This window comes from Dactylosporangium cerinum, from assembly GCF_042653625.1.
Taxonomy (GTDB): domain Bacteria; phylum Actinomycetota; class Actinomycetes; order Mycobacteriales; family Micromonosporaceae; genus Dactylosporangium; species Dactylosporangium cerinum.
The window spans coordinates 1-55,308 of record NZ_JBHSIU010000066.1; the positions used below are offsets into that span (position 1 = coordinate 1).

50 protein-coding genes and 3 pseudogenes are annotated in these 55,308 nt (G+C 71.6%); 26 read left to right on the forward strand and 27 right to left on the reverse strand.

Features of this window, described 5'->3' with window-relative positions; translation table 11 throughout:
• Positions 1–76: 76 nt before the first annotated feature.
• Positions 77–364, reverse strand: coding sequence for a winged helix-turn-helix transcriptional regulator (locus tag ACFPIJ_RS42320; RefSeq protein ID WP_380124352.1), 288 nt, complete (start codon positions 362–364; stop codon positions 77–79).
• Positions 365–670: 306 nt separating this feature from the next.
• On the opposite strand from ACFPIJ_RS42320, the gene ACFPIJ_RS42325 reads away from it, so the two are divergent.
• A complete protein-coding gene (locus ACFPIJ_RS42325; RefSeq protein WP_380124355.1) occupies positions 671–982 on the forward strand; it encodes an EthD family reductase in 312 nt (103 codons plus the stop codon).
• Between the two features lie 129 nt (positions 983–1,111).
• Here ACFPIJ_RS42325 and ACFPIJ_RS42330 read toward each other — a convergent pair whose 3' ends face one another.
• The 4 genes from ACFPIJ_RS42330 to ACFPIJ_RS42345 all read right to left on the reverse strand — a co-directional run bounded on the left by ACFPIJ_RS42330 (position 1,112) and on the right by ACFPIJ_RS42345 (position 4,902).
• Complete coding sequence (locus ACFPIJ_RS42330) at positions 1,112–2,059, reverse strand: ADP-ribosylglycohydrolase family protein (RefSeq protein ID WP_380124358.1); 948 nt, start codon at positions 2,057–2,059, stop codon at positions 1,112–1,114.
• A gap of 270 nt (positions 2,060–2,329) precedes the next feature.
• A complete protein-coding gene (locus ACFPIJ_RS42335; RefSeq protein ID WP_380124360.1) occupies positions 2,330–2,677 on the reverse strand; it encodes a hypothetical protein in 348 nt (115 codons plus the stop codon).
• Between the two features lie 102 nt (positions 2,678–2,779).
• On the reverse strand, positions 2,780–3,730 hold the full coding sequence (locus ACFPIJ_RS42340; protein WP_380124363.1) for a L,D-transpeptidase: 951 nt from the start codon (positions 3,728–3,730) through the stop codon (positions 2,780–2,782).
• Positions 3,731–3,891: 161 nt separating this feature from the next.
• The gene (locus ACFPIJ_RS42345) at positions 3,892–4,902 is read right to left on the reverse strand and encodes a molybdopterin-dependent oxidoreductase (RefSeq protein WP_380124366.1); all 1,011 of its coding nucleotides are present in this window, start codon (positions 4,900–4,902) and stop codon (positions 3,892–3,894) included.
• A gap of 43 nt (positions 4,903–4,945) precedes the next feature.
• Here ACFPIJ_RS42345 and ACFPIJ_RS42350 point away from each other — a divergent pair, with 43 nt between their 5' ends.
• Together ACFPIJ_RS42350 and ACFPIJ_RS42355 are read left to right on the forward strand one after the other, a co-directional pair.
• Positions 4,946–5,515: a MarR family winged helix-turn-helix transcriptional regulator gene (locus ACFPIJ_RS42350; RefSeq protein ID WP_380124369.1), complete on the forward strand. Its 570-nt coding sequence runs from the start codon at positions 4,946–4,948 to the stop codon at positions 5,513–5,515.
• Between the two features lie 202 nt (positions 5,516–5,717).
• Positions 5,718–7,994, forward strand: coding sequence for an NB-ARC domain-containing protein (locus tag ACFPIJ_RS42355; RefSeq protein ID WP_380124372.1), 2,277 nt, complete (start codon positions 5,718–5,720; stop codon positions 7,992–7,994).
• Here the strand turns inward: ACFPIJ_RS42355 and ACFPIJ_RS42360 are convergent.
• Entirely contained in the window at positions 7,933–8,403 is a 471-nt protein-coding gene (locus tag ACFPIJ_RS42360; RefSeq protein WP_380124375.1) for a hypothetical protein, read from the reverse strand. The two genes, ACFPIJ_RS42355 and ACFPIJ_RS42360, sit on opposite strands and share 62 nt — an antisense overlap.
• 67 nt (positions 8,404–8,470) lie before the next feature.
• Positions 8,471–8,977, reverse strand: a complete 507-nt coding sequence (locus tag ACFPIJ_RS42365; RefSeq protein WP_380124378.1) for an NUDIX hydrolase — start codon at positions 8,975–8,977, stop codon at positions 8,471–8,473.
• Between the two features lie 365 nt (positions 8,978–9,342).
• Between ACFPIJ_RS42365 and ACFPIJ_RS42370 the strand changes: the two genes are divergently transcribed.
• Both ACFPIJ_RS42370 and ACFPIJ_RS42375 read left to right on the forward strand, forming a co-directional pair.
• On the forward strand, positions 9,343–10,200 hold the full coding sequence (locus ACFPIJ_RS42370) for a peptidoglycan-binding protein (protein ID WP_380124381.1): 858 nt from the start codon (positions 9,343–9,345) through the stop codon (positions 10,198–10,200).
• A gap of 180 nt (positions 10,201–10,380) precedes the next feature.
• Complete coding sequence (locus ACFPIJ_RS42375; RefSeq protein ID WP_380124384.1) at positions 10,381–11,388, forward strand: RNA polymerase subunit sigma-70; 1,008 nt, start codon at positions 10,381–10,383, stop codon at positions 11,386–11,388.
• A 189-nt stretch (positions 11,389–11,577) separates the two neighbouring features.
• Here ACFPIJ_RS42375 and ACFPIJ_RS42380 read toward each other — a convergent pair whose 3' ends face one another.
• Entirely contained in the window at positions 11,578–12,162 is a 585-nt protein-coding gene (locus ACFPIJ_RS42380) for a dihydrofolate reductase family protein (protein WP_380124386.1), read from the reverse strand.
• A gap of 217 nt (positions 12,163–12,379) precedes the next feature.
• On the opposite strand from ACFPIJ_RS42380, the gene ACFPIJ_RS42385 reads away from it, so the two are divergent.
• From ACFPIJ_RS42385 to ACFPIJ_RS42400, 4 genes are all read left to right on the forward strand, one after another.
• A complete protein-coding gene (locus ACFPIJ_RS42385; protein ID WP_380124388.1) occupies positions 12,380–12,880 on the forward strand; it encodes a toxin-antitoxin system HicB family antitoxin in 501 nt (166 codons plus the stop codon).
• An 83-nt stretch (positions 12,881–12,963) separates the two neighbouring features.
• The gene (locus ACFPIJ_RS42390; protein ID WP_380124391.1) at positions 12,964–13,827 is read left to right on the forward strand and encodes a DUF4097 family beta strand repeat-containing protein; all 864 of its coding nucleotides are present in this window, start codon (positions 12,964–12,966) and stop codon (positions 13,825–13,827) included.
• Positions 13,824–13,958 (forward strand): hypothetical protein, encoded by a 135-nt coding sequence (locus ACFPIJ_RS42395; RefSeq protein WP_380124393.1) that lies wholly within the window; start codon positions 13,824–13,826, stop codon positions 13,956–13,958. The genes ACFPIJ_RS42390 and ACFPIJ_RS42395 overlap by 4 nt, the downstream gene beginning before the upstream one ends.
• Positions 13,959–13,994: 36 nt before the next feature.
• The gene (locus tag ACFPIJ_RS42400; protein ID WP_380124395.1) at positions 13,995–14,618 is read left to right on the forward strand and encodes a maleylpyruvate isomerase N-terminal domain-containing protein; all 624 of its coding nucleotides are present in this window, start codon (positions 13,995–13,997) and stop codon (positions 14,616–14,618) included.
• Positions 14,619–14,826: 208 nt separating this feature from the next.
• Here the strand turns inward: ACFPIJ_RS42400 and ACFPIJ_RS42405 are convergent, their stop codons facing one another.
• Positions 14,827–19,209: a ricin-type beta-trefoil lectin domain protein gene (locus ACFPIJ_RS42405; RefSeq protein ID WP_380124397.1), complete on the reverse strand. Its 4,383-nt coding sequence runs from the start codon at positions 19,207–19,209 to the stop codon at positions 14,827–14,829.
• A gap of 513 nt (positions 19,210–19,722) precedes the next feature.
• Positions 19,723–20,022 carry a DUF418 domain-containing protein gene (locus ACFPIJ_RS42410; RefSeq protein ID WP_380124399.1) on the reverse strand — a complete coding sequence of 100 codons (300 nt, stop codon included), beginning with the start codon at positions 20,020–20,022 and terminating at the stop codon, positions 19,723–19,725.
• Here ACFPIJ_RS42410 and ACFPIJ_RS42415 point away from each other — a divergent pair.
• Positions 20,005–20,625, forward strand: coding sequence for a TetR/AcrR family transcriptional regulator (locus ACFPIJ_RS42415; RefSeq protein WP_380124401.1), 621 nt, complete (start codon positions 20,005–20,007; stop codon positions 20,623–20,625). The two genes, ACFPIJ_RS42410 and ACFPIJ_RS42415, sit on opposite strands and share 18 nt — an antisense overlap.
• 15 nt (positions 20,626–20,640) lie before the next feature.
• On the opposite strand, the gene ACFPIJ_RS42420 is transcribed toward ACFPIJ_RS42415, so the two are convergent.
• Genes ACFPIJ_RS42420 through ACFPIJ_RS42430 form a run of 3 tightly spaced genes read right to left on the reverse strand, consistent with a single transcriptional unit; the run spans position 20,641 to position 22,411 of the window.
• Complete coding sequence (locus ACFPIJ_RS42420; RefSeq protein WP_380124403.1) at positions 20,641–21,048, reverse strand: (R)-mandelonitrile lyase; 408 nt, start codon at positions 21,046–21,048, stop codon at positions 20,641–20,643.
• An 11-nt stretch (positions 21,049–21,059) separates the two neighbouring features.
• The gene (locus tag ACFPIJ_RS42425; RefSeq protein WP_380124405.1) at positions 21,060–22,082 is read right to left on the reverse strand and encodes a zinc-dependent alcohol dehydrogenase family protein; all 1,023 of its coding nucleotides are present in this window, start codon (positions 22,080–22,082) and stop codon (positions 21,060–21,062) included.
• On the reverse strand, positions 22,082–22,411 hold the full coding sequence (locus ACFPIJ_RS42430) for a carboxymuconolactone decarboxylase family protein (RefSeq protein WP_380124407.1): 330 nt from the start codon (positions 22,409–22,411) through the stop codon (positions 22,082–22,084). Before ACFPIJ_RS42430 ends, ACFPIJ_RS42425 begins: the two co-directional genes overlap by 1 nt.
• A gap of 101 nt (positions 22,412–22,512) precedes the next feature.
• On the opposite strand from ACFPIJ_RS42430, the gene ACFPIJ_RS42435 reads away from it, so the two are divergent.
• Positions 22,513–23,367, forward strand: a complete 855-nt coding sequence (locus ACFPIJ_RS42435; RefSeq protein WP_380124409.1) for a helix-turn-helix transcriptional regulator — start codon at positions 22,513–22,515, stop codon at positions 23,365–23,367.
• 253 nt (positions 23,368–23,620) lie between these two features.
• Positions 23,621–24,922 (forward strand): glycoside hydrolase family 19 protein, encoded by a 1,302-nt coding sequence (locus ACFPIJ_RS42440; protein WP_380124411.1) that lies wholly within the window; start codon positions 23,621–23,623, stop codon positions 24,920–24,922.
• Positions 24,923–24,982: 60 nt separating this feature from the next.
• Here the strand turns inward: ACFPIJ_RS42440 and ACFPIJ_RS42445 are convergent, their stop codons facing one another.
• Together ACFPIJ_RS42445 and ACFPIJ_RS42450 are read right to left on the reverse strand one after the other, a co-directional pair.
• Complete coding sequence (locus ACFPIJ_RS42445; protein WP_380124413.1) at positions 24,983–26,800, reverse strand: 3-keto-alpha-glucoside-1,2-lyase-like domain-containing protein; 1,818 nt, start codon at positions 26,798–26,800, stop codon at positions 24,983–24,985.
• A gap of 292 nt (positions 26,801–27,092) precedes the next feature.
• The gene (locus ACFPIJ_RS42450; protein WP_380124415.1) at positions 27,093–28,532 is read right to left on the reverse strand and encodes a GAF domain-containing protein; all 1,440 of its coding nucleotides are present in this window, start codon (positions 28,530–28,532) and stop codon (positions 27,093–27,095) included.
• Between the two features lie 396 nt (positions 28,533–28,928).
• Here ACFPIJ_RS42450 and ACFPIJ_RS42455 point away from each other — a divergent pair, with 396 nt between their 5' ends.
• Complete coding sequence (locus ACFPIJ_RS42455) at positions 28,929–31,130, forward strand: winged helix-turn-helix domain-containing protein (RefSeq protein WP_380124417.1); 2,202 nt, start codon at positions 28,929–28,931, stop codon at positions 31,128–31,130.
• Positions 31,131–31,194: 64 nt separating this feature from the next.
• Here ACFPIJ_RS42455 and ACFPIJ_RS42460 read toward each other — a convergent pair whose 3' ends face one another.
• On the reverse strand, positions 31,195–32,058 hold the full coding sequence (locus ACFPIJ_RS42460) for a universal stress protein (RefSeq protein WP_380124419.1): 864 nt from the start codon (positions 32,056–32,058) through the stop codon (positions 31,195–31,197).
• 204 nt (positions 32,059–32,262) lie between these two features.
• Here ACFPIJ_RS42460 and ACFPIJ_RS42465 point away from each other — a divergent pair, with 204 nt between their 5' ends.
• From ACFPIJ_RS42465 to cydC, 5 genes are all read left to right on the forward strand, one after another.
• Positions 32,263–32,991 (forward strand): sigma 54 modulation/S30EA ribosomal C-terminal domain-containing protein, encoded by a 729-nt coding sequence (locus ACFPIJ_RS42465; protein WP_380124421.1) that lies wholly within the window; start codon positions 32,263–32,265, stop codon positions 32,989–32,991.
• A 281-nt stretch (positions 32,992–33,272) separates the two neighbouring features.
• Positions 33,273–34,667: a cytochrome ubiquinol oxidase subunit I gene (locus ACFPIJ_RS42470; protein ID WP_380124423.1), complete on the forward strand. Its 1,395-nt coding sequence runs from the start codon at positions 33,273–33,275 to the stop codon at positions 34,665–34,667.
• A gap of 11 nt (positions 34,668–34,678) precedes the next feature.
• Positions 34,679–35,683, forward strand: a complete 1,005-nt coding sequence (gene cydB / locus ACFPIJ_RS42475) for a cytochrome d ubiquinol oxidase subunit II (RefSeq protein ID WP_380124425.1) — start codon at positions 34,679–34,681, stop codon at positions 35,681–35,683.
• Between the two features lie 53 nt (positions 35,684–35,736).
• Positions 35,737–37,491: a thiol reductant ABC exporter subunit CydD gene (gene cydD, locus ACFPIJ_RS42480; RefSeq protein ID WP_380125407.1), complete on the forward strand. Its 1,755-nt coding sequence runs from the start codon at positions 35,737–35,739 to the stop codon at positions 37,489–37,491.
• Positions 37,488–39,173 (forward strand): thiol reductant ABC exporter subunit CydC, encoded by a 1,686-nt coding sequence (gene cydC / locus ACFPIJ_RS42485; RefSeq protein WP_380124427.1) that lies wholly within the window; start codon positions 37,488–37,490, stop codon positions 39,171–39,173. Before cydD ends, cydC begins: the two co-directional genes overlap by 4 nt.
• 276 nt (positions 39,174–39,449) lie before the next feature.
• Here cydC and ACFPIJ_RS42490 read toward each other — a convergent pair whose 3' ends face one another.
• Complete coding sequence (locus ACFPIJ_RS42490; protein ID WP_380124429.1) at positions 39,450–39,638, reverse strand: hypothetical protein; 189 nt, start codon at positions 39,636–39,638, stop codon at positions 39,450–39,452.
• A gap of 22 nt (positions 39,639–39,660) precedes the next feature.
• On the reverse strand, positions 39,661–39,954 hold the full coding sequence (locus ACFPIJ_RS42495) for a hypothetical protein (protein ID WP_380124431.1): 294 nt from the start codon (positions 39,952–39,954) through the stop codon (positions 39,661–39,663).
• A 277-nt stretch (positions 39,955–40,231) separates the two neighbouring features.
• Between ACFPIJ_RS42495 and ACFPIJ_RS42500 the strand changes: the two genes are divergently transcribed.
• Complete coding sequence (locus ACFPIJ_RS42500; protein WP_380124433.1) at positions 40,232–40,642, forward strand: pyridoxamine 5'-phosphate oxidase family protein; 411 nt, start codon at positions 40,232–40,234, stop codon at positions 40,640–40,642.
• A 59-nt stretch (positions 40,643–40,701) separates the two neighbouring features.
• Here the strand turns inward: ACFPIJ_RS42500 and ACFPIJ_RS42505 are convergent, their stop codons facing one another.
• Both ACFPIJ_RS42505 and ACFPIJ_RS42510 read right to left on the reverse strand, forming a co-directional pair.
• Positions 40,702–41,880, reverse strand: coding sequence for a sensor histidine kinase (locus ACFPIJ_RS42505; RefSeq protein ID WP_380124435.1), 1,179 nt, complete (start codon positions 41,878–41,880; stop codon positions 40,702–40,704).
• Complete coding sequence (locus ACFPIJ_RS42510) at positions 41,877–42,527, reverse strand: response regulator transcription factor (protein ID WP_380124437.1); 651 nt, start codon at positions 42,525–42,527, stop codon at positions 41,877–41,879. Before ACFPIJ_RS42510 ends, ACFPIJ_RS42505 begins: the two co-directional genes overlap by 4 nt.
• Before the next feature lie 120 nt (positions 42,528–42,647).
• Here ACFPIJ_RS42510 and ACFPIJ_RS42515 point away from each other — a divergent pair, with 120 nt between their 5' ends.
• From ACFPIJ_RS42515 to ACFPIJ_RS42530, 4 genes are read left to right on the forward strand one after another with little or no spacing between them, the layout of a single operon-like run.
• Positions 42,648–43,178 (forward strand): hypothetical protein, encoded by a 531-nt coding sequence (locus ACFPIJ_RS42515; protein ID WP_380124439.1) that lies wholly within the window; start codon positions 42,648–42,650, stop codon positions 43,176–43,178.
• Positions 43,175–44,281: a peptidoglycan-binding protein gene (locus tag ACFPIJ_RS42520; RefSeq protein WP_380124441.1), complete on the forward strand. Its 1,107-nt coding sequence runs from the start codon at positions 43,175–43,177 to the stop codon at positions 44,279–44,281. Before ACFPIJ_RS42515 ends, ACFPIJ_RS42520 begins: the two co-directional genes overlap by 4 nt.
• On the forward strand, positions 44,278–44,952 hold the full coding sequence (locus ACFPIJ_RS42525) for an ABC transporter ATP-binding protein (protein ID WP_380124443.1): 675 nt from the start codon (positions 44,278–44,280) through the stop codon (positions 44,950–44,952). The genes ACFPIJ_RS42520 and ACFPIJ_RS42525 overlap by 4 nt, the downstream gene beginning before the upstream one ends.
• A gap of 11 nt (positions 44,953–44,963) precedes the next feature.
• Positions 44,964–46,169 (forward strand): ABC transporter permease, encoded by a 1,206-nt coding sequence (locus tag ACFPIJ_RS42530; protein ID WP_380125409.1) that lies wholly within the window; start codon positions 44,964–44,966, stop codon positions 46,167–46,169.
• A 16-nt stretch (positions 46,170–46,185) separates the two neighbouring features.
• Here the strand turns inward: ACFPIJ_RS42530 and ACFPIJ_RS42535 are convergent, their stop codons facing one another.
• Positions 46,186–48,747, reverse strand: coding sequence for a cation-translocating P-type ATPase (locus tag ACFPIJ_RS42535; protein ID WP_380124445.1), 2,562 nt, complete (start codon positions 48,745–48,747; stop codon positions 46,186–46,188).
• Positions 48,748–49,001: 254 nt separating this feature from the next.
• On the opposite strand from ACFPIJ_RS42535, the gene ACFPIJ_RS42540 reads away from it, so the two are divergent.
• Together ACFPIJ_RS42540 and ACFPIJ_RS42545 are read left to right on the forward strand one after the other, a co-directional pair.
• Positions 49,002–49,406, forward strand: a complete 405-nt coding sequence (locus tag ACFPIJ_RS42540; protein WP_380124446.1) for a pyruvate formate lyase family protein — start codon at positions 49,002–49,004, stop codon at positions 49,404–49,406.
• Complete coding sequence (locus tag ACFPIJ_RS42545; protein ID WP_380124448.1) at positions 49,360–50,265, forward strand: WD40 repeat domain-containing protein; 906 nt, start codon at positions 49,360–49,362, stop codon at positions 50,263–50,265. Before ACFPIJ_RS42540 ends, ACFPIJ_RS42545 begins: the two co-directional genes overlap by 47 nt.
• Here ACFPIJ_RS42545 and ACFPIJ_RS42550 read toward each other — a convergent pair.
• Together ACFPIJ_RS42550 and ACFPIJ_RS42555 are read right to left on the reverse strand one after the other, a co-directional pair.
• Positions 50,246–51,478 (reverse strand): annotated as a pseudogene (locus ACFPIJ_RS42550) (fibronectin type III domain-containing protein); the annotation flags it as partial. The gene ACFPIJ_RS42545 and the pseudogene ACFPIJ_RS42550 overlap by 20 nt on opposite strands.
• Positions 51,479–51,599: 121 nt before the next feature.
• Positions 51,600–52,058, reverse strand: a pseudogene (locus ACFPIJ_RS42555) (fibronectin type III domain-containing protein); the annotation flags it as partial.
• Between ACFPIJ_RS42555 and ACFPIJ_RS42560 the strand changes: the two are divergent.
• Complete coding sequence (locus ACFPIJ_RS42560) at positions 52,030–52,188, forward strand: hypothetical protein (protein ID WP_380124450.1); 159 nt, start codon at positions 52,030–52,032, stop codon at positions 52,186–52,188. The pseudogene ACFPIJ_RS42555 and the gene ACFPIJ_RS42560 sit on opposite strands and share 29 nt — an antisense overlap.
• A gap of 2 nt (positions 52,189–52,190) precedes the next feature.
• Here ACFPIJ_RS42560 and ACFPIJ_RS42565 read toward each other — a convergent pair.
• The 4 genes and pseudogenes from ACFPIJ_RS42565 to ACFPIJ_RS42580 form a co-directional block, all read right to left on the reverse strand.
• A pseudogene (locus tag ACFPIJ_RS42565) lies at positions 52,191–52,412 on the reverse strand (hypothetical protein); the annotation flags it as partial.
• 97 nt (positions 52,413–52,509) lie between these two features.
• On the reverse strand, positions 52,510–53,280 hold the full coding sequence (locus ACFPIJ_RS42570; RefSeq protein WP_380124452.1) for a PASTA domain-containing protein: 771 nt from the start codon (positions 53,278–53,280) through the stop codon (positions 52,510–52,512).
• Positions 53,281–53,373: 93 nt separating this feature from the next.
• On the reverse strand, positions 53,374–53,715 hold the full coding sequence (locus ACFPIJ_RS42575; RefSeq protein ID WP_380124454.1) for a putative quinol monooxygenase: 342 nt from the start codon (positions 53,713–53,715) through the stop codon (positions 53,374–53,376).
• 70 nt (positions 53,716–53,785) lie between these two features.
• Positions 53,786–55,216, reverse strand: a complete 1,431-nt coding sequence (locus ACFPIJ_RS42580; RefSeq protein WP_380124456.1) for an MATE family efflux transporter — start codon at positions 55,214–55,216, stop codon at positions 53,786–53,788.
• Positions 55,217–55,308 lie beyond the last annotated feature (92 nt).

Below are 55,308 nucleotides of genomic sequence, written 5' to 3' on the forward strand. Positions count from 1 at the left end.
CCCCTCCAGGCGATTCGGATTCAGAATCACGGTAGCGATTCGGTTTCCGAAGCGCCAGGGGCAGTGCTTCACGGGTTCAGTCCTTGTCGTCCTCGCTCAGGGCCGAGGCCCACGCGTCGGACCAGCGGACGAGCGGGCGCAATGCCTGGTAAGCGCCGCGGCCCAGGTCGGTGAGCGTGTAGGTCGTGTCCGGCTGCTGAGCGACGAGCTGGGCGTCAAGGAGTTCGGTCAGCCGTTGCCGCAGGACGCTGGAGGACATGTTGTCGCAGCGCTGCCGCAGCGCGCGGAACCCGACCGGCCCGTGCCGCAGCTCCCAGACGACGCGCAGGTTCCAGCGGCGGCCGAAGAGGTCGAGGGCAGCCATGAGGGGTCGTCCGGTACTCGATCCGCGTACGGGCTGGCCTGGCCTGGGTACCGTCATCGCCTGTGTCACCCCTCTTGATGCTTCGATCTTCGATACAGTAGCGTCCGGTGAGTTGATTCGATTTCCGAAGCGGCAGGGGTGGCTTTGTTGACCTGGCGGACTCCCGAGCAGGCACGCCGCGCGTTGCGCAACGCGACCCTCCGAGGTTGGGAAGCCGCCGGCGCGGCAGCGGCATTACACCGGTCCGGCGAAGGTGATGTCGTCGCCGTCGACTCCGGGCATTGGATCGTGTAAACGGAGGTTGTCATGCACAAGCTGGTTGTCCTGTATCCCAAACCCGCCGATCCCGACCACTTCCGCGACTACTACGTGACCACCCACCTCCCGCTGGTCACGCGCCTGCCCGGCCTGCTCGCGTGGCGCTACAGCTTCGACGTGGCAGCGACGCCGGGTCAGACGCCGTACTTCGCGGTCTTCGAAGCCGAGTTCGCTGACGCTGCGGCAATGACCGCGGCGAGGGCGTCTCCGCAGGGCCGGCAGGTGGCCGCCGATGTCGCCAACTACGCCACCGGTGGTGCGGTCGTCATCCACTATCCGGTGCAATACGGCATCGGCTGAGCCTGAACCCCGGCGGATGGCCCTCGAGCCGCGCCCGGCCCAAGCTGCGCATGATAAGCCGCTTGATCAGCTGCGTGGACATGCCGCGACCTGCGCGGCGGTCGTCATCACCTCATGCCGCAGTACCCGTCATTGGCAGCGGAGTGCATCGGCGGCGGTGATGAACTCGTCGGCAAACTGCAGCAACGACAGCCATTCGGTGGGGATGGCGGATGCGCCGTCTCGGACACCGAGCAGCCCGCCCGCGATGGCGGCGTTGGTGTCGGTGTCGTTGCCGATCCGGACGATGTCGACCAGGACGTCGACCAGTGGGCGTGCGTCCAGAACCGCGGCGACGGCCAGGCTCAGCGAGTCCAGGACGTAGCCGGCCGCATCGTCGGCGAGAAACGTCTGGCCGGTGACGGCCAGCATCGCCGGTCGTAACTGCCGACCGTATCCGATGGCCTCGACGACCGCGGGCTGGCTCAACCGTGTCGCGGCCGCCTGCCCGACCATGACGGCGGCGTCCGGCGCGACCCCGGCCAGCAGCGCAGCAGCGATCTCGTTGTATGCCGCACAGGCCACGGTGCAACGCGGGTCGTCGTGGGTGATGGCTGAGATCTCCATCGACTCCTGGACCCTGCGGCTCTGGTCGGTGACCGCGAGCGCGGTCGGGATGCAGCGCATCAGCGACCCATTGCCGGCCTGGCCCACGCCGGCACCACTGGCACGGGGATCACCGGTCTGCAGGTACCGCACAAGGCCGGCACGGGTGGCGCCGCCGATGTCACGTGGCTCCGCGCCGGCCTGACGGCCGGGCCACTCACCCCGCAGCCAGGCAACCATGTTGTCCGCAGCGGCACGCACCACGTCCTCGCCCGGGGACAGGTGGGCCAGCAGCACGGCCCGCGTGAGATCGGTGTCATCGGTCGCATCGCCCGGTGACCAGCGGAACGGACCGCCTCCCACGATGTCGCGCAACCCGTCGGGATACCGGTCGCGGATACTCGCCCAGGAGGAGAACTCCACAGCCGCACCGAGGGCGTCCCCGGCGTGGACGCCCAACAAACCACCGGCCACCCGATCCCGACGATCCACCACTCGTCCAGGGGACACCCGTGCTGTCGCGTCGTCGACCACCGCGCCAGCATGCCTCACCAGCCAAGCCGCTGCATCGTCCGTCGACGGCATCGACCGCACGACTACGCCCATCCCCGTACTGACCGCGATCGCGCAGCGCTACACCGGCGAGATGCGCCGGCCCGCCGCGACAGTGATCGACGCAGCCCACGCCGAGCTCCACGCCCTGACAACGCTGGTCGACACGACCGTGCGGTAGGTACTCGTCGGCACCCAGTCACGGCGGCTTCAGCGGCGGCGGCCGACGAACGCGAGCGCCTCATGGGCTAGCGACTCCCATAACTCGACGCACGCCGGGTCCAGCGTGAGCCACTCGCGCATGGGGGTTCCCTTGTTCGCGTCGAACCGTACGCCCTGACCGGCTGCCGCGAGCGCATCCACCCGCGCCTTGGGCAGCTTCACGACGAGGTGATCCCGCACAAGCATGGCGAAGATCTTGTTGTCGACGCGCAAAGCGCCAGCGCCGAAGCCGGCACCAGCGCCCGGCGCGGTGACGTTCGGCTCGCCGCTGAGCCCGTCCACGAGCGCCTCGAAGCGCTCCTGCGGTGTGGCGTCGGCGGCGGCACGGTCAACCATCGAGCCACAGTATCGTCCGGAGCCCAGTGAGGCCTGTCCGGCAGCCCGCAGACGGCTGCGGCCGTCTGCGGGCTGCGATGTCGACGTTCGCCCGGAGGTGGGTCAGTTGGCCGGCACCGCGCCGCCCGCCTGCCAGGTGTTCCAGGGCACGTTCCAGTCGCCGTACCCGTCCCAGGTCGGCATCGTCGGGCCTCCGGTGCTGGTGTAGGTGATCGGGTCGCCGATCTGGGCGAAGTTGAAGTACGCCTTGGCGTTGGCCTCGGTCAGGTTGGTGCAGCCGTGGGAGGTGCTGCGCTGGCCGATGTTGCCGCCGTTCCAGCTGGCCGAGTGGACGTACTCGCCGGAGTTGGTGACCCGCACAGACCACGGCACCTGCTCGTCATAGCCGTCGCCGACCATGTGTTCGACGGCCTTCTTCTCCATGACGACCTTGGTGCCGTTGAACGTGGGGGTGCTCGCCTTGCCCAGCGACACCGGGAAGTCGAAGACCTGCTTGCCGTCGGAGGTCACGACCATCCGCAGGGTCTTGCCGTCGACCTTGCCGACGTTCGCCGGCCCGGTCTTCATGTCGAGGGTCAGGCTGTTGTCGTACACCAGCCCCGTCCCGCCCGACTTGCCCTTCGTGTCGAGGTTCATGGCGATGTCGGCGTGCGCCGGCCAGAACTCGGCCGGGCGGTAATGTGCCTCGATCGGGTAGCCGGCGTAGATCGTGGACTTCTGGAAGTACCACGCGCCCTGGGTCGGCGCCCCGTTGACGGTGACCTGGGTCGCCGCGTCGAAGTCCTTGGCGCTGGTGATCGACGCCGACAGGTACGCGATGATCGGCATGCCCACGCCGTACGTCGCTCCGTCCTTCTCGTACAGCCGCACGTGCACCGGCTTGCCGCTCGGCGGCGGCGACACCGACGGCGACGCGTCCCCGGCCGACTGCTGGCCCGACGGCGGCGCCCCCGACCACGAGGCCTTCGGCGCGGAGTTTCCGCCGCACGCCGTCAAGCCGAGGCCAAGGCCGACCAGCAGTGCCGCCACCCGCACGCGGTGAGAAGATCGCATAACCACGACGATGCCCCTTATGCGCGCCTGCCGCCACCGCTGTCCGGCTCGACCACATCACAATCGGCCGGATTTGCACCTCACAGGCTGCGATCGTCACGGAGCGTAGACAGTTCACGTTGCTCAAATAGGGCAACAATGCCCGGTAGGAGCAATGGGCGTCAGGTGAGTGGGAACACCGACTGGGCCCACGGCGGGCGCCGGGACGGCTGGATGGACGTGACCCACTTGACCCACCAGAAGCCGCGGCGGCCAGGCGCGACGATCCTCGCCGGGAAGCCGTGCCCGTAGGACAGCGGCCGGCCGGCCACGCCGGTCACCAGCCACACGTCGTTGAGCGTCGAGGCGCCGAACCAGCGGCTGTACCCGGTCGCTGAGCGGGTCTCGACGCTGCGCCAGCCGTCGCCGGGCACGCCGGCCGCGGCGAGCAGGGCGCTGAGCCGCACGCCGTCCCACTCCTGTTCGCTGTACCAGCCGCTGGTGCAGTCGAGCACGGCCGTGAACCGCTCGTGCGGCAGGTCCTGGACGGCCGCGAGGTCGAACGTGGCCGGGCCGACCCGCAGTGTCCACCGTGCCGGGTCGATGCGCTGGATGCGGTCGTCGAGCCAGGCCGTGATGAGCAGGTCGGGCTTGCGCACGGACCCGCTGAACCGGCGGCCGTCGCCGGGTCCTTCGTCCCAGACGGCGGTGGCGGCCGCGGCACCAGCGCCCAGAGCGGCGAGCCGCAGCACCGCCCGGCGGTCGACGTCGGCGCGGCGTGGCCGCACCACGTGCGTGCCGAAGTGGGCGACGAGGACGGCCAGGGCGGTCACCGCCGCGCCGACGTGGATCTGCATGAGCGCCAGCGGGCCGACGTGCTCGAGGTGGCCGGTCGAGTGGATCAGGCCGCTGGCGACGGTGATGAGGACGAGGACGGCCAGGGCGATCGACAGCCACTTCACCACGGTGCGCCGCCCGGGCCGCCGCAGCCCACGGCGGATCACGACGTACTTCCACGGGGAGAGCAGCAGGATCGCGAGGGCGCCCGCGGCGTGCAGCTGGATGAGGTCGAGTGGCCAGTCGACGCCGATGGTGTTGGCGCCGAGCCCGGTGAGGACCCCGGCCAGCAGCAGGAGCCCGAGCGCGAGGTCGACGCGCCGGCCACCCTGCCTGTTCCGGAACCGCACGCCCATGCGATGATGCTAACTCGTACCGATGAAACTGCGAGGTCGCAATATGGCATCGGCGCAACCCGTCAAGAACGTGCTGGTCGACGTGTGGCTGCTCGCGACGCTGGCCACACCCGCGGTCGAGGAGGCCCTCGCCGGCTCGCCGATGTCCGCCGACGAGTTCGCGATCTACGGGCTGGTCGTGGACCTCGCCCCGGTCACCGCCGCCGACCTGGTGCGGGCGACCGGCCTGCCACCGACGACCCTGTCCGGCATCCTCGCCCGCTGCGAACGCCGCGGCGAACTCGAGCGCGTCGCCAACACCGCCGACCGCCGCAGCGCCCTGCTCCAGCTCACCGAACAGGGCCAGACGGTGTACCGCGCCGCGCTGCCCGGCCTGCTCGACCTGCTGTCCCGCCTGGACGACGCCACGGCCGGCGGCACCGACGGGATCCGGCCGGCCCTGCAGGTCCTCGACGACGCGTTGCGCACGGTACGCGGCGTGAGCGCACGGCCGTACCAACTGCCACCGCCGTCGCAACGTCCGACCCTCGACTATGACGGCCCGCCGCTGACACCTGCCCAGCAGCGCGAGGTCCGCCGCTACGTGGACTGGCTGCGCCACCGCGACGGCTGACCGCCGACCGTACCGGCGGCCCGGCCACCCGAGCCGAGCGTGCCGCGGCAGGAGAGGCGACACCGCCGACCGAGACTCAGGAAATGATCGCCGCGCTCGAGGCGTACCAGGCCGGCATGAGCACCGAGGAAGCGCGGAACCGTTCTCCCTCTGGCCCGAGCCCTTGTAGATAAAAGTTGCGGGCTTCGACGATGATTGCTGCGTGGCCAGCGGCATGCGGACCTTGGGACGATGGTGGCCGCTTGCAGTTGCGATTGCGGGTCTCAGCGTGCTCGGAATCGTCGCCTGGCGGCTTGCGACATTGGACCTGGACCGCGGCGACAAGATCAGCAGTGTTGTCGGTGCCGTAGTCAGCATCGTGTCGTTGGGCCTCTCCGCTGTGGAGTTGTTCCGTCGGGGGCAGGTGCCGTCCGCGCCGGTCGGCGCACCGATTACCAGGGCGCCAGGCATGACATCGCTCCTGCTGCCGGCCCGATTCACGACATTTCCCTTGCGTGGACGTGACTTGCTGCTCGCGCAGTCCCGCGCACACCGGCGAGTGTGGCCGCGCGGTCGCCGGTCCTCGGTGTGGGTGCTGCACGGCCCTGGCGGTAGCGGCAAGACAGCCTTGGCCGTCGCGATAGGGGAACAGACAGTCCGCGGTGGCGGGCAGGTTTGGTGGGTAAACGCAACTGACGCCGTCCGGTTGTCTGTCGCATTGCGTCAGCTCGCGCTCGAAATCGGCGCTGCCGACCACGAGGTTCGTGATGCCTGGGCTGGCCTGCGCAGCGCCCCGGACTTGGTCTGGGGTCTGTTGGAACGCTATCCACGACGGTGGCTGCTGGTGTTCGACGGTGCGGATGACGCCGGCCTGCTTACTGCAGTGGACGAGAGGGTGGTCGACGGTCGCGGCTGGGTTCGGCACGTCAGGTCATCCCGCGGTCGGGTCGTGGTGACCACCCGGGACGGCGGCGAGACCACCTGGCCACAGCCGTGGTGTGAGCCGTGGCAGGTCGGATCACTCGCGCCAGACGAAGGCGCGCAGATGCTGCTGGACCGGTCCGGCCCGTGGGCTGGCGATCACGAGGCGGCTGCGGCGTTGGCCCGACACCTCGGCGGTCTGCCGCTGGCGATGGACCTCGCTGGGAGGTACCTGGGCCAGGCCCGCCGGCTGCCTGTTCCTGGCGCGGTCACTGATTTCGCCGGTTATCTACGACAACTACGTGAGGCTACCGCGATCTTGATAGGGGATGACGCGTCGATACTTGCGCAAACGTGGGAGCGTTCGCTCGAACTCCTTGAAGCACGTGGCCTCACGCTCTCACGATCGGTGCTGTGGACCCTTGCACACTTCGAAAACGCATCGGTGCCATTCTGGGTACTGGATCCTGCACTCCTGTCTGGTGGTGATCCCGATGCCTTGCGAGACACGCTGCAAGGACTCATCGACCTCGGGCTGCTGCGGCTCGTCGGACCCATCGGCTCTGAACTGGCAGCGGTAGATGTCCACCCGCTGATCCGTGCCGCCGGCCGGAACAGCCAGGGCGGTCAGGTGGCTGCGCTGGAGCGTGCCGCTCGGCTTGTCGCCGCCGCGGACCCCGGCGATCCGCAAGATCCGACGAATTGGCCGCGCTGGCAGGCGATCACCCCGCATCTCCTGGCCATCACCGCAGCCGCGGACCCATTGTCGAACGAGGTCATCGAGGCCGTCGTCAGCGCAACCCATCGCGGCTTGGAGCACCTGGCGGCGGTCGGCATGTATGCCTCGGCGGCGTCCGCCTCCGCCGCGATGGCGGCGCGGGTGTCATCGCGACTCGGCGAGCGTCACCCGACAACGATCAGCGTGCGTGTCGGCGCTGCGCGGTGGGCGGGGCTGGCCGGAGACGCAGCCGCGGCTCGTGCCGCGTTCGCTGCACTGGCCGAGCCAGTGGCCGCTGCGCTCGGCCCGAACGATCCGCGAACGCTGCGGATCCTGTTCGAACTCGCGTCGTGGACCGGCGAGGCCGGCGATCCTGCCGGCGCCCGCGACCAACTTCTCGACCTGTTGCCCGCACGGGTCCGCGTCCTCGGCCCCGAAAGTCCTGAGGTGTTGACGCACATTGCGGAATGCGCCACGTGGACCGAGGTCGCTGGGGATCCGGCCACCGCTCGCGATCACCTGGCGAACCTGATACCGGTCGTTGTACGCGTCCTCGGACCGCACGATCCGGAGTGCCTACGAATCCAGTATGAACTTGCCGTCATCACTGGGGTAGCCGGCGATCCGGTGAGCGCTCGTGATCGATTGGCTGAGCTGCTGCCAGCCCGCGAACACACGCTCGGGGCCCAACACCCGCGGGTGCTGACCCACCGGGCTGAACTCGCACGATGGACAGCCGAAGCCGGCGCACCTTCGGACGCAAGACGGCAGCTTGCGGCACTGCTGTCCGTCAGCGCCGCTACGGTTGGCCCGCAGCACCCCGACACCGAACGGATCCGTGCCTACCTGGCGAGGCTGTAACGCTGCCAAGGCCGGACAGCCAACGCTGGTTCGCAGAGGGTGTGGCTTGTCGTCGGCTCGTCGGACCCGGCACCCGGCCCGATTCCGGACGCGCCGTCGCCAGCGGCAGGACGGCGAGCAGCTTGTCGCGGGCCAGGTCGGCCAGGGCTCCGGCGAGGGGGCGCGGCTGCTCGTGGCCGTAGAACGCGTAGGCGAGGACCAGGACGGTCAGGCTCAGCAGGGTCGTCAGTTTCCCGCCGTCGCGCCAGAACTGCTGCTCGACCTGGCTGCGGCCGAAGCTCCAGAGACCGCCGGCGACAGCCTTGACCACGGCGTAGGCGAGCGCCGCCAGCATTCCGCCGATGACGAGCAGCGCCACCGCGACCAGGTCGCCTGCCATGAGATCGGACCACCAGTCACGCAGTGACATGCGTCGAATCTAAATGCCGGGCGCAACACGGTGCCGCGTCACCGACACCCCCTGCGGCAACTGACCTTCACAAGCCGAGTGCGACCGGGGCGGAGGGTGTCCCGAAGGTAAGCAGGTCGGTCAGCGGTGTGACAAGGTCACGGGGCGAGAACAAGTCAGGTCCGGTGTAATCGGCGATCTCAGCGAGCCGCCACCATCGAAAGCCGGCGAGGTGCTCATCAGCGGCGAGTTGGTCGTCGGTGAACTGGCCTTGGGGCTCGAAGTGGGTGGCGCGGACGAGGAAATAGTCGTTGACGATGCCGTCGAAGCGGGGCGCATGATCTGCGCTGACGATTACCTGATGCCAGACGTGCGGCGGATCGATGGCGGTGACCAGTCCGGTTTCCTCTCGCAGCTCGCGGCGCAGCGCGGACAGCCCGTCCTCACCTGGTTCTATGCCGCCACCTGGAGCAGCCCAGACGGCCTGCGCTCCGTTCGGGACCGCGGGGTGGGGGAAGACGAATCGGCAGAGCAGGACGCGGTCGTCTTCGTCGAGGATGATCGCGCGGGCGGAGGCTCGCAGGTTCAGCGACATGGCAGACTCCTGACTCTGTGCGCGTGGTACACGGTCGCAGCCATGCGCGCATCGTTGTCGGACAAGCTGTACAGAGCACCTCTCTCGGTCGCGGTCGAGAACCCGTCGCACACAGTATCGACGGCGGACACGGCCCGCCGACCCGTAGCTGGCTCGCCCGACATGCCAAGCCTGCCGGCATTGGACCGCCCGCGACCCTGCCCTTCGGGCCGCTGACCAAGACGGTCGGGCCGGGCGGCTCGTGGAACTCGACCTCGATCCTGTGCGCGCCGGAGGGCGACGTCCGGTTGTGGAGGTGAGCCGCTCTGCAGGTTTCTTCCATCCGCATCGACGATCCTGTAGCTTCTTGACATCATCTTCAGTCGATGCCTGGATCGGAGCTCGCCATGAACCTTTCCGCCGTGCTGTCCCGTGGGGCGGTGGTGTTCGCGCTGGTCGGGGTCGTTGTTCCCTTCGGCGGACCGGCCGCCGCAGCGCTGCCGGTCGTCGACATGGAGCAGGTCATGCTCGCTGCGCAGGTCGACCCGCCGAAGAGCGGCACCGGGCAGACTCCTGGTGCGGCGGCGAGCGTGCTGGAGGTTGAGCGGGCGCTGTCGGCGAAGGGTTTCCTGGCCTCGGGCTCGGTCGATGGGCACTACGGCACGTCGACCGTCACGGCGTATGCGGCCTGGCAGCGCTCGCTCGGATATTCGGGCCTGGACGCCAACGGGTATCCGGGTCCGTCGTCGCTGACCACGCTCGGCAGCGGCAGGTACACGGTCACCAGGCCGATCAGCACCGGGTCGCGAACCAGCTCGTACGGTGGCGAACGGGTCAACGCCAGGACCCGCGACATGCTCGCCGCGGCCGATGCCAAGCTGTCGTGGAGCATCACGCTCAGCCAGGGGTCCTACACGTCGGCGAACCCGAGCTCGGCCGGTACACATGACGCAGGCGGAGCGGTGGACGTCTCGGTCGCCAGTCTGAGCACCACGCAACGGTGGCAGACCGTCCAGGCGCTACGGACCGTCGGGTTCGCCGCCTGGCTGCGCAATCCGTCGCAGGGGGATTGGCCCTACCACATCCACGCCGTCGCAATCTCCGACACCGATCTGGCAACGGGGGCGGCCAACCAGGTGCACGACTACTACTTCGGCAAGAACGGGCTGGCCAACCACGCTGCGGACGACACGCCGTCGGCCTATCGGGTGGCGTTCATCTGGTGGGAGAAGTACCAGCGGTAGCCGGCACGACAACAACGGCCGACCCCATCGCTGGGGCCGGCCGTTGTTTCGTTACCACCTGCTCCGCGGACATGTTCTTGGGGAGGCGAACGGCCCGGTGCCAGCGGCTTCGCCGATGAGAAATCCTCCGTCACATCGTCAGTTCTGTCAGCCTCTCGCACCGGTGGAAGGATTGAGACCATGACCGACGCCAGACTGCTGGGCGCCGACGAGGCCGCGTTCATCGCGGCGGTCCGCTCAGACGACACGGCGCGGTTCGCGCTCATTACGGAGCGCCACCGGCGTGAGCTTCAGGTGCACTGCTACCGGATGCTCGCGAACTACGAGGACGCCCAGGACATGACGCAGGAGACGTTCCTGCGAGCGTGGAACAAGCGGGCGTCGTTCAAGGGCCACGCGGCCCTGCGGACCTGGCTGTACCGGATCGCGACGAACGCCTGCCTCGACTTCCTGGAGAAGCGCAACGACCGCACACCCGTACCGTCCGAGCTGGCGGACGTCGGCTCCGAGGTGCTGTACCTGCAGCCGTACCCCGACCGGATGCTTCCCGAGGACCCGCAGGAATCGGTGGTGGCGCGGGAAACGATCGAGCTGGCGTTCATCGTCGCCGTCCAGCACCTGCCGCCGCGGCAGCGGGCGGTGTTCATCCTGCGCGACGTCCTCGGCTGGCCGGCGGCGAAGGCCGCCGACGCCCTCGAGCTGACCGTCGCATCGGTGACCAGCGCACTGCAGCGGGCCCGTGTGACGATGCGCGAGCAGCTGCCCGACCGCCGCCTCGACTGGCGGAGACCCGCCACCCACGAGCTGTCGGAGGGCGAGCGCGGCGTGGTGAAGTTGTACATCGGCGCCCATGAGCGCAACGACCTCGACGGGCTGATGTCCCTGCTGCGCGACGACCTGCGCTTCGTGATGCTGCCCGAGGCGGGCACCTCGGTCATCACGGCCAAGGACGCGGTGGACGGCTGGGTCTCCGGTGGGCTCTTCCAGCCCGGCTACGACGACTGGCGCTGCATCACCACGACGGTCAACCGCATGCCCGCCGCCGCGCTGTACATCCGCGCCCCCGACGACCCGGAGTACCGGTTGTTCAACATTGCGGTCCTGCACATCGTCGACGGGAAGATCGCCGAGCTCACCGGATTCGACGCCACCGACAAGCCATGGTTGGACCTGCCCCCGACACTGTGATCACACATGTTCCCATCGTCGACGAGTCCAGCGCGCGAGCCGCCGTCACCGCCCCGCCGGCATAGCCGGCGGGGCTTCTTCATGCCCGAAGAACATCGTCACGGTCAACCGGGCCGTCGTCTTCATCTCCAACGAGTCGGTCAACAGCTCACTCGGACTGGCCTCACGAGCTGATCGTCTGGCCCGTGCTCATCGCCTCGTCTCGTATCGGGTCAGCAGGACGCCGCCGGGAAACGTCCGCGTCTCCACGAGGTTCAGCCTCACCCAGCTGTCCTGCGCCGTGAAGAACGGGGTGCCGCCGCCCACCAGGACCGGCACGGTGACCAGCACGTACTCGTCGATCAGCCCGGCCCGCATGGCCGCCCCGGCGAGCGTCGCGCCGCAGATGTCCATCGGGCCGCCGTCCTCTGTCTTGAGCCGGGTGATCTCGGTGACCGCGTCGCCGGTGACCAGGCGGGCGTTCCAGTCGACCTTGTCGATCGTCGAGGAGAACACCACCTTCGGCATGTCCCGCCAGCGGCGGGCGTACTCGATCGCCGCCGGGGTGGCGCCGGGCTGCTGGTCGGCGGTCGGCCAGTGGGAACTCATCCCCTCCCACAGCTTGCGCCCGTACAGCGCCAGGCCCGTCGCCCCCACCCGGTCGGACCACCACTGGAACAGCTCGTCGCTCGGCGACGAGTCCGGCCCCTCACCCCCACTCCAGCTGAGGTCGTCGCCGGGCGCGGCGATGTAGCCGTCCAGGGTCACGCTCATGCCGAAGGTCAGTTTCCGCATCGTGCCAGCCTCTCGTCAGTCGGTCTTACACGTACAGACGGTCGCGGCGCGGAAACCTAATCGGTGCGCGATCTGCGTCCGCAGGTAGTCGTCGCGTTCCGGACTCGGCACGGCGTACTCGGCCGGGCTCGAGCAGCACCCACCGGATCTCGTGGCGTGGTGTCATGTGGTGTCACTTTGCATTGCGGTGACACCACAGTGGTGCTAGCTTGGTGTCATGGACATCGACCGGTACGTGTCTGACCTCCAGGCGCACCTTGCCGCGGCGGCGGAGACCGGTGATCCGGCCGCACGCGCCGTTGCCGAGCGGCTCAGCACGGCGCTCGACGCGGCTGCGCGGCTGATGGTGCTGGAGGTGATCAGCGACGTCGCGAGCGAGGTCACGCGGGAGATTGCGCCCGGTTCGGTCGACGTTGTCCTACGGGGGCGGGATCCGCAGCTGATGGTGTCACGCCCCGCGGCGGCGAAGGCGGAGCCGGCCGCGAAGGCGGAACCGCCGGGGGAGGTGGATGCGCCGGACGACACGGTCACCTCCCGCACCACGCTGCGACTGCCGGATCGGCTCAAGGCCAGGGTCGAGCAGGCAGCCGCGGAGGAAGGGGTGTCGGTGAATGCCTGGTTCGTCCGGGCGATCGCCGCTGCCCTGGAAAAGGACGTGAGCAGGCCCCCGCTGCGCGAGTCCGGGCGCGGCGACGCCTTCACCGGCTGGGCCCGCTAGCCAGCGACACAGTCCAAGTCCCGCCGCAAGCGCAAGCGCAGCGACGCGGGACTGATCCGGCACGCCCAAAATGGAGGTCAGTCATGCCCAGGTACGACGTTTCCGGTCCCATCGACCTGGACGTCGCGGTCGGTGTCGCGTTCGTCGACATCGTCGCTTCGGACCGCAATGACACCGTCGTCGAAATCGTGCCGGGCAAGCCCGGTCGCAAAGGTGATGAGTCACTCGTCCGGGAGACGATGGTGTCGTTCGACGGCGGGCGGGTGCGGGTCAAGGTCCCGCGCCGGCTCAGCCTGTTCGGCAGGAGCGACACCGTCGAGGTCCGTTGTGAGGTGCCGACCGGGTCGCGGCTCACGATCGAGAACACCTACGGGTCGGTGCGGGCCCGTGGCGTGCTCGGCGATTCGCGCATCGTCGCCAAGTACGGCGGCGTCACCGCGGACACGTTCGCCAACCTCGTCCTCGAGGCGTCGTACGGCAACAGCGACATCGACGAGGTGACCGGCCGGCTCGACGTCACCGCCGGCCACGGCGCGCTGCGCGTCCAGCACGTCCACGGCAACGCCCGGCTGCGCGCCTCGTACGCATCCATGGAACTCGGCACCGTCGCCGGCGACGTGGAGGCCACCACGTCCGGGGCGCTGACCATCGACCGGGCCCTGGGCGACGTGACCGCCCGCAGCGCCCACGGGCCGATCCGCATCCGGGAGGTCAACGGCGGCACGATCCGCCTCGACAACGGCCACGCCGACGTCGACGTGGGTGTCCCGACGGGCGTCGGCGCCTGGATCGACGCCAGCTCGGACAACGGCCGGCTCCTCAGCGAGCTCACCCCCGACCCGGCCGCCGCGCAGAGCGACCGCACGGTCGCGCTGCACCTGCACGCGAACTACGGCAACGTCATCATCCGCCGCGTAGCCGCCCCTCGGAAGGCGACGCCGAAGTGACCACCGAAGCGCAGTCCGTGATCCACCTGCGCGGCCTGCGGAAGTCCTACGGCACCGTGACAGCGCTGGGCGGCGTCGACTTCGACGTGGCGCGGCTGCGCGGGCTCGAACTTGCCGCCCTCGACAGCTGACGCGGGCTGCCAGGGGGAGCCCAGTACAGTCGAGCAATGACGATCGATGATCGCCTCACCACGCTCGACGCGCTCTGGTCGGTCTGGGCCGAGCACGGCCGGGTGATGACCGACGAGCAGTGGCAGCGGCCGACCCGGCTCGGCGACTGGGACGTGCGGAGCCTGTACGCGCATGCCGGGTCGTGGCCCTGGATGCTTTCGATCCTGATCGACCGCGTCCGGGACACCGAACCGACGCACGTCACGGCCGCCGCGCTCCTGCAGGACTTCAACGCCCCGACCGGGGTCGCCCACAGCAGGCGGGACATCGTCGCGGCCGGCGCCCGCGAGGACGCGGCCAGGTACAGCACGGCGCAGATGGTCGAGCAGTTCGCCGGCACGGGACCGCGGGCGATCGCCACCGCGCGGCAGCTTGGACCCGTCGTCGTCGACTACTTCGAGCGGGCGTTGCTGCGCCTCGACGAGGCCGTCAGCATCGGCATCGTGGAGGCGACCGTGCACCTGCTCGACCTGCAGCGCGCGCTGGGCCAGCCTCCGGACGTGCCCGTCGAGGGTCTGACGCACACCGCGGCGGTCATCGTCCAGATGGCGCCGCCGGTCGACTTCATCGAATCGGCGACCGGCCGGAGCACGATCGACCTGTTCCCAGTGCTGTCCTGAGCAAGCGGGGCCAGACGGGCGTAGGAGGCGTGACGTCCGCGTCGTGGGCACCGCGTCGGACAGGGCGAGGACGAACGCGGCGACGAGCTGGTCCGGTTTACCAGCGACCCATCTCGGCGCCCGCGAGTATGAGCTCACCGCCAGCCGGTTCATCAGCCGGGACTGCGACGGGGACCCGCGTCCGCGGATCCCCGTCGCGGTGGTCGGGTCAGGGCAGGAACCACTCCTGGGCCTGGTTGCCGTAGCAGTCGTAGATCTGCAGCTGCGTTCCGTTCACGGTGCTGGCACTCTGCACATCCAGGCACAGACCTGACACAGGGTTGCGCAGGGAGTGGTTCGGTCCCGGCTCCCAGATCTGGTTCGGAGTCAGGCTGCACGTGTACAGCTGGACCTTGGAGCCGTAGACGGTGGCGTGGTTGACGACGTCCAGGCACATCCCCGCGATTCGGACGGTGCCGTCACCGAGGAGGGTGAAGATCTGGGTGTCCGCACCGCCGTTGCAGTCGTAGGACTGGATCGGGTTGCCGTTGGTCCTGACCCCCAGGTTGTTGTTGATGCACTTGCCGGCGATCCCGGAGCGGATCATGCCGATGCCGGTCCACCGCGGCGTCCACGCTTGAGCGGCGTTGCCGTAGCAGTCCCAAAGCTGCAGCCGGGTCCCGTCGGTGGTGTCGCCGTTCCAGACGTCCAGGCACAGGTCGGACGCGGAGTTGCGCAGCGAGTTGTACGGACCGGGCTGCCACTGCTGCGTCACCGCGCCGGTGCAGGTCCCCAGTTCCACCGGTGTGCCCGGCGTCGTGCCGGCGTTCTTCGCGTTGAGGCATTTCCCCGCGATGCGGATCGTGTTGTCGGAGTGCGTCGTCCACAGCTGGGCGTTGTAGTCGCCGTTGCAGGCGGACGAGGTGACGAGATTGCCGTCGACGGACGCGCCGGCCGTGTTGTTCAGGCACTTGCCGGCGAGGCCGGAGCGCAGCAACATCAGCGTGTTGGTCGGCACGGCGCTGTTGGTGGATCGCCGGGTGCCGGCGTACACCCGGACATCGTCGATCGTGCCGGCGAAGAACTCGTCACCGGCACCGGCCTGGAGGGTCCGGCCGATGTTGAACGACCCGGTGGCGTTCCAGCTCGCGGTGACGGTTGCCTCTCCCTGCAACTGTGAGTCGACGAACAGCCGGATCTTGCCGAGCGGTCCGTCGTAGATCGCCTCCAGGAAGACCCAGCCGTTGAGCTGCGCCGCGGCGATCGAGTTCACCTTCGCGACGACGGGTGCGTCCACGTCGCTGCCGGTCACCGCGAACGACCACCGGTCGACGGCATGGTCGTACCGGACGGCGAACGCGGCACCCCGGGAACCCTGCTGGGAGAAGACAGTGCGGGACACGGTCTTGTCGCTGATCCGAACCCAGCCGGAGACCGTGTACGACTGGTCGGTGCGCAGGACGGGCCGCTCGACGTCGTCGGCCGTGCTCAGGGTGCCCTTGTCGTCCCGGGTGGAGACGTGTCCGGTGGTGCCGTTGAGCTGGACGCCGCCGTTGCCGTCGTGGGAGTCGTTGGTCAGCCACGCCGGTGTGGTCAGTGGGTCGCCGTTCCAGGCGGGGTCGAGGGTCCAGTTGGGGCTGAGGGTCGCCTTGCGGGCGAAGACGGAGCCGTCCGGGGTGTCGCCGCAGTAGCACTCCCCGTCGGGGAACTGCCACGAGCCGACTTCGAGGGGCTGGGTGAGGCCCGGCTGGGCCGGGACACCGGCTGCCGGGTTGGCGTTGGTGCCGGTGAGGTCGTCGGCGACCAGCGCCCGGTTCCAGGCACGGGCGTCCGCGATCTCGCCGCTGAACCGGGCGGTTTCGGCCCCCAGTGAGCGAGCGCTGCCCAGCATGACGGGACCCCCGGCGGCCCAGCCTGCGCCGTGCGCCGACACCCACGTCGCCAGCGGGGTGGCGGTGCCGGCCATCACGCCGTCCTGCCAGATGCGCATCGTGTTCTGTGCCTCGTCGTATGACGCGACCAGCATCGTCCATTGCGCCAACAGGGCGGTGCCGCTGCTCGTCGTCACGCTGGTGTAGGCATTCAGCAGTGACGAGTCCGCCAGCTTGAACTCCCACTTCCTGTTGACGCAGTCGAAACTGAGCTTGAAAGCGCTGCCGCTGGTGCTGTTCGGGACGGCGGTCGAGTCCATGGACATGACGGTGTAGGTCGCCGGGTTCGCGCACAACGTCGCCGCCGGTCGGACCGACACGGCGATGCTGAACGATCCGGCAGTGTCCACCGGGGCCGACTGGTATGCCCGACCTGTGCCGGTGAACGTCGCCGCGTTGGCGCCGACGTACCGCGCGTCGGGCGTCCAGTTCACGCCGGTCGTGGTCAGCGACGATCCGGAGACGCTGTCGGTGAAGCCGTGGCCGTTGATGCTGTCCAGGGGCCAGTGCGCCACCGCCGCCGACGGGGCGGCGACCAGGATGTTGTAGACGGTGGTCGGGCTGGACCGCCCGGCGTCGTCGACGCTGTAGACGGTCAGCTTGTTGATGCCGTAGTGCGGCGGGGTCAGCATGATGGTCGGCGTGGCCGCACCCGCCGGCACGGTCACGCTGATTTCCGGCGCGTCCCAGCCGTAGACGTATTTGACGACGTCCTGCCCGTCGGGTCCGGCGGGCTCGCTGAACGTGAAGCCGCCGCCGATACCGGGCCCGCCCCTCGGCGTGCAGGCGCCGATGTTGCCCGGGTCGCAGGGCGTGTACACGGGTGCCGTTCCCGAGGCCGTCGGGGTCACCACCGGCGCGGGCGGCGCCGTCGTGTCGACCTTGAACGTGCACCACGGCGACCAGGGTGATGTGTCGGTGCCGTCGGCGGTCTGCACCCGGAACTGGTACTGCTTGCCTTCGGCGGCACTGCCGAGGGCGACCGTCACGGCGCCGTTGTTGTTGGCCGGTTTGGTCGGGCCGGGCACGCTCGTCACGGCGCCGGACGGCAGCTGCTGCCATTGGAAGTTCGAGATGAGGTCGTCGGCGCCGTCCGCGTCCACGTACTGGGCCTGCAGGACCGGTGTGGTGGTGCCGACGATACCGCCGCAGGCGACCTGGCCCTGGTGCGGTGACAGGTTCGCGGGCGTACCCGGCACCGTGTTGTAGGTGACGCTCATGGTGGTGCGGTAGTCGACGTAGAACTTCTTCCACCGGCTCTCGGCGGACTCGTTGGCGCCGTTGCTGTCGCAGGCGCACAGCCCGACGGTGTAGACCTCCCAGTTGCCGTTCGCGGCGCCTTGCACGTCATCGCGCATCGCGACGTTGCCGCCGAACGTCATGAGCATGTCGGGCTGGCCGGCGCCGCAGCCGCCGGCCTTGTTCGCGTGACCGTACGCCGTGCCGAGGTGCACCGCGCTCGAGCCGAGCGGCCGGGTTCCCCAGTTCATCCGGGCGCCGTTGCCGACGGTGATGCCACCGGTGCGGAACAGGTTGGCGGGGGTGTCGGTGCACGAGTACGAATGGTTGAGTTCGATGGAGAACGACGCCGCCGTGACGTGCTTGCCCCTGTAGGTCTGCCCGCCGTAGGTGGTCGGGAAGTCGAAGAAGCTGCGGTACAGCTTGCCGTCGCCGCCGTAGCTCGGTGGGTTGTACCCGACCCGGGCCCGGTCGTTCGGGCCGTAGTCGGCGTCCACGGATCGCGCGTACGCCCAGCGCGTGTCGACCGGCCCGATCTGCGGGTCGATGAACAGCGGGAACGCGGCGGTGGGGCTGTGCAGCAATGCCGTGTCGGGGCGCAGCAGCATGCCGTGACCGTCCGCGTCGGCGGAGACCGCGATGGGTGCGGTGCGGGCCGTCACGCCGGGGCCGTGCTCCGTCGACACCAGCTCGGCCGTCGGTGCCTGCCGCAGCGCCGAAAGCTGCGCCGCGCCGGCTCGGATCTCACCGCCCGCGCCCGGGTTCACCGTGGAGTCCCACATGGTCGCCTCCGACGTGACCGCGATCGTCCGGCCGGCCTTGTCGTTGAACGCCACCCGCCCGCCGGTGGCCGGCCGGGCGACCATGTCGCCGCCGACGTCGTAGCGGATGGTTGCGAGGGCCGGGTTCGCCGCGGCCGCCGCGGTCTTCACCACCAGCACGTGCGTGAACCCGGTCGCCGTGGCGGTCGCGCGCAGGTCGATGTCGGGCAGCACGTCGCGGTAGACCGCCGACGCCCCGTCCACCACCGGCTTCGGCAGCACCACCGGCAGCGACAGCTGCAGCACCGACCCGTCCTGCCGGTAGGTCACGAACGGGCCCTTGCCGCCGGCCGAGAACACCACGTCACCCACGGTCGCGACGGGCGCCAACGAGCCGTCGGCGCGGGCGCGCAGGCCGGCGTCGACCGGCACCCACGAGCCGTCCTTGCGGTGCACGCGGGCCGGCACCGCCGACGAGGTGAACGTCGACGTGCCGTCGGCGTTGGCGAAGACCTGGGTGTATTCGCTGCGGCCCGACAAGACCTCGACCCGGCCGCCGCAGGCCTTGGCCGCCGCCGCGGCGGCCCGCTCGTCGGGCTGCTCGGCGACGCATGGCGGCGGTGCCGCCGCCGCCGGGCCCGGCGATGCGCCGGTCGCCACCAGCAGGGCCGCCAGGAGCATCAATACAACGATTAAGTGCACGCGGGCAGGACGCCCGGAATGGGACGTGACCACAGTGTTCCCCCGTTCGCAGAATGCAAATGCCGCAGAGCGTAGGGCAGCAATCGCTGAGCGGCAATACCCGATTTCGGCAATCAATCACAACGGTGGATATGCAGGTATCGCGACGGAATTGGGGTCGATTCCGGCACGGCGCTTCGAGCCTTCTACAGCAGCCTTCTACTCTGCGGATACTCGGTTACTACTCATCGACTATCGTGTTTTCGCGGAAAGAGAAACGGTCGGAACTTGCGGAAAATTGAGGCGGGAAGCGGCTGTTGCGCCTCAGCCTTTACCGGCATTACCGTTTGACCGCGTATTCGTGTCCAGGCGATCAGCGGCGTCGTTGTGTCCCAGCCGCCGGAGGTGAGCCCTCCCAACGATTGGCAGCGGATCGGCACCTGGGACTCGACCGCGGAACAGCGCGCGTCGCCGCCGCACCTGGGTCGGTGCGGCGGCGACGGGTGGTCGTGCTCAGCGGCGCCAGGCCGGCCACTCGGCGTTGGTCACCGCCCGCAGGAGCCACTCGACCGGCCCGTACCGGTGGCGGCGCATCCACCAGGCACTCACCGGCAGCTGCGCGGCGAAGATCGCGAACGCGATGGCGAGCACGCCGAGCGGCGGCACCGTGCCGATGAGGCCGAGGCCCGCGCCGGTGAACAGCAGCACGCACAGCAGCGACTGGCTGAGGTAGTTGGTCAGTGCCATCCGGCCCGCCGGGGCGAGCGTGGCGGCGATCCGTGCGCCGCCGGTGGTGTGGTACCAGCGCAGCATCGTGGCGGCGTAGGCGGCGGCAATCGGGAGGACCTCCTCGACGGCGCCAGGCGCTGCCTGCTGGAGAAGGGCTACGCGCGCACGACCGTCCGCGACATCGCGTCCGCGGCCGGGGTGAGCACGGCGGCGATCGGCTACCACTACGGCTCACGGGAGGCGTTGCTCAACGCCGCCATGTTCCAGGCCCTTGAGGAGTGGGGCACCGAGGTGGCCCGGGCCGTGGCCAAGCGGTCGGCGCCGGCGGCCACACCGGCCGAGCGCTATGCCCGGCAGTGGCAGGGCGTCATCGAGACGTTCACGACGCACCGCCCGCTGTGGATCGCGACCATCGAGGCGTTCCAGCAATCCGAGCACGACCCGGAGCTCCGCGCGCAGCTCGCCATGGGTCAGCGGGCCGGGCTGCGCAGCCTCGCCGCGGGCCTGCAGGGCGTTCCGGAGGACCAGGTCACCGACCGCGACGTGCGCACGGTCGGCGCGATGCAGACGGCCCTGATCTCCGGCGTGATGTTTCAGTGGATGAGCGACCCCGAGCACGCGCCGTCGGCCGACGAGGTGGTGGAAGGGCTGCAGGCGCTGGCCCGCATCGCTGGAGGGGACGCCTGACCGTCGGTTACCCGGTCACGACCGGTTGGCGGCGGTGTACTGCTCCTCGGGCAGCGGCTCGAGCCAGGTCGTCGGGTCGCTGCCATCGGGCTTCGCCTCGAGCATGGCGAGGTGGCTCATGAACGTGTCGGCGGCCGCGCCGTGCCAGTGGTCCTCATCCGGCGGGCAGACGACGGTGTCGCCGGCGCGGATGCGCAGCACGGTCCCGTCGCGGGTGCCGACCAGCCCGACGCCCTCGGTGACGTGCAAGGTCTGGCCGACGGCGTGGGAGTGCCAGTTGGTGCGGGCGCCCGGCGTGAAGCGGACCAGCGCGACGGTCATCCGGGAGGGCCCCGTCCCGGTGACGATCGGCGTCATGTACACGTCCCCGGTGAAGCGCGCGGCGGGTGTCTTGACGGTGGCGGCAACAGGTTGCAGTTGCATGGTGGGCTCCTTCACGGCCGCAGCAGGGTCTTGATGGCGCGGCGCTCGTCCATCGCCTTGTACCCTTCGGCGACCTGGTCGAGGGGGAGTGCGAGGTCGAAGACCTTGCCGGGGTCGATGGTCCGGCTGGTGATGAGCTCGATGAGCTCGGGCAGGAACCGGCGGACCGGTGCCGGGCCGCCGTGCAGGTGCACGTGGGAGAAGAACAGCTCGTCGCCGGGCAGTTCGACGCCGTGGGCCACGCCGACGTAGCCGACGTGCCCGCCGGGGCGGGTGGAGCGGATCGCCTGCAGCATGGATTCCTGGGTGCCGACGGCTTCGATGACGCTGTGGGCACCCAGACCGCCGGTCAGGTCCTTGATGCGGGCCACCCCGTCGTCGCCGCGTTCGGTGACGATGTCGGTGGCGCCGTACTCCAGGGCGAGCTTCTGCCGGTCGGCGTGGCGGCTCATGGCGATGATCCGTTCGGCGCCGAAGTGCCTGGCGGCGAGGACGGCGAGCAGCCCGACCGCGCCGTCACCGACGACGGCGACGGTCTTGCCCGGCAGCACCTCGGCCGCGACGGCGCCGAACCAGCCGGTGCCGAGCACGTCCGACGCGGCGAGCAGGCCCGGCACGAGATCGTCGGAGGGCAGCTCCGGCGTGGCGACCAGGGTGCCGTCGGCGAGCGGGACACGCAGCAGCTCCGCCTGAGCGCCCCCGGCGCCGACCGGCTCGCGATGGACACAGCTGCTCTGGTACCCGGCGCGGCAGATCTCGCACGTGTTGTCGGAGGCGAAGAACGAGCCGACGACGAACTGGCCGGGCCTGATCTGCCGCACGTCGCCGCCGATCGCCTCGACGACACCGACGTACTCGTGGCCCATCGGGGTCGGCCGGTTGACCGGTTCGATGCCGCGGTACGGCCACAGATCCGAACCGCAGACGCAGGTCGCGACGATCCGGATGATCGCGTCGGTGGGAGCGGTGATCGTCGGGTCGGGACGGTCCTCGAGCCGGACGTCGCCGGGGGAATGCAGGATGGTGCCGCGCATCAGTGGTCTCCTCGGAACAGCTGTTTGGCGACGGTCATCGCCGACACGGCCTTGGGCCAGCCGGCGTAGAACGCCAGATGGGTGATGACCTCGATGAGTTCGGTCTCGGTGACGCCGTTGTCGCGGGCCCGGGCGAGGTGAAACGGCAGCTGCTCGGTGGCGCCGCTGGTGAGCAGGCTCGCGACGGTGATGAGGCTGCGGTCGCGCGGAGACAGCTCGGGGCGTTGCCAGACCTGCCCGAACACCACGTTGTCGGTGAGGTCGACGAATGCCGGGGCGAAGTCGCCGAACATGCGGTGCGGCCCGGACGGCTCGGATTGCTCGCTCATGACACCCATCCAACCGGCGGCTCACGACGGGCGGGAGGGTTTACCGAAGGTGGTAATGCCAGGGCCCCTCTCGCGCGTGGCGGCACCCGTAGCGTGGAAGCATGGACAACCGCGACGAGGTGCGCGACTTCCTGGCCACCCGCCGTGCCAGGATCACCCCCGAGCAGGCCGGGCTGCCGCAGTACGGCGGCAGCCGCCGCGTTCCCGGGTTGCGCCGGGCCGAGGTCGCGCTGCTGGCCGGGGTCAGCCCCGACTACTACGTCCGCCTCGAACGCGGCAACCTCTCCGGTGTCTCCGACAGCGTCCTGGAAGCCGTCGCCCGCGCGCTGCGGCTCGATGAGGCCGAACGCGCCCACCTGCACGACCTGGCCCGGGCCGCGAACACCGGCCCGCGCAGCCGCCGGTCACCGAAGCAGCAGGTGCGTCCCGGCACCCTGCACCTGCTGCACGCGATGACCGACGCCCCGGCGTTCGTCCGCAACGGTCGTCTCGACATCCTTGCCGCCAACGGGCTCGCCGAAGCGCTGTACGCCCCGGCGTTCGACACCCCGGCCCGTCCGGTGAACCTCGCCCGCTTCTGCTTCCTCGACCCGCGCGCCGAGGATTTCTACCCGGACTGGAACGAGGCGGCGAACACCACCGTCGCGCTGCTGCGGACCGAGGCCGGCCGTGACCCGTACGACAAGGGTCTCACCGATCTCGTGGGCGAGCTCGCCACTCGCAGCGACGACTTCCGCACCCGCTGGGCGGCGCACAACGTCCGCCTGCACCACACCGGCGTGAAGCGCTTCGACCACCCTGTCGTCGGGCGCGTCGAGCTCGGCTTCGAGGCGATGCCCATGCCGGCCGACCCGGGGCTCACCCTGACCGCGTACAGCGCCGCCGCAGGCACGTCCGCCGCCGACGCGCTCCGGCTCCTGGCCAGCTGGGCCGCGCCGGCCAGTCACCGCCAGTAGCGATTCCTCAGGCCAGCCGCCCGACGCCGGCAACGGTCATCAGCGACGCGAGTCGGGCCGATGCCCAGGCAGGCGTTTCCATACAAAAATCCCCCGGAGAAGTTCGAATTGACGCCCCGCTCCATGCCTCCAACCTCTCGCCCAGGCACGGTGAAAAATTTAGGACTCTTTACAGTTAGCTGGGTTTGCGATATGAACAATGTCCCCCCATAGAGCTGGGTCCATGTTCTGCCTCACCCGGGAGCAACTGCGAATGGACAGATCACGACCGGCGCGGCTGCGCCGGGTGCTCGTCGCGGCGGCCGCCACCGTCCTCGGCGCCATCGTCCTCATCCCGTTCAGCCCCGGCACCGCGGCCGCCGCGGGCACCGGAGCGATCACCGGCTACGGCGGCAAGTGCGTCGACGTCAACGCCGCCAACACCGCGAACGGCACCGCGGTCCAGCTGTGGACCTGCAACGGCACCAACGCCCAGGTGTGGACCGTGGGCACCGACGGCACGATCCGCGCCCTCGGCAAGTGTCTCGACGTCGCCGGCGGCTCCACCGCCGACGGGACCAGGGTCCAGCTGTGGGACTGCAACGGCACCGGCGCCCAGCAGTGGGTCGCCACCGCCGCCAACGACATCGTCAACCCGCAGGCCAACAAGTGCCTCGACGCGGCCAACTGGGGCACGGCCGACGGCACCGCGTTGCTGATCTGGCCCTGCACCGGTGGCGCCAACCAGAAATGGACGGTGCCCGGCGGCGGAGGCGGCAGCTCGTGCAACTACCCGAACTGGGTGGCCGGGCAGAACTACGTGACCGGCGCGATCGTCCGCTACACCAACGGCCTGTACTACCAGGCGACGCACGACAACCCGGGCTATGACCCGACGATCAGCACCTGGTTCTGGTCGCCGTACGCCTGCGGTGGTGGCGGCGGCGGTGGCGGTTCGAGCGGCTTCGTGGTCAGCGAGGCGCAGTTCAACCAGATGTTCCCGGGCCGCAACGGCTTCTACACCTACGCCGGGCTGACCGACGCGATGAAGAAGTACCCGGCGTTCGCCACGACCGGCAGCGACACGGTCAAGCGGCAGGAGGCCGCGGCGTTCCTGGCCAACGTGAGCCACGAGACCGGCGGCCTGGTGTACATCGACGAGATCAACACCGCGAACTGGCCGCACTACTGCGACTGGAGCCAGCCCTACGGCTGCCCGGCCGGTCAGTCGGCGTACCACGGCCGCGGCCCGATCCAGCTGAGCTGGAACTTCAACTACAAGGCGGCCGGTGACGCGCTCGGCATCGACCTGCTCAACAACCCGAACCTGGTCGCCACGAACGCGTCGATCTCGTGGCAGACCGGCCTGTGGTACTGGATGACCGGCACCGGCGGCGCGGGCACCACGTCGCACAACGCGATGGTGAACGGGCAGGGCTTCGGCACCACGATCCGGGCGATCAACAGCATCGAGTGCAACGGCGGGAACCCCGCGCAGATGCAGAGCCGGGTGAACCTCTACAACCAGTTCGTCGGGATCCTGGGCGTGCCCGCGGGCGGCAATCTGACCTGCTGACGCGGACGGTCGCCGGACCGGTCACGCACACAACTGCGTGACCGGCCCGGCGCGTGCGGGTTACAGGCTGACGGTGCGGCCGCCGAGGGTCACGACGAGGTGGCCGTCGGCGGCGAAGGACCAGGCCAGGGCGCCGCTGTACGTGCTGCAGCGGGAACCGTTGGTGCCGGCCCAGAACTGGTTGGAGCTGTCGCTGTTGCCGATGGTCTTGTCGTTGGAGCCGCCGCTGCTGTACCGGCAGGAGGTGTTGTTGCGGTACGTCGAGGTGCCCGCGTCGAAGGAGAAGTTGCGTTCGGCGTTGTCGATCGACAGGTTGTTGGAGATGGTCATCGAGCCCGGGTTGCTGTTGTACGTGAACCCGTGATGGCCGTTGTGGTAGGCGATGCTGCGCTGCACGACGTGGTTGACGCCGATGTCCTCGCCGCCGAGTTTGTAGCCGTTGCGGTCGCCGTTGGTGTTCACGGTGCCGTTGCTGAGCGTGCCGTTGTTGTAGGACAGCGAGTCCTGGATGGTGACCGGGCCGATCGCGCCGGTGTCGGTCTTGGTGTACAGGTCCCAGCCGTCGTCGATGTTGTTGTGCGACACCGTGTAGCGGAAGACGTTGCCGGTGCCGACGGTGAGCTTGGCGGCGAAACCGTCGGCGTCCTCACCGTCGGAGTCGGCGTTGTCGTGGGACTCGGAGCTGATGACGAGGTTGTTGGCCGGCCACTGCGCCTTCGGCGTGTCGGAGGCGGTCCGGGAGATCTGCAGCCCGCTGTCGCGGTTGAACCGCGTCACGACCCGCTCGAAGACGTTGTTGCTGCCACCGACGAAGATGCCGTTGTCGCCGGCGCGCTCCACGACGATGCCGGTGACGCGCCAGTAGTTGCCGTTCACGGCCAGGCCGCGGTTGGCCGGATCCTCGCTCTGCGCGGAGAAGTTGAGCACCGGCGTCTCACCCGGGTAGGCGGTGATGTTCTTCGTCGCGCCCGACGTGCCGTTGTTGCCGGTGGCGATGGTGATCGTCGAGGACTGGCTGTACGTGCCGCCGCGCATGAAGATTGTCCCGCCGGTGGTGACGCGGGTGATCGCCGAGGCGAGGGTGGTCGGGCTGGCCTGGGTGCCGGCCGCGCCGGCGGTGCCGTTGGGCGCCACGTACAACGCGGACGACGGCGGCTGACTGGTCGACGGCGAAGGCGAAGGCGAGGACGACGGCGACGATGACGGCGATGGTGAGGACGATGACGAGGACGACGGTGTCGGGCTCGTGCCGCCGGTGGTGACCGTGACGTTGTCGAAGTTCGCGGTCGAGTACGCGGTCTGCAGGCCGATGCGTCCCTTGGCGATCGACGTGTTGGTCGCGGTGCCGACCATGGTGCCGTCCACGGCGCCGCTGACGGAGCTGCCGTTGACGGTGATCGACAGCGTGTACCAGGTGCCGGTCGCCACGGTCCGCGACGCGCTGCCCAGGACGGTGACCGAGCCGCTGTTGACGGCCTGCAGCTGCACCGAGTTGCCGGGCAGCAGTGCGAGCCGGTAGTAGGTCGTCGCGCTGGTCGAGCGGGCGAGCAGGCCGGCGAAGCCGCCCGATCCCAGCGTCAGCGGCTTGACGGAGGCCTGGACGGTGTAGTTCGTCCAGCCGCTGTCGCCGGCGAACTCGCGGGCGTTCTCGCTGCCGGCGTTGGACTGCTGCAGGACCTTGCTGCCGTCGGTGACGACGCTCCAGGTGCCGCCGGACTTCGACCAGCCGCTGGTGGTGCCGTCCTCGAACGTCGCGCTGAACGCGGTGTCGGCGAACGCGATCTGTGTGGCCAGCACCATGCCCGCCGCGGCCACGGCGGCGGCCGTCGCGGCGGGCCACCGGCGGGAGCGCAGCCGGGAACCGATGGGTAGACGCATGAATCCTCCGGGATGACGGTGCGCACGCAGGGCGAATCGCAGGGGGAATCGCACGGGTGCGCACGGTGAGGCCCTCGGCGGCGGGGAGCGGAGCGGGCCTTCGTGCCGATAAAACGGACACTAAGGAAAGCGGTTTCCTAAAGCAAGGGAGACGATGTGCAGGTTGTTTGCAGTCGCCGGCGCGCGGTGTCGCGGGCGTGCCGGAGCTGCGCCGTCCGTCATCCGCGGCGGCCCGGTCGGATCCCCCGGGCGGCTGTCGCCGTCGTGAAATTTGCAGCGGCCCGGTCGCGGTTCAGCCGTGTCCGGTCAGGTCGATGAGCAGCCGCCGGGCATGCTGCCGGGTGCGCAGGAGCGCGGCCCGGTCCCTGCGGTGGCTGTGGTCGCCGTGGTGCCGCGCGGTGGCGAGCACGAGGTTCACGGCAAACGTCTCCACGATGTCGCTGCGCTCCGCGCGGCGCTGCAGCACGTGGCGGATCTGGTCGGTGGGGGCGTTCAGGTGCAGGGTGGCCAGGTCGTAGCCGGCGAGAAAGATGCCGGCGGAGCTGAAGTCGGCCAGGCCGAGCCGGCCGGAGGGCAGGCGCAGGACGTTGCCGGCGTGCAGGCTGCCGTGGGCGAAGGTGCGGTCCTGGCCGCACCGGACCAGCACGGCCAGGGCGCGGCGCAGGTCGTCGTCGGTGAGCCGGCCCGCCCGGTGATGCTCGTCGAGTTCGCCCGGGTAGTCGACGAGCCAGCGGGTGGCGTCCTGGCCGGCCGGTTGCCAGGCGGACAGCAGGGCCGCGGCGTGGGACATCTCGCGCGTGTCATGGCCGGCGAACCGGTGGGTCGGCGGGTCGCCGTGCCGCCGGTCGAGGGTCTCACCGATGAGGCGGCTGAGGACGAGGATGCGGTCACCGTCGGTCCAGCGGTACAGGCCGACGCGGATCGGCGGCGGGGTGGCGCCGAACGCGGCAGCGACCTCGGTGCGTCGCTGGAACCGTTGCCGGGCCCGGTCGTCGTCGCCGGCCCGGATGACGACGGCGACGGGTTCGCCGTGCAGGTGGCCGGCGTGCACGATCTCGGACCGGCCGGCGCGCAGCGGTGGCCGGACGTCCAGGACGAGTCCGGGCGGCAGGTGCTGCGGCGTCCACGGCCGCCCGTCCGCGGGCCTGCTGCCGGTGCAGGCCGGATCCGGCCGGGACGGCGGGTCGGGCCGCGCGGCGACGTGCCGGACCGGCGGGTGCTGCGCCCGCCGGGCCTGCAGGGCGCGGCTGCAGACGGCGGCCAGCCGGTCGAGGTCCCGCAGTTCGCTGGCGGTCCACCGGCGGGTCCGGGAGTCGACCACGCTCAGCGCGCCCACCGCGTGCCCGTCGGCGCCATGCAGGGGAGTGCCGGCGTAGGCGATCACACCGAGGTCCCGGATCGCGTCGCTGGTCTGCAGCACCGGGTCACGGCGGGCGTCCGTGACGACCAGCGGCGCGTCGGCCCCCACGACGTACTGGCAGAAGGAGTGCGTCAGCGGCGTGGCCCGGCTGTGCTGCCACCGCTCGGGCAGTCCGGACGCGCCGGGAAACACCTGCCGGGTCGCTTCCACCACGACCAGCAGGGCGGTCGGCACGCGCAGGGCGCGGCGGACCCGCTCGGCCAGCTCGTCCAGGTGCGGTTCCGCGGTCGCCGTGACCCGGAGCGCGGCGACCGCTGCCAGCCGGGCGTGGTCCCGCACCGCCGCCGCGGTCCGCGCCACATCGATCACCATCGCTCGTAGTCCACTCGATCCGCCGCCCTGCCTGGTTTGGCGATGCTGTGTACCCAGGTTGTCCTGGGTACCCCACATTTCAGTGTGCAGTTCACCCGTTCGAGGTCAACTGATCGACCTCACTCAATGGATGATCGGCTTGGGGACGATGTCGTTCGGGCGACGACACGTTCGATATCGGTGCAACATGTGGACAAGCGCATGCCGGGTTCGGCATCGTCATTGTTTCCGGGCGTAACCGCAACGTCACTTGGGGCGAGGGCGGTGCGCACTGCGGAAGGGGACTGGCGATGGGGGTCGGCAGCGAACATCGGATCGGATGTGCGTGGCAGCGTCCCGCACCGCCGGGGATGACGTGCCGCCGGGTCCGCCCGGCACCGATCTCCGGCTGCCGCGATGTTGGATGACCCGGCCGTGGGCGCGGTGACGATGCCGGCGGCGAAGCGCCTGTACCGGCCACGGCTGCACCGCGCCCTGGACCGCGCGGACCAGCACGGCGTCACCACCGTGCTGGCACCGGCGGGCGCCGGCAAGACCGAGCTGGCAACGGTCTGGCTGCGGACCGTGCCGGCCCCGCACCGCACGGCATACGTGCAGGTAGCACAGTGTCCGGACGGGCGATGGTGGTGCCCCGCGGCCCTGCCGGCGCGCTGGTGGCCGGCCGGCGCGACGACCTTCGAAGACTGGCTCGACCAGCTCCGGCAGCAGGGCGGCGGGGCCACACCGTGCACCGTCGTGCTCGACGGCGCCGAGACGGCTGCGCCCGGCGTCCTGGCGCAACTCGACCGGCTCGTGACCGCGCTGCCGGTCCACGTCGTGCTGTGCGGCCGGCACGCGCCGGCCCCAGCCGATTCCGCACCCGGCGGGGAAAGCCTGTTCCCGGCGCTGAACGGCGCCGACCTCGCCTTCACCCCGGCCGAGACCGCCGATCTGTGTGACCGGCACCACCTGATGCTGCGACCCGCCACCATCCGTCGCCTGTGCGCGGTGACCGAGGGCTGGGCCGCCGGTGTCGTCGTGGCGATCGCCGCCCTCGCCGGCGAACCCCACAACCCCGACACGGTGCTCGACCGGCTGGAACGCACCGGTGCGGGTCTGCACGAGTACGTCCAGAACGAGGTGCTCGCCGAACTGCCCGCCGACGTGGCCGACGCCGTGCAGGCCAGCAGCATCGTGGAAACGGTCAACCCGGAACTGTTCACGGCGCTGACCGGGCGCACCGACAGCGCCGACATCCTCGCCGACCTGGCCCGCAACGACATGTTCGCCTACCGGCTGAATCCGGCCTCGCCCTGGTACCGGTACCGGCGGCTGTGGCGGGCCGCCATCGTCACCGCCCTGCACGAGCAGGACCCGGCGACCGCCCGCGAGCTCCACCGCCGCGCCGCCAGCTGGTACGGACTCCATCACCAGCCCGCCGAGGCGCTGCGGCACGCCATCGCCGGACAAGGCCCGACCCTGACCGCCGCCGCGAGCCCCCCGACAGCCACCGGCCGGGCAGTGATCGGCACCGGCGTCCCCGCCGGAATCGCCGAGGCCTGGCTGGCACTCAGCCACGGCCGGCCCGACCTGGCCCAGGCGGCAATCGACGCGACCGGCGCCGGGCCGGCACTCCCGACCGGCGACGCACCCGACACGGCGCAGCTGCGCGTCCGGGCCGTCATCGCCTTCCAGCGCGGACACCTCCGCAAGGCCGCCCGCCACGCCGACCGGATACGGGCCGTCCTGCACGAGCACGGCATCACCGGCGCCGAGGACGAAGGGTGGGCCCTGCTCGTCCTCGCCGGCGTCGCCATCGCCCGGGGGCGCGCCAAACAAGCACATCGGCACCTGTACCGGCTCGCCGCCGAACTCCGCCAGCCGGACCCGCAGATCGTCGCGGGCGAACGGTTCCACACGGCCCTGCTGGAGCACCAGCAGGGCCGGCACGCCACCGCCCTGCGGCACGTCGAACGGCTCATCACCGACGGCGTCGACACCCTCGTCATCCCGTGCTGGGCGCCACGCGCCCTGCGCATCGATGCCCTCCTCGCCATCGACCTGTCCTCCGACGCGCGCCGGCACTGGAACCACGACGCCCGCGTCCTTCCCCCGGTCGTCGCCGACCTCATCGCCGCGAAGCTGCTCCTGCTGGAGGAAACCACGCCCGAGGTGCGGCGACGCATCGATCGACGGCTCCAACCGCACCTGCAGAACCCTCCGGCGTCACTGCTGCATGACATCGAAGTACGGCTCATCCTGGCCGCCGACGCCTACCGGCACGGCGACGCCGCGCACGCCGTTCACCTCGAACGACAGGCCGCCGCCCTGGCCGCCGCCGAAGACATCCACCATCCGCGCTTCCTCGACCCCCGGCGGCCGCACGGCCCGCGTCCTGCCGCGCCGCAACACCCCGAAGCCCACACCGTCCCGCTCACCGCCGCCGAGACCGCCGTCTGCGAACTGCTGCAAGGGTTCCTGACGGTCACCGAAATCGCGGATGCCCTCAAGGTGTCCCCGAACACCGTCAAGACCCACATGTCGGGTATCTACCGCAAACTCGGCGTCCACCGGCGTCGCGACGCGGTGCGCCGCGCCCGGGAACTCGGCCTGTTCTGAAGGCACGGCCTCTGAAGGCACGGCTTCTGAAGGCACGGCTTCTGAAGGCACGGCGGCGCCGAGGTCAGGCCGGCGCCATCCCGTGCACGACCAGCACCGGGCAGTCGGAGCGCTGCAACAGATGATGGGTGACCGGGTCGAGCGACGGCCCGAGCAGCCCGCCGCCCCCGTGGTGGCCCACCACGATCAGCTGCGCGCTGCGCGACGCGGCCACGAGGACGTCCGCGGCGTTGCCTGCGGCGAGCTCGACCTCCACCGGCACCGCCGGGTACCGGTCCTGCAGTCGGGCGACCGCCTCGGTCACCTCGATCGCGGCGACGGCCCGCAGCCCACCCGCACCCCCCAACGCCACGGCGCGCACCTGCGGCGCGTCCTTCTCGACGGCCCGCACCGCGACCAGCGCGCAGCCACGGCGGTGCGCCTCCACGAAGCCGGTCTCGAGCACCCGCTCGCTCGACGGGGTGTCGTCGACGCCGGCGACCACCGGCCCGATCGCGGTGTGCGCCCGGCCCCGCACGACGACGACCGGGCAGGCGGCGAACGTGGCGATCTGCAGCCCGACCGAACCCAGCAACGCCGAGGCGAGCGCGCTGCGGCCGTGCGAGCCGACGACCAGCAGCGCCGCCGTCCGGGACTCGGTCAGCAGCGCGTCGCTCGGCAGGCCGAGGACCGCGGTCCCGTGCACCTCGACCGTGGGCTGGGCGCCGCGGGCATCGGCGACCGCCGCCGCCACGACGGCCAGCGCCCGCGCCCGGGCCGGCGCGTCCAACTGGGCCGTCGACCGGCCCGGACCAGGCAGCGGCCAGTGGTAGACGCAGACGATCCGCAGCCGGGCCCGGACCCGCTCCGCGTGGGTCGCGGCCCAGCGGACAGCGGAAACGCCGGCCGCCGAGCCGTCGGTGCCCACGACGATGTCGGTGTACTGCATCGCTGCTCCTTCAACGCCGGTCACGCCAGGCGGCGCACCTCCAACCCTCTTCCGGTGCCGCCCGACTCCGGAAGAGGACGCCGGCCCCTGCGCGCGTGACGAACGGCCCCTCGCGGGTCCCGCGAGATCGGGACCTTCGGCACTGTCCGGTCCGAGGACGGCCCGGCGAGGCTTTCCGAGTCCCAGCCCCTGGAGGTGCACCCGATGCCGGAGCTCGTAGACGTGGATGTGCGCAGCCGTGGACCGGTCGGCCGGCACGAACGTGAATGCGCCCGGGCGATGGTCGGGGCCGTGATCGCACGCCACCCGGGGTCAGGCGCCGCCCGGGTGCGCCTGACCGGTGAACACCGCCCCGATGGTCCGGTCGTGGTGCAGGTGAACCTGCGGGTGTGCGGGGCGCCGGCCCGCATCCAGGTCGACGGCCCGACCGCCGCCGCGGCCATCTCGGCCGGTGCGGTGCGCCTCGACCGCCAGATCAGACGCCTGCGGACGGCGTGGGAGCCGTGGCCCTGGCCCGACCCGGAGCGGCGGACCCTGGCCGTCGCCGGCCGGGACCGGATCACCCGCCGCAAGACCGCAGCGATCCGCCCGCGCAGCACCTGCCAGGCCAGCTCGGTGCTCGCCGCGATGGACTACGACGTGTTCCTCTTCATCGACGCGGACACCGGCGAGGACGCGGTCATCTACCGCGCCGGGCCGACCGGCCTGCGTGTCGCCCGCCAGCACGGCATGCGACCAGCGGCAGGCTCCGGAACGCCGACGCCGACGGTCAACTCGCGCCGCACCCCGGTGCTGTCCGCGCAGGCGGCGGCGGGCCGCCTCGCAGACGGCTGGTTGCCGTTCCTGTTCTTCACCGACGACGGCGACGGCCGCGGCCGCCTCGTCTACCGCCGCTACGACGGAGGCGTCGGACTGCTCGGCCCGGCCGGATGAACACGGTCCGACGGTCCCGAACGGACGTGCCGTTCGGCCCTGCCGGGCCTCCCGGCGATTCCTGAGGATTCAGCGCGTGACTCCTCCGACGCCTGAAGACGTCAGCTTCTCTGTGCGCTCAGGCGCGCAGAAGGGCCAGCCCGGCCCTGAGTACGTTCGTGGCGCCGACGATGTCCGCGTGCCCGGCAAAGCCGCAGGCGACACAGACGGTGCCATCCTTGTCGATGGCGCCTCCGATTCCCCCGCCGCCTGAAGATGGCGGTCCCCCTTGGAGGGCTTTGATGGACGCGCTCGATCTCGCCCGGTGGCAGTTCGCGATAGTCACCGTGTACCACTTCATCTTCGTGCCGATCACCATCGGCCTGTCGGCGCTCGTGGCCGGGCTGCAGACCGCCTGGGTGCGGACCGGGCGGCCGGACTACCTGCGGGCGACGAAGTTCTGGGGCAAGCTCTTCCTGATCAACTTCGCGATGGGGGTCGTCACCGGCATCGTGCAGGAGTTCCAGTTCGGCATGAACTGGAGCGCCTACTCCCGGTTCGTCGGCGACATCTTCGGCGCGCCACTGGCCATCGAGGGACTGCTCGCGTTCTTCCTCGAGTCGACGTTCCTCGGACTGTGGATCTTCGGCTGGGACCGGCTGCCGAAACGCGTCCACCTGGCCACGATCTGGCTCGCCTCGATCGGCACGATGCTGTCGGCGTACTTCATCCTCGCCGCGAACTCCTGGATGCAGCACCCGGTGGGGTACACCGTCAACACCGAACGCGGCAGGGCCGAACTCAACGACATCGGTGCCGTGCTGACGAACTCGACGACACTGGTGACGTTCCCGCACACCATCACCGCGTGCTTCCTCACCGCCGGCGCGCTCATGCTCGCGGTCAGTGCCTGGCACCTGCGCCGCCGCAACCAGGTCGAGGTCTTCCGGCCCGCGCTGCGGCTCGGCGCCTGGGTGGTGCTGATCGCGGGCGTCGGCGTGCTCATCACCGGCGACCTGCAGGCCCGGGTCATGACCGAGCAGCAGCCGATGAAAATGGCCGCGGCGGAGGCGCTGTACGAGACCGACCAGCCCGCCTCGTTCTCGATCTTCACCATCGGCTCGCTCGACGGCCGCGAGGAGGTCGCCAGCGTCCGCATCCCGTCGCTGCTGTCCTTCATGGCGACCGGCAGCCCCAGCGGCGAGGTGGAAGGCATCAACGACCTGCAACGGCAGTACACCGAGCGGTACGGCGCCGGCGACTACGTGCCGTACGTGCCGGTCACCTACTGGTCGTTCCGCCTGATGATCGGCTTCGGCGCCCTCGCCATGGCGATCGCCGCGATCGCGTTGTGGCGCACCCGCAAGGGCCGGCTGCCCGGCGGGCGCTGGCTGTGGATCTCCGCCGTGGCCACCGTCGCGATGCCGCTGCTGGCCAACTCGTTCGGCTGGATCTTCACCGAGGTCGGCCGCCAGCCGTGGACCGTCTTCGGCGTGTTCAAGACCTCGCAGAGCGTCTCACCGACCGTCGGTGCGGGCACCGTCGCGACCTCACTGATCGTCCTGACGCTGCTGTACGGCGTGCTCGCCGTCATCGAGCTGACGCTGATCCTGCGCTACGCCCGGGCCGGAGCCCCGGAAATCGTCGTACCCCACGACGAAGATGACGAAGACCGCCCACTGGCATTCGCGTACTGAAGGAATCGACCATGGAACTCACCACCGTCTGGTTCGCGCTCATCGCCGTGCTGTGGGCCGGCTACTTCCTCCTGGAGGGCTTCGACTTCGGCGTCGGCATGCTGCTGCCGGTGCTGGCCCGCGACGAGCGGGAGCGGCGCCTGCTCATCAACACCATCGGCCCGGTCTGGGACGGCAACGAGGTGTGGCTGCTCGTCGCCGGCGGCGCGACCTTCGCCGCGTTCCCCGAGTGGTATGCCACCCTGTTCTCCGGCTTCTACCTGCCGCTGCTGCTCATCCTCGTCGCGCTGATCCTGCGCGGCCTCGCCTTCGAATACCGCGGCAAGGTCGACAGTCCACAGTGGAGAAGCCGCTGGGACCTGTGCATCATCGCCGGCAGCCTCGTCCCGGCACTGCTGTGGGGCGTCGCGTTCGGCAACATCGTGCGCGGTGTACCGCTCAATGCCGACCACGAATACGTGGGCACCTTCTTCACCCTGCTCAACCCGTACGCGCTGCTCGGCGGGCTCACCACGCTGTCGCTGTTCGCGCTGCACGGCGCCGTGTTCCTGGCGCTGAAGACCGACGGTGACGTCCGGGACCGCGCCGGACGGCTCGCATTCCGGCTCAGCCTGCCCGCGGTGCTGCTCGCCGCTGCGTTCCTGACGTGGACGCAGCTGACCCACCACGACGCGTGGGGCTGGGCGCTGTCCGCGGCGGCCGCCGCCGCGCTGATCGGCGCCGTGCTCGCCGCGAAGGTCCGCCGCGAGGGATGGGCGTTCCTGGCCACCGGCGCGACGCTCGTCCTGGCCGTCGCGGCACTGTTCGTCACGCTCTTCCCCGACGTCATGCCGACCACCCTCGCCGGCGGCGACAGCCTCACCGTGACCAACGCGGCGTCCACGCCGTACACGCTGAAGGTCATGACCTGGGTCGCGGTGTGCTGCACCCCGATCGTGCTGGGCTACCAGTCGTGGACCTACTGGGTGTTCCGCCGCCGGCTGCGGGTCGAGCACATCCCGGCGAGCCACCCGTGAAGCCCCTCGATCCGCGCCTGCTGCGGTATGCCCGGGCAACCCGCACCTACCTGATGCTGTCCGTCGTCCTCGGCGTCGCCCTCGCCGCCCTCGTCGTGGCACAGGCGACCCTGCTCGCCGCCGGGATCACCGCCGTCTACCAGCAGGGCGCCGACCTGCACCGGATCGCACCGACGCTGGCCTGGCTGGCGGCCGTCGTCATGCTGCGGGCGGTGGTCGCCTGGGCGCAGGAGGTGACCGCGGCCCGCGCCTCGGCCGCGGTGAAACGGCAGCTGCGGTCCCGGCTCCTCGCCCACGTCGCGGCGCTCGGGCCGGGCGCGGCCGGCGGCAGCGGATCGATCGCCACCCTGGCCACCCGCGGGCTCGACGCGCTGGACGCCTACTTCGCGCGGTACCTGCCGCAGCTGGTCCTCGCGACGCTGGTGCCGGTGATCGTGCTCGCCCGCATCGCACCGGCCGACCTCGTCGCCGCCGGCACGATCGCGCTCACCCTGCCGCTCATCCCGGTGTTCATGGCGCTCGTCGGCCTGCACACCGAAGCGGCGAACCGGCGGCAGTTCCGGCTCCTCACCCGGCTGTCGCACCACTTCCTCGACGTCGTCGCCGGCCTGCCGACGCTGCGGGTCTTCGGCCGCGCGAAACGACAGGCCGGGATCATCGCCCGGATCAGCGCCGAACAACGCACCACCACCATGCGCACGCTGCGGGTCGCGTTCCTGTCCTCGCTCGTGCTGGAGCTGCTCGCCACGCTGTCCGTGGCGCTCGTCGCGGTCGGCATCGGCCTGCGCCTGCTCGACGGCAGCCTCGGCCTCGCCACCGCGCTGCTCGTGCTGATCCTCGCCCCGGAGGCGTACCTGCCCTTGCGGCAGGTCGGCGCCAACTACCACGCCAGCGCCGAAGGACTCGCCGCGGCCACCGAGGTCTTCGAGCTCCTCGAAACACCGGCCCGGCCTCGGGGCATCGCGCCGGCACCGGCCGGGACGGTGCGGTTCGACGCCGTCACCGTGCGGCACGCCGGCCGGTCCACCGCGTCGCTGCCACCCTTTACCGCCACCGTCGAGGCGGGGGAGCTGGTCGCACTGACCGGTCCCAGCGGCTGCGGCAAGTCCACCGCCCTGGCGGTGCTGCTCGGCTTCGCCGCACCGACCGGTGGCCGCGTCACCGTCGGCGGCCAGGACCTCGCGACCGTGGATCCCGACGCGTGGCGGCAGCGCGTCGCGTGGCTGCCGCAACGGCCGTGGCTGAGCGCCGGCACCATCGCCGACAACATCCGCCTCGGCGCGCCCGGCACCACCGACGCCGCGGTGCGCGCCGCCGCCGGACAGGCCGGCGCCCTCGCCTTCATCGACACCCTCCCGGACGGCCTGTCGACCAGGCTCGGCGACGACGGCGCCGGACTGTCCGCTGGACAGCGGCAGCGGATCGCGCTCGCCCGGGTGTTCCTCCGCGACGCGCCGCTGGTCCTGCTCGACGAGCCGACCGCCAACCTCGACGCGGAGACGGAGGCCGGCATCCTCACCGCCATCCGGGCGCACGCGACCGGCCGCACCGTCATCATGGCCGCGCACCGCCCGTCCCTCGTCGCCCTCGCCGACCGCGCGATCCCCATCGGCGGCGCCGTGACGCCCACCGACGATGCCGTGACCCCTGTCGGCGCCGTGCCGCCCACGGGCGGCGTGATGTCGATCGACGCCGCCGTGACTCCCGTCGGTGCCGTGACGTTCACCGGCGGCGTGACTTCCGCCGGCGCTGCGGCTCCCACCGGCGCCACCGTGAACCGGGCCGGCGCCGGAGTGGTGCCGGCATGAGCGCGGTCCGGACCGTGCTGCGGCTGTGCCGGCCCGCCGCGGGCCAGCTGACCCTCGCGGTGCTCGCCGGGGTCGGCGCGGCCGGGGCCGGGATCGCGCTGATGGCGACCTCGGCATGGCTCATCTCGCGGGCCGCCCAGCACCCGCCGGTGCTGCACCTCATGGTGGCGATCGTCGCGGTGCGGGCGTGCGGCATCGGCCGGGGCGTGCTGCGCTACGTGGAGCGGCTCACCGGCCACGACGCGGCCCTGCGGGTGCTGGGCGCGCTGCGGGTCCGCACCTACCGGCGGCTCGAGCGGCTCGCACCGGCCGGCCTCACCGCGTTCCGCCGCGGCGACCTCGTCGCCCGGCTCGTCGACGACGTCGAGTCCGTGCTCGACGTCATCGTCCGCGCGCTGCTGCCCATCACGGTCGCCGCCGTCACCGGCGCCGCCACCGTCGCGCTCGTCGGCGGGCTGCTGCCCGTTGCCGGAGCCGCCCTCGCCGCCGCGATCCTCGTCGTCGCGGTCGGGGTCCCGGCGTTGCAGGCCGCCGCGGTCCGGCGCGCCGACGCCCGGCTCGCGCCCCTGCGCGGAGCCCTCGCCGCCGGTGTCGTCGACCTGACCCAGGGGCTGCCCGACCTGATCGCGTACGGCGCTGTCGACGACACGCTGACCGCCCTGGACCGCACCGACCGGCAGCTGCTCACGGCGGCCCGCCGCTCCAGCGCCGCCGCCGGTGTCTCGGCCGCGGTCACCGCGCTGTGCACCGGACTCAGCGTCCTCGCCGGTCTCGCCGCCGGCGCCGTCGCGGTGCGGGCCGGCACGCTGTCCGGCGAACTGCTCGCCGTGGTCGTCCTGACACCGCTCGCCGTGTTCGAGACCGTCGGCGCGATCCCCGCCGCCGCGCAGCGCCTCGCCGCGGCCCGGGCGGCGCTACGCCGGCTCGCCGAGATCGCCGACGCCACCGAACCGGCACCCGACCCCGCCGTCCCCGTCGCGCTGCCCGCCGGGCCGCCGATCGTCCGCCTCGAGCGGGTGTCGGCCGGCTGGGTGCCGGGCCGGCCCGTGCTGCGCGACGTCACGCTCACCCTGCGCCCCGGGCACCGGGTCGCGCTCGTCGGACCGAGCGGCGCGGGGAAGAGCACCGTCGCCGCGCTGCTCGTGCGCTGGCTAGACCCGACCTCCGGCCGGGTGACCCTCAACGACGTCGACGTGCGCGACCTGCGCGGCGACGACCTGCGGACCATCGTCGGCTACCTGGCCGAGGACGCGTACCTGTTCGACAGCACCCTCGAGGCGAACCTCCGCATCGGCCGGCCCGACGCGACCACCGCCCAGCTGGAGACCGCGCTGGCCGCCGCCCGGCTGGACTGGGTGCGGACCCTGCCCGCCGGGCTCGGCACACCCGTCGGCGAGCACGGCCTCGCCCTGTCCGGCGGCCAGCGGCGGCGGCTCGCCCTGGCCCGCGCGCTGCTGGCCGACTTCCCGGTCCTCGTCCTGGACGAGCCCACCGAACACCTCGACGACGACACCGCCGCCGAGCTGATCCGTGACCTGCTCACCGCCGCCGGGGACCGTGCGGTCCTGCTCATCACCCACCGGGCCGACGTCCTCGCCGACGTCGACGAGATCATCACCCTGACGCCGGGCGACCTCGGCGCGGCGACCGCCTGCGCGGTTGCCTCCGTGCACGCAGGTTGACGGGCCGTCGTCCAGGCGGCGGGATGGCGGTCGGCGTGGCACGTGTCGAGCCGGTCCGCCGGAGCGGTGCTGCGTGCGGGTGCGGCCAGCGTCCAACGCTCGCACGGCCGCGGCGTGGCGAACGCCTGCGTGGTTGCCTCCGTGCACGCAGGTTGAGGGGTCCGTCGCCCGTTCGGCGTGGCACGTGTCGAGCCGGACCGCCGGAGCGGTGCCGCGTGCGACGTGTGGGTGCGGCCAGCGTCCAGCGCGCTCGCACGGCTGCGGGCGCCGGCGCCGTCAGAGCTGGTCGAGGGTTTTGCGCACCATGGTTGCCGCGTCGTCGCGGTCCAGCCGGTCCAGTGCCGCCGCCAGGTCCCGGACCGTCTGTTCCAGGAGCTGGACCCGCGACTCCAACCCGCGCACGCGAAGCAGGACAGCTTCCGACGGCGGGGGACCACCCGCCACCGGCTCGTCAGGGGCGATCATCGTGGTACCCCTTCCGCAAGGGTCACATCTTGGTCTTGGGCAGTTCGATCGGGTGCTCGACCGCGTCCTGGGCGGCGAGGGCGGCCATCGCCGAGCGGTACGACGCCCGGTCGAGGGTCCCGGCGGCCAGCCGGTGGACGGCGTCGCGCTCGGCCCGGCCCCGCCGCCGCTCGTCGCGGCCGGCGAGCCACCTGGCGATCCGCGGGCGGTAGCGCCCGTTCGCCGCCGCGCCGCCGCGGATGGCCAGGACGTGCATAGCGATCAGCGCGAGGTAGACGACCGCGATGATCGTGGCCACCAGCATGACTGCAACCACCTGACTCACCTTCCGTCGTGCGTCGGAGCGGTCTGTCTGCCACGGTAGGCGTCCGGGACGCCACGGACGAGGGCCGAAGGTCATAAACCTGGGCGCCGGTCGGGCCTGTGCCGCGGTCACCGCGTTGGCGAGCGCCACCGGGCACCTGCCCGGCACGCGTAGCAACGACCGGCGGCGGGCCGGTGACGGGACAGAGGTCCCACCGCATCCGGGTCGTTGAGCCGTGGCGCGGCCGCAGCCGGCGGCGCACAGTCCAGCATATGCAGGAGATACCCCGATGACGGCCATGCGAGCACTGAGTCGAGACCGCTGCCTGGCACTGCTGGCGTCGGTGCCGGTCGGCCGGGTGGTGTTCAGCCTGCGCGCACTGCCGGCGATCCGGCCGGTGAACCACCTCGTCGACGGCAACACCATCGTCATCCGCAGCAACCTCGGTGGTGCGCTGGCGTCCACGGCGACGCAGATCGGCCCGCTCGTCGTGGCGTACGAGGCGGACACGTTCGACCTGGCCGGCCACACCGGCTGGACGGTGGTCGTCACCGGCGCCGCGCGGCTGATCCTCGACGGGGAGCGCCAGGCACGCTACGAGCGGCTGCTGCAGCCCTGGACCGACGAGCCCATGAACTGCGTCATCGGCATCGACTGCGACCTGGTCACCGGCTACGAACTCGTCGGCGTCGTGGCCTGACCGGCGTCCTGCGCGGCAGCGTCAACCCGGTCACCGCGCAGATCCTCGACACCGTCGAATCAGGGCCGGGTCACGGGTAGGGTCACGGTGATCGTCAGGCCGCCGGAGGGCTCCGGCGTGGCCACGACGGTGCCGCGGTGTGCGTGCACGATCGACCGCACGATGGCCAGGCCCAGGCCGCTGGATCCGGCTCCCGTGACGCGGTTCGGGTCGAGTCGCTGGAACGGCTCGAACAGCCGGTCGATCTCGGCCGGCGGGATCGGTTCGCCGCTGTTGCGGACCACGACGAGCGCACCGCCGGGCCCATGGCGGGTGGTCATCTCGATCCAGCCACCCCGGTGGTTGTGCCGGATCGCGTTGTCCACGAGGTTCTGCACCAGCCGGTCCAGCAGGACCGGATCGCCGTCGACCGGCGCCGAACGCAGGTCGCTGGTGATGGTGACGGCTGCGGCCTCGGCCACGTGGTCCGCCTCGCCCAGCGCGATGGCCGCCGTGGCCGCCAGGTCATGTGTCTCGTGGACGAGCGCGCCGCGATCGCTGCGGGCCAATGCCAGCAGGCCGTCCAGCAGCCGTTCGGCTCGGCCAGTCGCGATCAGCGTGTCGTCCGCCAGGGCCTCCCACTGCTCGACCGTGCTGTGCCGCTTGCTGCGCAGCACCTCGGTGCCGGTGCGGACGATGGCCAGCGGGGTGCGCAGCTCGTGTGCGGCGTCGGCGGTGAACCGGCGTTCGCTGGCGAAGGAGTTCTCCAACCGCGCCACCATGTCGTCGAACGTGTCGGCCAGCTCCTTGAGCTCGTCGTGCGGTCCGGTGAGCGCGATGCGCTCGTGCAGGTGGTGCTGAGAGATCCGGCGCGTGGTGGCGGTGAGCGTTTGCAGCGGCCGCAGCGCGCGGCCGGCCAGCAGCCAGGACGCGCCGAGGCCGAGCACGGCGATGACCGCCAGCGCCATGGCCGATGTGCCGGCGGTGTCCAGCAGCGTGCCGGCGCGCAGCTCGGCCATGGCCTGCCGCTTGACCTTCTCGACGCTCTCCTGCGTGTTCTTGTCGGCGGGCAGGCCCGCCGCGATCTGGGACTCCACCTGCGTGTTCGTGGGCGGTCCGATCTCGGTGTACAGGCTGTGGTACAGCATGGCGTAGTTGAGTGCGAGCAGCGCCGCGCAGGCGACGACCAGCATCACCGCGTACGTGAGCGTGAGCCGCAGCCGGATCGAGGGGTGCCACCGGCGGGTCCGGGCGGTCACAGCCGGTATCCCGCGCCGACGACCGTCTCGATCAACGTCGGCGCTCCGAGCTTGCGGCGCAGTCGGCCGATGGTGACCCGGACGGCCGTGGTGAACGGGTCCGCGTGTTCGTCCCAGGCTCGCTCCAGGAGGTCCTCGGAGCTGACCAGGGCGCCGTCGGCCGCCATCAGGATCTCCAGCACCGCCAGCTCCTTGGTGGTCAGCGGGATGAACCGGCCGTCGCGGGTGACCACGCGGCGGGCGGTGTCGAAGGTCAGACCGGCGTGCTGGAGGATCCGCGGTGCGTTGTTGGCGCGGCGGGCGAGCGCCCGGATCCGCAGCACCAGTTCGTCGAAGGCGAACGGCTTGGGCAGGTAGTCGTCGGCGCCGAGGGTCAGGCCGGCGATCCGGTCGGCCGCCTCGCCTGCGGCGGTGAGCATGAGGATCCGCGCGCCGCCGTCGCCCGCCGTCAGCGCGGTGCACACCTGGTCGCCGTGCACAACGGGCAGGTCGCGGTCGAGCACCACGACGTCGTACCGGTTGGTTCCGGCCTTGTGCAGGCCGTCGATGCCATCCGGCGCGACGTCGACCGCGATGCCCCGGTCGCGCAGGCCCTCGGCGACCCGTTGGGCCAGCAGCGCTTCGTCCTCGATCACCAGTACCCGCATCGTCCCAGTCTCCCCCGCACGGTGTGACACCAGCGTGACAACAGGCGTCACCGCAGCGTCACGGCGTCCCTGGTGCGCTGTATCCGTGCGAACCGATATCCGCGAAGGAGGAGATCACCGATGAAGAAGTGGTTGCCGAGGGTGGCCGCCGTGCCGCTGGTGCTGATGCTCGCGGTCGGCTGCGGCACGACCAACGACAAGACCGTGGCAACCGCGGACGGCACCGGCCGGCCGAACGCCGGCGCGAGCCCGACGCCCAGCCTGAGCGCGCGGGACCGGCAGTTCAAGTACGCGCAGTGCATGCGCGAGCACGGAGTACCCATGTCTGACCCGGTCTTCAGCGGCGACGACGTCAACTTCACCCTCCCGAAGGGGATCGACCAGGCCGTCCAGGACAGGGCGCAGGCGGCGTGCGGCCGGTACCAGGGCGGCGGCAACGGCGGTGCGCCGCCGGCGGAGAAGACCGAGGCGATGCGCCAGTACTCCCGATGCATGCGTGAGCACGGGGTGGAGCACTTCCCCGATCCGGGCGCCAACGGAGACATCCAGATCGACAAGCCGGTCTCCGACGACCCGCAGTACCCGGCGGCAAAGGTGGCCTGTGACGCCATGATGGCGAGCAACCACCCCAACGGGGGGCCGACCAAGTGAGCGAGACGACCGATTCGACGCCCGGCCGGCGGGCGGTGCGGCGACGGGCGCGGGGCCGGGCCACCGCGGTCGTCGGCGCGGTCGTGCTGGTGGGCGTGGCGGCCGTGGCCGCCGTGGGCCTCGGCGGCCGCAGGCCAGGGACCCCGTCGGTGGCGAACCTGCCGGCGGGCACGGCACAGGTGACGCGGGAGACGATGCAGGACACCAACGAGGTGGCCGGCGATCTGGGGTACGGCGCGCCGATCGTGCTGGCCGGGCGGATCCCGGGGACCATCACGGGGGTACCGCTGGCCGGCGACGTCATCACCCGGGGACAGCCGTTGTACCGGGTGGACAACGGCCCGATTGTCGTGATGTACGGCGACGTGGTGGCGTACCGGCCGCTCGGCACCGGCACCCGTGGCCCGGACGTGCGCCAGTTGGAGGCCAACCTGCAGGCGCTCGGCTACGCCGGGTTCACCGTCGATGACCTGTTCACGGCGTCGACCGGGACGGCGGTGCGGCGCTGGCAGAAGGACCTGGGCCTGACCCAGACCGGCGCGGTGGAACAGGGACGGGTGCTGTTCGCCGCCGGCCCGGTGCGGGTGGACAGCGTCACGGCGAGCGTGGACGGATCCACCGGCGGCGGCGAGCACGAGGTGCTGAAGTACACCGGGACCACCCGGCTGGTGACCGTCCGGCTGGACGTTGCCGACCAGCGGCTGGCCCGCAAGGGCGCCGACGTGCAGATCCGGCTGCCGGACGGGAAGCAGGTGCCGGGCCGGATCGACCGCGTATACACGGTGATCCAGCCGGCGAACACCTCCGACGGCCCGCCCGAGACGAAGGTCGAGACCCTTGTCGTGCTGAACGACCCGAACGCCGCCGCGGGCGTCGAGGCCGCGGTGGTCAACGTGGTGTTCACCGCCGCCGAGCGCAAGGACGTCTTGACGGTGCCGATCGCGGCGCTGGTGGCACTGGCCGAGGGCGGCTACGGCGTCGAGGTGATCGAGGGCGGCACCACCCGTTACGTGCGGGTGGAGACGGGGCTTTTCGCCGGCGGCCGGGTCGAGATCAGCGGCGACGGGCTGACCGCCGGCATGACGGTGGGGATGCCGGCATGATCAAGCTGACCGACGTCACGAAGGTGTACCCCGGTGGCGTCCACGCCCTTGCCGGCGTGACCCTGAGCATCGGGGCCGGCGAGCTGACCGCGGTGGTCGGCCCCTCCGGCTCCGGCAAGTCCACCATGCTGCACATCCTCGGCACCCTGGACCGGCCCACCGCCGGCCGCGTGGTCATCGACGGGCACGACGTCTCGCTGCTGTCCGACCGGCAGCTCTCGGCGCTGCGGGCGCGGCGGATCGGCTTCGTGTTCCAGCAGTTCCACCTGGCCGGCGGCGCACCGGCGCTCGACAACGTGGCCGACGGTCTGCTCTACGCCGGCGTGCGGCGGGCCGAGCGCCGCCGCCGGGCGCGGGCGGTGCTGGAGCGGGTCGGGCTCGGCCACCGGCTCGACCACGAGCCGCACGAGCTGTCCGGCGGGGAGCGGCAGCGGGTGGCCATCGCACGTGCGGTGGTCGGCGATCCGGCGCTGCTCCTCGCCGACGAGCCGACCGGCAACCTCGACTCAGCCGCCGGCGAGGGCGTCATCGACGTGCTGCGTGCGCTGCGCTCCGCCGGCACCACGGTCGTTGTCATCACCCACGACCGCGACCTCGCCGCGAGCCTGGACCGGCAGGTGCGGATGCGCGATGGCCGCGTGGTCGCCGACCACCCGGAGGTGAACCGGTGAGCGCCGCGACAATGACCGGCTCCGGGCTGCTTCCGGCCCGGCTGGCGGCGCGCGACGTGTTCCGGATCGGCGCGGCCGGCCTGCGGACACGGCCGACCCGCGCGCTGCTGTCCGCGCTCGGCATCGCGATCGGCATCGCCGCGATGATCGCCGTCGTGGGTATCTCGTCGTCCTCGCACGAGGAACTCGACCGCCGGCTCGCCGCACTCGGCACGAACCTGCTGACCGTCTCGCCCGGGCACACCCTCAACGGCCGGACCGCGGAGCTGCCCCCGGAGTCGGAGGCGATGATAGGGCGAATCGGTCCGGTCACCGCCACCTCCGCGGTCGGCATGGTCCCCAACGTGAAGGTGTACCGGACCGACCGGATCCCGGTGGAGGTGACCAACGGACTGTCCGCCTTCGCCGCCCGGGTCACGCTGCCGTCGACCGTCGGCGCGACCGTCCGCAGCGGCGTCTGGCTGAACGGCCTCACCGGCCGGTACCCGGCGGTGGTGCTCGGCGCGTCCGCGGCCCAACGGCTCGGCATCGGTCGAGCCAACACGGCGACCGAGATCCTGGTCGGCGGCGGCCGATTCACCGTGGTCGGCATTCTGAACCCGGTGGACCTCGCCCCAGAGCTCGACTCCGCCGTGCTGATGGGCTGGGAGATCGCGGCCGAGCGGTTCCGCTTCGACGGACACCCGACCACCGTCTACACCCGGTCGGTGGAGAGCCAGGTGGTCGCGGTGAGCGGGGTCCTGGCCGCCACCGCCAATCCGGGGGCGCCCGGCGAGGTCACGGTCTCCAGACCGTCCGACACGCTCAGCGCCAAGCAGGCCGCCGACGCCGCCCTCAACGGGCTGCTGCTCGGGCTGGGCGCGGTGGCACTGCTGGTCGGCGGCGTCGGGGTGGCCAACACGATGATCATTTCGGTACTGGAGCGCCGCGCCGAGATCGGGCTACGCCGCGCGCTCGGCGCGACCCGGGGGCAGATCCGGCTCCAGTTCCTGGCCGAGTCGCTGCTGCTGTCCGCGCTCGGCGGGGCGGGCGGGGTGCTGCTGGGCATCGCGGTGACCGTCGGATACGCCGCGTATCAGGACTGGCCGACGGTGGTGCCGGCCTGGGCGACCGCGGGCGGCCTGGTCGCTACCGTGCTCATCGGCGGCCTGGCCGGGCTGTACCCGGCGATCCGGGCGGCCCGGCTGGCACCCACGGAGGCGCTCGCCACACCGTGACGGGCCGGGTCGAAGTTCAGTGGTCGTCCGCCGTGGCTGCTTCCGGCGGCGCGGCGGGCGACCTGGTCGGGGACGGGCGTGACCGGCGGGCCCGCAGATACGTGACCAGTCCCGGCACCGCGGCGACCGCCGCGCAGCCGAGCACCTGGGCCAACGTCAGCGGCTCGGTGCCCAGCAGGGACCGCAGCGGCGGCAGCCACACGGCGCCGAGCTGCAGGGCCAGGGACAGCCCGACGGCGGCGTCGAGGCTCCAGTTGCGCTGCCCGGTGCCGTGCACCCGCAGCGCGAGGGCCACACCGAGCTGGGCCAGCCCCAGCACCACGAACAGCACGCTCTGCCACGGGCCGCCCGCGTGCCTGGTCCACACCGCGGCGGCGAGGGCGGTCGCGGTGATCAGGGCGCCGGTCACCGCGATCGGTCCGATGAGCCCGTCGAGGATCGCCTGATCCGCCCGGCGCGGTGGCCGGCGCATCAGGTCCCGGCCCGCGGGCTCGCCGCCGAGCGCCACACCGGGCAGCCCGTGCGTGATCATGTTGATCCACAGGATCTGGGCCGGCAGCAGCGGGACGGGCAGGCCGATCCACGGGCCGGCGAGCATGATGAGCACCTCGGCGGCGCCGCCGGACAGGGCGTACACCAGGAACCGGCGGATGTTGGCGTAGATGCGCCGGCCCTCCCGCACGGCGGTGGCGACCGTGGCGAGGTTGTCGTCGGCCAGGACGAGGTCCGCGGCCTGCCGGGCCGCCTCGGTGCCGCCGCGGCCCATCGCGACCCCGATGTCGGCGCGTCGCAGGGCCGGCGCGTCGTTCACGCCGTCGCCGGTCATCGCCACGACGGCGCCGTCCCGCTGCAACGCCTCGATGATGTCCAGCTTGCGTTCCGGGCTGGTCCGCGCGTACACGACCGCCGGCGCGCCGGGGGTGAGCTGGTCGTCGCCGAGCGCGACCCGGGCGCCCGGTGCGGCGAGCCCGACCCGCTCGGCGACCGCAGCCGCCGTCGCCGGATGGTCGCCGGTGATGAGGATCGGCTGGATACCGGCGGCATGGAACGCCGCGACGGCATCCGGTGCCGCGTCCCGGACCGGGTCGATGAGGGCGACCAGGCCGAGCAGCGGCAGGTCCCGTTCGGCCTCCTCCGGTCGTGGTCTGGCGGCGCGATGCCCGGCGGCGACGGCGAGCACCCGGTAGCCGTCCGCGGCGAGACCGTCCGCGGTGGCGGTGGCCCACGCCCGGGTCCCGTCGTCGGCGTCGACCGGCCCGCCCGGGCCGAGCAGCCCGTCGGGTGCGCCCTTGCAGACGACCAGGTAGCCGCCGTCCGGATCGGCGAGCACCGTGGTCATCCGCCGGCGGTCCGCGTCGAACGGCACCTCGTCCACCCGCGGGAACCGTTGCCGCTCCGCCGGGTCGACACCGCACCGGCCGGCGGCGGCCAGCAACGCGGCCTCCATCGGGTCGCCGACCGGCGCCCACTGCGTCCGGTCGCCGTCGGGCGCGACCAGGTCCGCGTCGGTGCACAGCACGAGCGCGCGGGCCATGGCCCGCACCGCGGCATCGGGTGCGGGCGTCGTGGTCCCGGCCGGGTCGTAGCCGGCCCCGTGCACGGCGACCCCGGGGTGGCCCGGCAGCAGCAGCCGCTCGACGCTCATCAGGCCTTCGGTGAGGGTGCCGGTCTTGTCGGTGGCCAGGACCGTCACCGACCCCAGCGTCTCCACGGCCGGCAGCCGCCGCACGATCGCGGACCGCCGGGCCATGCGGTGGGCGCCGAGCGCCAGGGCGAGCGTCACGACCGCCGGCAGCGACTCCGGCACGGCGGCGACGGTGAGGCTCACCGCGGCGAGGAGCATCTCGGCGACCGGCTGGCCGCGCAGCACACCGACCAGGAACACCACCGCCGACAGCGCCACCGCGGCCGCCGCCAGAACCTTGCCCAGCCCGACGAGCCGCCGCTGCAGGGGTGTCTGCCGCCGCGGCTGCCCGGACACGAGCGCGGCGATGCGACCCAGCGCGCTGTGCGTCCCGGTGCGCAGCACGACGCCGGTGGCACGGCCGGTGGCGGTGACGGTCCCGGCGGACAGTTCGTCGTCGACGCCCCGTGCGACCGTCATCGACTCGCCGGTGAGCGCCGACTCGTCCAGGGCCAGCCGGACCGCCTCGACGACCCGGACGTCGGCCGGGACGACGTCACCGGCCTCGACGCGCACCAGGTCACCGGGGACGAGGTCGCCGGCCGGGACCGACACGTCCACGCCGTCGCGGCGGACCCGCGCGCAGGGCGCGGCCATCCGCCGCAGCGCCGCCACCGCCCGGTCGGCGCGCAGCTCCTGGACGACACCGACGGTGGTGTTGAGCACGATGACGAGCAGGATGACGACGAGGTCGCTGACGTCCTTGAGCGCGGCGGTGACGACCATCGCGGCGAGCAGGACGACGATCAGCGGGTCGCGCAGCTGCACCCCGATCCGCGCGAGCGTCGACGGAGGCCGGGCCGCCGGCAACTCGTTGCGGCCGTGCTCCTCGCGCAGCGCCACGACCTCTGCGGCGGTGAGTCCGGACATGACCGTCGGCAGCGTGGTCGTCATGTCTCGACCGTGCCACTGCGGCGCGGCGCGCGACCAGGGACGAAGGTCCCGCCGCGTCCCGGGTGTGTGAGCCGGCCGGCCCGCCGGCGAACGGCACCTGGCGTTCGGCGGCGTGCGTCCAGCGCCGTCGCCCGCCACGATGCCCGGCCCGCGCCCGGCGGCGCACGGGTCGAACGTCCCGGGCGGTCGGACCGGCCGGCCCTGCCACCTCCCGCCGCCGCGGACCAGGCTGGGACTGCACCGAGGAGGAAGCGATGACCACCTTCAGCGCCCCGGCCGGGCTCGCCGCCTGGCGCGGCTTCCACGGAGGCGCGTGGCGTGACCAGGTCGACGTGGCCGGGTTCGTCCGCGCCAACGTCCACCCGTACCACTGGGACGAAGGATTCCTGGCCGGTCCGACGCCGCGGACCACGCACGTGTGGGGGCTGCTGACCGCGATGTTCCCGCAGGAGCGGGAGCGTGGGATCTACGACGTCGACGCGCACACTCCGGCGTCGATCACCGCGCACGCGCCCGGGTACATCGACCGCGAGCACGAACTCATCGTCGGGCTGCAGACCGACGCGCCGCTGCGCCGCGACCCTGACAGATCACAGGCTGAATGTGCAGTCGGTGACGTTCAGCCCCGACGGCCGCATCCTGGCCACCGCCGGCGATGACAACGAGGTCCGGCTGTGGACGGTCACCGATCCGGCCCATCCGACCCTCACCGCCACGTTCGCCGGCAGCGACCGGCTCGTGAGCGGCCTCGCGTTCAGCCCCGACGGGCGCCTCCTGGCCACCGCCGGCGGGGACCTCACGGTCCGCCTGTGGAACGTCACCGATCCGGCCCACCCAACCTCCCCGGCCAGCTTCACCGCTGACCGGGGCACGACCCAGTGGTCGCTGGCCTTCACCGCCGACGGGCGCACCCTTGCCGTCGGCGGCGGGGATGCCACGGTCGGACTCTGGAACCTTGCCGATCCGGCCCACCCGACACGCATCACCACCGTCATCGCGGCGACGGGGCCCGTGACGTCGGTGGCGTTCAGCCCCGACGGTCGCAGCCTCGCCACCGGCAGCGGCGACGACCTCCCCAGCCTGTGGAACGTCGCCGATCCGGCCCGTCCGACCATCGCCGCCGCCCTCAATGGACCGAGCGGCCGCGGGACGTCGAGGTCGGTGGCGTTCAGCCCCGACGGTCGCATCCTGGCCGCCAGCATGGACTTCAGGCCGAAACTGTGGAACGTCACCGATCCCGCCCACCCGGTGCCCATCGCCACGCTGCCCGAGCAACGTCACCTCGTGAACGGCGTGGCGTTCAGCCCCGACGGCCGCATCCTCGCCACCGCCGGCAACGACCACACGGCGAAGTTGTGGAACATCGCCGACCCGGCGCACCCCGTGCCGATCGTCACCTTCACCGGCCACACCGACAGGGTGACGTGGCTGGCGTTCAGCCCCGACGGCCGCACCTTGGCCACCGTGAGCGACGACGTCACCGCCAAACTGTGGAACGTCACCGGCCGGCCCGCGTGACGTCGGTGCCCAGCGACCGCAGCAGCGCTCCGGCGGCGACGGACGCCAGCGCGGCGGTCAGCATGGTGCTCAGAGCGACCCCGGTGACGGGCAGGCTCGCCGCCGCCGACTGGACGGTGACCGCGAGCGCGAGGGTGTGCGTGAGGCCGTTCTTGTCGACGCCGAGCGTGATCAGGTCGTGTGCACCGGCGGCGAGGTCCGCGGGCACGGTCACCGGCTGCTGCACGTCGCCGGCGGCATCGGCGACGGCGGTCGCGAGGACCTTCGGCGTCGAGTACAGCGCGATGGTCACCGTCGAGTGGGCGGCGAATCCGTGGCCGACGACCACGATGCGCTGGCCGGGGGCGGCGGTGCTGATGTCGCCCTGGTCGGTGGTGAGCTCGGCGGCGGAGGCCGGCGGGGCGGCCGGCAGGGGCGGGGTGGCCGGGGTCACCGCGGCGGACATGCCCGGTGCGGAGTCGCGGCCGAAGGTGCCTTTGGCGATGACCGACACGGTGTAGGTGGTGCCGGCGATCGCGCCGAGGACGCAGCCGGTGCCGGTGGGGCCGGCCTCGCAGGTGGCCGGGCCGGGCGTGGCGGTGACGAGGTAGCCGCCGATGCCGGAGCCGGCGGAGCCCGCGGTCCAGCTGACCGTGATGGAGGCGGTGCCGCCCTGGACGCTGACGGCCGGTGCGGCCGGTGCCACGCTCGGGGTCACGGTGGTGGGGCTGCTCGGCGAGGAGTCGAGGTCGCCGCGGGCGAGGACGGTGACGGTGTAGCCGGTGCCGTTGGTGAGTCCCGTGATGGTGCAGGTGAGCGTGGGGGAGGTGGCCTGGCAGCGCAGGGTCGGGCCGCTCCCGGTGGTCGGCACGGCGGCGGCGTGGAAGGTGACGGTGCCGGGCTGCGTGGTGGAGGTCCAGGTGACGACCGCCTGCCCGTCGCCGGGGACGACCGAGGCGATGGTGGGTGTCGCCGGTGCGTCGACGGCGGTCAGCGGCGTCGCGTCGGTGGATTCGCTGCCCTCGCCGGCGGCGTTGGTGGCGGTGACGCGGACCCGGTAGGCGGCGCCCGCGTCGAGGCCGCCGAGGACGCAGGGACTGGCTGCGGGCGCCGCGCAGGGGCCGGTGGTGACGGTCGTGTACGGGCCGCCGTTCTTGGACACCGCGACGCGGAAGCCGGTCGCCGGTGCGCTGCTGCTGCTCGGGTAGGTCCAGGTGACGCGGATCGAGCGGGCGCCGGCGACGGTGAGGGCCGGCGTGGCCCGGGGTGCCCGGGCCGGTGATCGCGGTGACCTCGCTGGACGGCACGGACTGGCTGCCTTCCAGGGCGCCCGCGACGGCGGAGATCTTGAAGCGGTACGCCTGGCCCGGGGTCAGCCCGGTGACGGTGCACGGGCCGGCGGTGGGTGCGGCGGCGCAGGTGCCGGCGGCGACGGCGGTGTACGGGCCGCCGGTGGAGCCGTACACCTTGAACCCGGTGGTGGCTTCGGACGGGCCGGACCAGGCGACGGTCACGGTGCCGGGTCCGGTGACGGTCACGTTCGTGGGGGTCGGGGCGCCCGGCGCGGCGACGGCGACCTCGGCGGCCGACGGGTTCGACGCGACCCCGGTGCCGGCGGCGTTGCCGGCGACGATCTGGAAGCGGTACGAGGTCCCGCCGGTCAGTCCCGTCACGGTGCAGGGGCTGGTGACCGGGCCGGTCACGCAGGTGCCGGCGGTGGCCGCGGCGAACGGGCCGGTGCCGGCGGAGACGAGGACCTGGTAGGTGGTTGCCGGGGCGCCCGCGGTGGACGGGTTGCTCCAGGTGACGGTGATCGTCGCGTCGCCGGTGGCGGCGCCGGTGACGGTGCCCGGCGGTGCCGGTGGCTGGATCGCGGTGGCGGAGACCGCCGGGTCGGACGCCGCGCCCTCTGCGGCGCTGAGGACGGACGCGACGGTGAAGTAGTACGTCTGGCCGGGTGTGCCGGTGAAGGTGCAGGAGGTGCTCGTCGGCGCGGCGCAGCCGCCGGATGCGACGGCGGTGAACGGTCCGCCGGAGTTGGTGGCCTGGTAGACGACGTAGGAGTCGGCGCCGCCGCCGGGTGCGGTCCACTGCAGGGCGATGACGCCGGTGCCGGTGGTGGCCTGGGCGCTGACGCCGGACGGGGCGGGCGGGCCGAGGGTGGAGATCCGGTGAGCCGCCGGACGACCGCCATCAAGGCGGGGGCCACAACGCCTGAACGCGCCTGCGGAGCCCTCCGGCGAGGGCTCCGCAGGCGCCGCGCACTTACGGGCAGGGGTTCTTCGGCCGCTTGCCGACGGTCAGGTTCACCCCGGAACCGGGCGACACCGTGGTGCCCGGCGCCGGGGACTGTGCCATGACCAGGTTGATCAGCTCACAGCTGTTGTCGATGGCCGACCCGACGCCGCCGACGTGCAGGCCGAGCGCCGCGAGGTCATCCTGCGCCGCCGACACCGTCTCGCCGCGCAGGTCCGGCACCTTCACCGTGGCCGGGGCACCCTCGCACCAGATGCTCCACCAGCGGTTGCCGTCCTGCTTGGCGCCCGGGAACGAGCTCGTGCCGTAGAGCGCGTGCGGCGTGCCGGGCGAACCGGTCGGCGACAGGCAGGACCCCCAGCCGGGCACGATCGACGGGACCGTCTGGGCCAGCCAGGCCAGCTGCGCGTTGGCCAGCTCGGCGAACCCGGCCGCGTCGTCGCACTCGGTGCCGAAGAACGACTCGTGCGCGAAGCTTGCGACGCCGACCTGGACCGGATGGCCCCGGTCGACGACGAGCGGGCCGCCGCTGTCTCCGTGGCAGACCGCGTGCTCGCTGGTGCCGGCACCGATCATCAGCGGCTCGTTCCAGTGGTCAAAACCCCACCACGGGTCGAACAGGTCACTCATGTCGCTGTCGCTGCGCAGCGTCGTCTGGGCGAGGAGCAGTTGCGCGTTCGGTGCCCCGTCGGTGGACGTGACGCCGGTACCCATGATCGTGGCCGGCGTGTTGGCGAAGGCCGAGCGCGACGGCGCCAGGGTCTTCCAGAGGTTTTTCATGCGTTCGAGCGTCGGTGAACCGGCCCGGATGGGCATCGGTGGATCTACCAAGGTTGTGGCCCGCCGATGCCGATCCGGCATCGGCAACTCTGCCTAGAAAACGGCGGGAGTGTAGAGCTGGACCACGCTGCCGGCCAGGTTCGCCCGGAGCTCGGCGTCCGGCGAGCCGAGGATCTCACCGGTGACGGTTGCCGTGGCGAGGATCGGCTCCATCAGGTGCGCGACGTGCTGCAGGTGCTCCTTCAGCGCCGCCGAGTCCCGGTAGCGCTCCAGCACGATCGCCTCGGACTCGTCGTCGTTGAGGTAGATCTCGTACTGCAGCGTACCGGTGTCCTCGGCCCGCACGATCTGCATGCACTGCGCGGACAGGCGCTTGAACTCCTCGACCCGGCCCGGGTGGAACGTGAACCGGGCGATGCCCTGCAACTGCGTCATCTGGGTGCTCCTTTGTCGTGGTACCCCTGGGACGGAGCCGGCTCCGCGTTCTCGACACGATGCGGCGGCCTCAGGCGAGGATCTCCTCGGCGCGCTCCGGGCTGCCTTCGGCGAGGCCCCGGTCGATCGCGTGCCGGGACGCCAGCCACATCACGGCGCCGACGAGGAACACGATGCCCTCGGTGACGGTCAGCGCCCAGATGATGCCCGGCAGCCCGAACCACAGGTTGCCGAGGAACACGATCGGGATGAACAGCACGCCCTGCGCCACCGACATCACCATCGCCGGCACCGAGCGTCCCGTCGCCTGGAACAGCGACGTGATCAGCCCCCGGAACCCGTTCACGATCATCGCGACGAGCTGCGCGGTGAGGATCGTGACGCCGATGGACAGGACCGCGCGGTCCGCCACGAAGGCGGAGAACACCTGCTCGCGGAACGCGAACACGGTCGTGGAGAAGATCAGCACGATGCCGCCGACGGCGATCGCCGAGCCGCGCAGCGCGGCCATGAGGCGGTTGCGGTCGCCTTTGCCGTACGAGTACGCCAGCAGCGGCAGTACCCCGATGGTGACGCCCATGACCAGGAACTCCGGCACCTGGGCGATGCGGACCGCGACGCCCATGGCGGCGAGGGGGCTGTCGCCGTAGGCGACCGCGAGGTTGTTGAGGACCAGGGACGTGACGATCAGGAAGGCGGACTGGAGCAGCTCGCCGACGCCCACGCCGAAGACGGGCTTCAGCACGGCGGGGGAGAGCGTGAACCAGCGCGGGGCGAGGCTGACGTGCTCGCTGTTGCGCTGCAGCCAGGTGACGAAGTACGCGACGACGCCGAGGTTCGAAAGTCCCATGGCCAGCGCAGCGCCGGCGACGCCCCAGTGCAGCACGAGGATGAACAGGACGTCGAAGACGACGTTGCCGACCGTGGACGCGATGAGCCCGACCATCACCTGGCGGGCGGCGCCTTCCGCCCGCACGATCTGCTCGAGGCAGAAGGCGGCGGCGAGGACCGGGACGAAGGCGAGCATGACCGCGACGTAGGCGGTTGTCGGGGGCACCGCGGCGGCGTCCGCTCCGAGCGCCGCGACCAGGGGGTGCAGCAGGAGCAGTCCGGTGCCGCCGAACACGGTGCCGGCGATGACCGCACCCCAGACGGCGAACGACGAGACGTGCCTGATCTCGCCGGCCTTCGCCGGGTCGTGCTCCGCCGCGCCGAGCAGCCGTGAGATGAGCGCGCCGCCGCCGACGCCGAACACGCCGCCGACGGCCATGACCAGGCCGAGGATCGGCGCCCCGAGGGTGATCGCGGCGAGGAGCGCGGGGTCGTGGAGCGAGCCGATGAAGCCCGCGTTGATGACGTTGTACACGGCGCCGACGATCATCGCGGCGGCCATCGGCACGCACAGGTGCACGAGGGCGCGCACGATGGGCGCGGCCGAGAGGTACCAGCGGTTGGTGCCGACGGCGTCCGTCGTCACCGGCGATTCGAGGCTTGTGGTCATGGCTGTGCCTTTCCGGGGCAGGTGGCATCGCGCGCCGGCGGGACGCCGGCACGGCGGGAGGGCAGGGTTCAGCGCGCGCCGGCGGTTCGCCG

Bases quoted from the DNA above. Each gene is read 5' to 3' on its own strand.
- ACFPIJ_RS42455 (WP_380124417.1), top strand. From the start codon at position 28,929: ATGTTGGATGACCCGGCCGTGGGCGCGGTGACGATGCCGGCGGCGAAG.
- ACFPIJ_RS42340 (WP_380124363.1), bottom strand. From the start codon at position 3,730: ATGCGATCTTCTCACCGCGTGCGGGTGGCGGCACTGCTGGTCGGCCTT.
- ACFPIJ_RS42370 (WP_380124381.1), top strand. From the start codon at position 9,343: ATGCCTGGATCGGAGCTCGCCATGAACCTTTCCGCCGTGCTGTCCCGT.
- ACFPIJ_RS42350 (WP_380124369.1), top strand. From the start codon at position 4,946: ATGGCATCGGCGCAACCCGTCAAGAACGTGCTGGTCGACGTGTGGCTG.
- ACFPIJ_RS42525 (WP_380124443.1), top strand. From the start codon at position 44,278: ATGATCAAGCTGACCGACGTCACGAAGGTGTACCCCGGTGGCGTCCAC.
- ACFPIJ_RS42400 (WP_380124395.1), top strand. From the start codon at position 13,995: ATGACGATCGATGATCGCCTCACCACGCTCGACGCGCTCTGGTCGGTC.
- ACFPIJ_RS42405 (WP_380124397.1), bottom strand. From the start codon at position 19,209: ATGCTCCTGGCGGCCCTGCTGGTGGCGACCGGCGCATCGCCGGGCCCG.
- ACFPIJ_RS42335 (WP_380124360.1), bottom strand. From the start codon at position 2,677: ATGGTTGACCGTGCCGCCGCCGACGCCACACCGCAGGAGCGCTTCGAG.
- ACFPIJ_RS42535 (WP_380124445.1), bottom strand. From the start codon at position 48,747: ATGACGACCACGCTGCCGACGGTCATGTCCGGACTCACCGCCGCAGAG.
- ACFPIJ_RS42440 (WP_380124411.1), top strand. From the start codon at position 23,621: ATGGACAGATCACGACCGGCGCGGCTGCGCCGGGTGCTCGTCGCGGCG.
- ACFPIJ_RS42345 (WP_380124366.1), bottom strand. From the start codon at position 4,902: ATGGGCGTGCGGTTCCGGAACAGGCAGGGTGGCCGGCGCGTCGACCTC.
- ACFPIJ_RS42445 (WP_380124413.1), bottom strand. From the start codon at position 26,800: ATGCGTCTACCCATCGGTTCCCGGCTGCGCTCCCGCCGGTGGCCCGCC.
- ACFPIJ_RS42375 (WP_380124384.1), top strand. From the start codon at position 10,381: ATGACCGACGCCAGACTGCTGGGCGCCGACGAGGCCGCGTTCATCGCG.
- ACFPIJ_RS42530 (WP_380125409.1), top strand. From the start codon at position 44,964: ATGACCGGCTCCGGGCTGCTTCCGGCCCGGCTGGCGGCGCGCGACGTG.
- ACFPIJ_RS42570 (WP_380124452.1), bottom strand. From the start codon at position 53,280: ATGAAAAACCTCTGGAAGACCCTGGCGCCGTCGCGCTCGGCCTTCGCC.
- ACFPIJ_RS42450 (WP_380124415.1), bottom strand. From the start codon at position 28,532: ATGGTGATCGATGTGGCGCGGACCGCGGCGGCGGTGCGGGACCACGCC.
- ACFPIJ_RS42470 (WP_380124423.1), top strand. From the start codon at position 33,273: ATGGACGCGCTCGATCTCGCCCGGTGGCAGTTCGCGATAGTCACCGTG.
- ACFPIJ_RS42420 (WP_380124403.1), bottom strand. From the start codon at position 21,048: ATGCAACTGCAACCTGTTGCCGCCACCGTCAAGACACCCGCCGCGCGC.
- ACFPIJ_RS42380 (WP_380124386.1), bottom strand. From the start codon at position 12,162: ATGCGGAAACTGACCTTCGGCATGAGCGTGACCCTGGACGGCTACATC.
- ACFPIJ_RS42460 (WP_380124419.1), bottom strand. From the start codon at position 32,058: ATGCAGTACACCGACATCGTCGTGGGCACCGACGGCTCGGCGGCCGGC.
- ACFPIJ_RS42500 (WP_380124433.1), top strand. From the start codon at position 40,232: ATGACGGCCATGCGAGCACTGAGTCGAGACCGCTGCCTGGCACTGCTG.
- ACFPIJ_RS42490 (WP_380124429.1), bottom strand. From the start codon at position 39,638: ATGATCGCCCCTGACGAGCCGGTGGCGGGTGGTCCCCCGCCGTCGGAA.
- ACFPIJ_RS42385 (WP_380124388.1), top strand. From the start codon at position 12,380: ATGGACATCGACCGGTACGTGTCTGACCTCCAGGCGCACCTTGCCGCG.
- cydD (WP_380125407.1), top strand. From the start codon at position 35,737: ATGCTGTCCGTCGTCCTCGGCGTCGCCCTCGCCGCCCTCGTCGTGGCA.
- ACFPIJ_RS42465 (WP_380124421.1), top strand. From the start codon at position 32,263: ATGCCGGAGCTCGTAGACGTGGATGTGCGCAGCCGTGGACCGGTCGGC.
- ACFPIJ_RS42580 (WP_380124456.1), bottom strand. From the start codon at position 55,216: ATGACCACAAGCCTCGAATCGCCGGTGACGACGGACGCCGTCGGCACC.
- cydB (WP_380124425.1), top strand. From the start codon at position 34,679: ATGGAACTCACCACCGTCTGGTTCGCGCTCATCGCCGTGCTGTGGGCC.
- cydC (WP_380124427.1), top strand. From the start codon at position 37,488: ATGAGCGCGGTCCGGACCGTGCTGCGGCTGTGCCGGCCCGCCGCGGGC.
- ACFPIJ_RS42435 (WP_380124409.1), top strand. From the start codon at position 22,513: ATGGACAACCGCGACGAGGTGCGCGACTTCCTGGCCACCCGCCGTGCC.
- ACFPIJ_RS42575 (WP_380124454.1), bottom strand. From the start codon at position 53,715: ATGACGCAGTTGCAGGGCATCGCCCGGTTCACGTTCCACCCGGGCCGG.
- ACFPIJ_RS42325 (WP_380124355.1), top strand. From the start codon at position 671: ATGCACAAGCTGGTTGTCCTGTATCCCAAACCCGCCGATCCCGACCAC.
- ACFPIJ_RS42390 (WP_380124391.1), top strand. From the start codon at position 12,964: ATGCCCAGGTACGACGTTTCCGGTCCCATCGACCTGGACGTCGCGGTC.
- ACFPIJ_RS42540 (WP_380124446.1), top strand. From the start codon at position 49,002: ATGACCACCTTCAGCGCCCCGGCCGGGCTCGCCGCCTGGCGCGGCTTC.
- ACFPIJ_RS42360 (WP_380124375.1), bottom strand. From the start codon at position 8,403: ATGTCACTGCGTGACTGGTGGTCCGATCTCATGGCAGGCGACCTGGTC.
- ACFPIJ_RS42410 (WP_380124399.1), bottom strand. From the start codon at position 20,022: ATGCTGCGCTGGTACCACACCACCGGCGGCGCACGGATCGCCGCCACG.
- ACFPIJ_RS42515 (WP_380124439.1), top strand. From the start codon at position 42,648: ATGAAGAAGTGGTTGCCGAGGGTGGCCGCCGTGCCGCTGGTGCTGATG.
- ACFPIJ_RS42510 (WP_380124437.1), bottom strand. From the start codon at position 42,527: ATGCGGGTACTGGTGATCGAGGACGAAGCGCTGCTGGCCCAACGGGTC.
- ACFPIJ_RS42365 (WP_380124378.1), bottom strand. From the start codon at position 8,977: ATGTCGCTGAACCTGCGAGCCTCCGCCCGCGCGATCATCCTCGACGAA.
- ACFPIJ_RS42425 (WP_380124405.1), bottom strand. From the start codon at position 22,082: ATGCGCGGCACCATCCTGCATTCCCCCGGCGACGTCCGGCTCGAGGAC.
- ACFPIJ_RS42430 (WP_380124407.1), bottom strand. From the start codon at position 22,411: ATGAGCGAGCAATCCGAGCCGTCCGGGCCGCACCGCATGTTCGGCGAC.
- ACFPIJ_RS42320 (WP_380124352.1), bottom strand. From the start codon at position 364: ATGGCTGCCCTCGACCTCTTCGGCCGCCGCTGGAACCTGCGCGTCGTC.